The sequence below is a fragment of the Rhodococcus opacus B4 genome, assembly GCF_000010805.1.
Classification (GTDB): Bacteria; Actinomycetota; Actinomycetes; order Mycobacteriales; family Mycobacteriaceae; genus Rhodococcus_F; species Rhodococcus_F opacus_C.
In genome coordinates this window covers 458,798-514,468 of the sequence record NC_012520.1, presented here as the reverse complement: position 1 = coordinate 514,468, position 55,671 = coordinate 458,798, and the positions used below count along the sequence as shown (strand labels likewise).

At 64.9% G+C, this 55,671-nt stretch carries 60 protein-coding genes and 4 pseudogenes (1 of these 64 running past the window's edge); 27 read left to right on the top strand and 37 right to left on the bottom strand.

Translation table 11 applies throughout. From position 1 onward, the window contains the following. Window positions 1-330, top strand: partial view of a hypothetical protein gene (locus ROP_RS43030; RefSeq protein ID WP_148222665.1) — the 3' portion only. 69 nt of this gene lie to the left of the window's left edge; only the last 330 of its 399 coding nucleotides appear in the window; the start codon falls outside the window, past its left edge; it ends in the stop codon at window positions 328-330. A gap of 93 nt (window positions 331-423) precedes the next feature. Here the strand turns inward: ROP_RS43030 and ROP_RS44685 are convergent, their stop codons facing one another. The 3 genes from ROP_RS44685 to ROP_RS38470 all read right to left on the bottom strand — a co-directional run bounded on the left by ROP_RS44685 (window position 424) and on the right by ROP_RS38470 (window position 3,147). Then, entirely contained in the window at window positions 424-735 is a 312-nt protein-coding gene (locus tag ROP_RS44685; protein WP_231869122.1) for a hypothetical protein, read from the bottom strand. Window positions 736-1,264: 529 nt separating this feature from the next. Then, window positions 1,265-1,864 carry a recombinase family protein gene (locus ROP_RS38475; protein WP_012687005.1) on the bottom strand — a complete coding sequence of 200 codons (600 nt, stop codon included), beginning with the start codon at window positions 1,862-1,864 and terminating at the stop codon, window positions 1,265-1,267. A gap of 206 nt (window positions 1,865-2,070) precedes the next feature. Continuing rightward, window positions 2,071-3,147 (bottom strand): hypothetical protein, encoded by a 1,077-nt coding sequence (locus ROP_RS38470; protein WP_148222664.1) that lies wholly within the window; start codon window positions 3,145-3,147, stop codon window positions 2,071-2,073. A 176-nt stretch (window positions 3,148-3,323) separates the two neighbouring features. Between ROP_RS38470 and ROP_RS38465 the strand changes: the two genes are divergently transcribed. Beyond that, a complete protein-coding gene (locus ROP_RS38465) occupies window positions 3,324-3,521 on the top strand; it encodes a hypothetical protein (RefSeq protein WP_043827325.1) in 198 nt (65 codons plus the stop codon). Between the two features lie 75 nt (window positions 3,522-3,596). Here the strand turns inward: ROP_RS38465 and ROP_RS38460 are convergent, their stop codons facing one another. Continuing rightward, window positions 3,597-4,157 carry a hypothetical protein gene (locus tag ROP_RS38460; RefSeq protein ID WP_148222663.1) on the bottom strand — a complete coding sequence of 187 codons (561 nt, stop codon included), beginning with the start codon at window positions 4,155-4,157 and terminating at the stop codon, window positions 3,597-3,599. A gap of 289 nt (window positions 4,158-4,446) precedes the next feature. Between ROP_RS38460 and ROP_RS38455 the strand changes: the two genes are divergently transcribed. The 5 genes from ROP_RS38455 (at window position 4,447) to ROP_RS38430 (ending at window position 9,305) form a co-directional block, all read left to right on the top strand. Beyond that, complete coding sequence (locus ROP_RS38455) at window positions 4,447-5,142, top strand: hypothetical protein (protein WP_050785273.1); 696 nt, start codon at window positions 4,447-4,449, stop codon at window positions 5,140-5,142. A 363-nt stretch (window positions 5,143-5,505) separates the two neighbouring features. Continuing rightward, the gene (locus ROP_RS43025) at window positions 5,506-5,805 is read left to right on the top strand and encodes a hypothetical protein (RefSeq protein WP_148222662.1); all 300 of its coding nucleotides are present in this window, start codon (window positions 5,506-5,508) and stop codon (window positions 5,803-5,805) included. 602 nt (window positions 5,806-6,407) lie between these two features. Further along, window positions 6,408-7,628, top strand: a complete 1,221-nt coding sequence (locus ROP_RS40635; protein ID WP_331458005.1) for a protein-L-isoaspartate O-methyltransferase family protein — start codon at window positions 6,408-6,410, stop codon at window positions 7,626-7,628. A gap of 120 nt (window positions 7,629-7,748) precedes the next feature. Next, a complete protein-coding gene (locus ROP_RS38435; protein ID WP_012687000.1) occupies window positions 7,749-8,333 on the top strand; it encodes a hypothetical protein in 585 nt (194 codons plus the stop codon). Window positions 8,334-8,414: 81 nt separating this feature from the next. Continuing rightward, window positions 8,415-9,305 carry a TolB family protein gene (locus tag ROP_RS38430; protein WP_043827320.1) on the top strand — a complete coding sequence of 297 codons (891 nt, stop codon included), beginning with the start codon at window positions 8,415-8,417 and terminating at the stop codon, window positions 9,303-9,305. A gap of 236 nt (window positions 9,306-9,541) precedes the next feature. Here the strand turns inward: ROP_RS38430 and ROP_RS38425 are convergent, their stop codons facing one another. From ROP_RS38425 to ROP_RS38390, 8 genes are all read right to left on the bottom strand, one after another. Next, window positions 9,542-9,799 carry a hypothetical protein gene (locus ROP_RS38425; protein ID WP_012686998.1) on the bottom strand — a complete coding sequence of 86 codons (258 nt, stop codon included), beginning with the start codon at window positions 9,797-9,799 and terminating at the stop codon, window positions 9,542-9,544. Between the two features lie 236 nt (window positions 9,800-10,035). Further along, the gene (locus ROP_RS38420; protein WP_012686997.1) at window positions 10,036-10,728 is read right to left on the bottom strand and encodes a hypothetical protein; all 693 of its coding nucleotides are present in this window, start codon (window positions 10,726-10,728) and stop codon (window positions 10,036-10,038) included. A gap of 564 nt (window positions 10,729-11,292) precedes the next feature. Beyond that, window positions 11,293-11,742, bottom strand: coding sequence for a hypothetical protein (locus tag ROP_RS38415; protein WP_012686996.1), 450 nt, complete (start codon window positions 11,740-11,742; stop codon window positions 11,293-11,295). A gap of 313 nt (window positions 11,743-12,055) precedes the next feature. Then, the gene (locus tag ROP_RS38410; protein ID WP_012686995.1) at window positions 12,056-13,051 is read right to left on the bottom strand and encodes an ATP-dependent DNA ligase; all 996 of its coding nucleotides are present in this window, start codon (window positions 13,049-13,051) and stop codon (window positions 12,056-12,058) included. 33 nt (window positions 13,052-13,084) lie between these two features. After that, window positions 13,085-13,498, bottom strand: coding sequence for a hypothetical protein (locus ROP_RS38405; protein ID WP_148222659.1), 414 nt, complete (start codon window positions 13,496-13,498; stop codon window positions 13,085-13,087). A 254-nt stretch (window positions 13,499-13,752) separates the two neighbouring features. Next, window positions 13,753-14,130 (bottom strand): hypothetical protein, encoded by a 378-nt coding sequence (locus tag ROP_RS38400; protein ID WP_007297360.1) that lies wholly within the window; start codon window positions 14,128-14,130, stop codon window positions 13,753-13,755. A 101-nt stretch (window positions 14,131-14,231) separates the two neighbouring features. Then, window positions 14,232-14,501: a hypothetical protein gene (locus ROP_RS38395; RefSeq protein WP_007297359.1), complete on the bottom strand. Its 270-nt coding sequence runs from the start codon at window positions 14,499-14,501 to the stop codon at window positions 14,232-14,234. Window positions 14,502-14,541: 40 nt separating this feature from the next. Then, window positions 14,542-15,069 carry a hypothetical protein gene (locus ROP_RS38390; RefSeq protein WP_012686993.1) on the bottom strand — a complete coding sequence of 176 codons (528 nt, stop codon included), beginning with the start codon at window positions 15,067-15,069 and terminating at the stop codon, window positions 14,542-14,544. Between the two features lie 19 nt (window positions 15,070-15,088). On the opposite strand from ROP_RS38390, the gene ROP_RS43310 reads away from it, so the two are divergent. Then, a complete protein-coding gene (locus tag ROP_RS43310; protein WP_158306530.1) occupies window positions 15,089-15,313 on the top strand; it encodes a hypothetical protein in 225 nt (74 codons plus the stop codon). 149 nt (window positions 15,314-15,462) lie between these two features. On the opposite strand, the gene ROP_RS38380 is transcribed toward ROP_RS43310, so the two are convergent. From ROP_RS38380 to ROP_RS38360, 5 genes are all read right to left on the bottom strand, one after another. Then, complete coding sequence (locus ROP_RS38380; protein WP_012686992.1) at window positions 15,463-15,657, bottom strand: hypothetical protein; 195 nt, start codon at window positions 15,655-15,657, stop codon at window positions 15,463-15,465. 39 nt (window positions 15,658-15,696) lie between these two features. Further along, window positions 15,697-15,921 (bottom strand): hypothetical protein, encoded by a 225-nt coding sequence (locus ROP_RS38375; protein ID WP_012686991.1) that lies wholly within the window; start codon window positions 15,919-15,921, stop codon window positions 15,697-15,699. Between the two features lie 397 nt (window positions 15,922-16,318). Next, entirely contained in the window at window positions 16,319-17,041 is a 723-nt protein-coding gene (locus ROP_RS38370; protein WP_012686990.1) for a 3'-5' exonuclease, read from the bottom strand. Next, window positions 17,038-17,289, bottom strand: a complete 252-nt coding sequence (locus ROP_RS38365) for a hypothetical protein (protein WP_012686989.1) — start codon at window positions 17,287-17,289, stop codon at window positions 17,038-17,040. Before ROP_RS38365 ends, ROP_RS38370 begins: the two co-directional genes overlap by 4 nt. Window positions 17,290-17,327: 38 nt before the next feature. Next, window positions 17,328-17,699 (bottom strand): hypothetical protein, encoded by a 372-nt coding sequence (locus tag ROP_RS38360; RefSeq protein ID WP_043827316.1) that lies wholly within the window; start codon window positions 17,697-17,699, stop codon window positions 17,328-17,330. Between the two features lie 265 nt (window positions 17,700-17,964). Between ROP_RS38360 and ROP_RS38355 the strand changes: the two genes are divergently transcribed. Further along, window positions 17,965-18,210, top strand: a complete 246-nt coding sequence (locus ROP_RS38355; RefSeq protein WP_005257276.1) for a helix-turn-helix transcriptional regulator — start codon at window positions 17,965-17,967, stop codon at window positions 18,208-18,210. A gap of 298 nt (window positions 18,211-18,508) precedes the next feature. Here ROP_RS38355 and ROP_RS38350 read toward each other — a convergent pair whose 3' ends face one another. Then, on the bottom strand, window positions 18,509-19,732 hold the full coding sequence (locus ROP_RS38350; RefSeq protein ID WP_012686987.1) for a cytochrome P450: 1,224 nt from the start codon (window positions 19,730-19,732) through the stop codon (window positions 18,509-18,511). A 265-nt stretch (window positions 19,733-19,997) separates the two neighbouring features. On the opposite strand from ROP_RS38350, the gene ROP_RS38345 reads away from it, so the two are divergent. Continuing rightward, window positions 19,998-20,777, top strand: a complete 780-nt coding sequence (locus ROP_RS38345; protein ID WP_012686986.1) for a hypothetical protein — start codon at window positions 19,998-20,000, stop codon at window positions 20,775-20,777. A gap of 149 nt (window positions 20,778-20,926) precedes the next feature. Here ROP_RS38345 and ROP_RS38340 read toward each other — a convergent pair whose 3' ends face one another. From ROP_RS38340 to ROP_RS38315, 6 genes are all read right to left on the bottom strand, one after another. Next, window positions 20,927-21,802 (bottom strand): hypothetical protein, encoded by an 876-nt coding sequence (locus tag ROP_RS38340; protein WP_012686985.1) that lies wholly within the window; start codon window positions 21,800-21,802, stop codon window positions 20,927-20,929. Further along, window positions 21,799-22,425 (bottom strand): hypothetical protein, encoded by a 627-nt coding sequence (locus ROP_RS38335; RefSeq protein WP_012686984.1) that lies wholly within the window; start codon window positions 22,423-22,425, stop codon window positions 21,799-21,801. Before ROP_RS38335 ends, ROP_RS38340 begins: the two co-directional genes overlap by 4 nt. 76 nt (window positions 22,426-22,501) lie before the next feature. Then, a complete protein-coding gene (locus ROP_RS38330) occupies window positions 22,502-23,350 on the bottom strand; it encodes a DUF6884 domain-containing protein (protein WP_231869120.1) in 849 nt (282 codons plus the stop codon). An 89-nt stretch (window positions 23,351-23,439) separates the two neighbouring features. Further along, on the bottom strand, window positions 23,440-23,844 hold the full coding sequence (locus ROP_RS44680) for a hypothetical protein (RefSeq protein ID WP_012686982.1): 405 nt from the start codon (window positions 23,842-23,844) through the stop codon (window positions 23,440-23,442). Between the two features lie 92 nt (window positions 23,845-23,936). Next, the gene (locus ROP_RS44675; RefSeq protein WP_012686981.1) at window positions 23,937-24,479 is read right to left on the bottom strand and encodes a hypothetical protein; all 543 of its coding nucleotides are present in this window, start codon (window positions 24,477-24,479) and stop codon (window positions 23,937-23,939) included. Between the two features lie 402 nt (window positions 24,480-24,881). Next, the gene (locus ROP_RS38315) at window positions 24,882-25,841 is read right to left on the bottom strand and encodes an ADP-ribosylglycohydrolase family protein (protein ID WP_419789319.1); all 960 of its coding nucleotides are present in this window, start codon (window positions 25,839-25,841) and stop codon (window positions 24,882-24,884) included. A 213-nt stretch (window positions 25,842-26,054) separates the two neighbouring features. Here ROP_RS38315 and ROP_RS38310 point away from each other — a divergent pair, with 213 nt between their 5' ends. Both ROP_RS38310 and ROP_RS43770 read left to right on the top strand, forming a co-directional pair. Further along, window positions 26,055-27,284 carry a tyrosine-type recombinase/integrase gene (locus ROP_RS38310; RefSeq protein WP_012686954.1) on the top strand — a complete coding sequence of 410 codons (1,230 nt, stop codon included), beginning with the start codon at window positions 26,055-26,057 and terminating at the stop codon, window positions 27,282-27,284. Between the two features lie 140 nt (window positions 27,285-27,424). Continuing rightward, window positions 27,425-29,392, top strand: coding sequence for a tyrosine-type recombinase/integrase (locus ROP_RS43770; RefSeq protein WP_231869119.1), 1,968 nt, complete (start codon window positions 27,425-27,427; stop codon window positions 29,390-29,392). Here the strand turns inward: ROP_RS43770 and ROP_RS38300 are convergent. Continuing rightward, window positions 29,309-30,661 (bottom strand): IS30 family transposase, encoded by a 1,353-nt coding sequence (locus tag ROP_RS38300; RefSeq protein ID WP_050785269.1) that lies wholly within the window; start codon window positions 30,659-30,661, stop codon window positions 29,309-29,311. The genes ROP_RS43770 and ROP_RS38300 overlap by 84 nt on opposite strands. An 87-nt stretch (window positions 30,662-30,748) precedes the next feature. Here ROP_RS38300 and ROP_RS45345 point away from each other — a divergent pair, with 87 nt between their 5' ends. Then, window positions 30,749-30,991, top strand: coding sequence for a hypothetical protein (locus ROP_RS45345; RefSeq protein ID WP_012686977.1), 243 nt, complete (start codon window positions 30,749-30,751; stop codon window positions 30,989-30,991). Between the two features lie 148 nt (window positions 30,992-31,139). On the opposite strand, the gene ROP_RS38290 is transcribed toward ROP_RS45345, so the two are convergent. The 3 genes from ROP_RS38290 to ROP_RS42995 all read right to left on the bottom strand — a co-directional run bounded on the left by ROP_RS38290 (window position 31,140) and on the right by ROP_RS42995 (window position 33,298). Beyond that, the gene (locus ROP_RS38290; RefSeq protein ID WP_007299862.1) at window positions 31,140-31,562 is read right to left on the bottom strand and encodes a hypothetical protein; all 423 of its coding nucleotides are present in this window, start codon (window positions 31,560-31,562) and stop codon (window positions 31,140-31,142) included. A 139-nt stretch (window positions 31,563-31,701) separates the two neighbouring features. Next, window positions 31,702-32,157, bottom strand: a complete 456-nt coding sequence (locus tag ROP_RS43000; protein ID WP_148222657.1) for a hypothetical protein — start codon at window positions 32,155-32,157, stop codon at window positions 31,702-31,704. Further along, on the bottom strand, window positions 32,150-33,298 hold the full coding sequence (locus ROP_RS42995) for a hypothetical protein (protein WP_039952581.1): 1,149 nt from the start codon (window positions 33,296-33,298) through the stop codon (window positions 32,150-32,152). The genes ROP_RS43000 and ROP_RS42995 overlap by 8 nt, the downstream gene beginning before the upstream one ends. A 288-nt stretch (window positions 33,299-33,586) precedes the next feature. Here ROP_RS42995 and ROP_RS38280 point away from each other — a divergent pair, with 288 nt between their 5' ends. Further along, window positions 33,587-34,696, top strand: a complete 1,110-nt coding sequence (locus ROP_RS38280) for a beta-propeller fold lactonase family protein (protein ID WP_007299865.1) — start codon at window positions 33,587-33,589, stop codon at window positions 34,694-34,696. 1,391 nt (window positions 34,697-36,087) lie between these two features. Here ROP_RS38280 and ROP_RS38275 read toward each other — a convergent pair. Then, window positions 36,088-36,906 carry an Lsr2 family DNA-binding protein gene (locus ROP_RS38275; protein WP_050998686.1) on the bottom strand — a complete coding sequence of 273 codons (819 nt, stop codon included), beginning with the start codon at window positions 36,904-36,906 and terminating at the stop codon, window positions 36,088-36,090. Here ROP_RS38275 and ROP_RS44670 point away from each other — a divergent pair. Continuing rightward, the gene (locus ROP_RS44670) at window positions 36,893-37,141 is read left to right on the top strand and encodes a hypothetical protein (RefSeq protein WP_012686971.1); all 249 of its coding nucleotides are present in this window, start codon (window positions 36,893-36,895) and stop codon (window positions 37,139-37,141) included. The two genes, ROP_RS38275 and ROP_RS44670, sit on opposite strands and share 14 nt — an antisense overlap. 26 nt (window positions 37,142-37,167) lie before the next feature. Here ROP_RS44670 and ROP_RS44665 read toward each other — a convergent pair. Next, window positions 37,168-37,296 (bottom strand): annotated as a pseudogene (locus ROP_RS44665) (Lsr2 family DNA-binding protein); the annotation flags it as partial. Between the two features lie 1,080 nt (window positions 37,297-38,376). Between ROP_RS44665 and ROP_RS42105 the strand changes: the two are divergent. Then, window positions 38,377-39,152: pseudogene (locus tag ROP_RS42105) on the top strand (IS3 family transposase); the annotation flags it as partial. Between the two features lie 29 nt (window positions 39,153-39,181). Here the strand turns inward: ROP_RS42105 and ROP_RS38255 are convergent. Together ROP_RS38255 and ROP_RS38250 are read right to left on the bottom strand one after the other, a co-directional pair. Beyond that, window positions 39,182-41,518, bottom strand: a complete 2,337-nt coding sequence (locus ROP_RS38255; RefSeq protein WP_012686759.1) for a tyrosine-type recombinase/integrase — start codon at window positions 41,516-41,518, stop codon at window positions 39,182-39,184. Further along, window positions 41,515-42,564 carry a tyrosine-type recombinase/integrase gene (locus ROP_RS38250; protein WP_043826076.1) on the bottom strand — a complete coding sequence of 350 codons (1,050 nt, stop codon included), beginning with the start codon at window positions 42,562-42,564 and terminating at the stop codon, window positions 41,515-41,517. Before ROP_RS38250 ends, ROP_RS38255 begins: the two co-directional genes overlap by 4 nt. Before the next feature lie 83 nt (window positions 42,565-42,647). Here ROP_RS38250 and ROP_RS42990 point away from each other — a divergent pair. Then, a pseudogene (locus ROP_RS42990) lies at window positions 42,648-42,800 on the top strand (DDE-type integrase/transposase/recombinase); the annotation flags it as partial. Window positions 42,801-42,807: 7 nt separating this feature from the next. On the opposite strand, the gene ROP_RS38245 reads toward ROP_RS42990, so the two are convergent. Next, window positions 42,808-44,202, bottom strand: a complete 1,395-nt coding sequence (locus ROP_RS38245; RefSeq protein ID WP_043827253.1) for an IS30 family transposase — start codon at window positions 44,200-44,202, stop codon at window positions 42,808-42,810. 48 nt (window positions 44,203-44,250) lie between these two features. Here ROP_RS38245 and ROP_RS42095 point away from each other — a divergent pair. The 3 genes and pseudogenes from ROP_RS42095 to ROP_RS44985 all read left to right on the top strand — a co-directional run. After that, a pseudogene (locus ROP_RS42095) lies at window positions 44,251-44,544 on the top strand (integrase core domain-containing protein); the annotation flags it as partial. Window positions 44,545-44,935: 391 nt separating this feature from the next. Further along, a complete protein-coding gene (locus tag ROP_RS38240; protein ID WP_012686968.1) occupies window positions 44,936-45,487 on the top strand; it encodes a TIGR03086 family metal-binding protein in 552 nt (183 codons plus the stop codon). 51 nt (window positions 45,488-45,538) lie between these two features. Beyond that, window positions 45,539-45,661 (top strand): hypothetical protein, encoded by a 123-nt coding sequence (locus ROP_RS44985; RefSeq protein ID WP_258085260.1) that lies wholly within the window; start codon window positions 45,539-45,541, stop codon window positions 45,659-45,661. A 449-nt stretch (window positions 45,662-46,110) separates the two neighbouring features. Here ROP_RS44985 and ROP_RS38235 read toward each other — a convergent pair whose 3' ends face one another. From ROP_RS38235 to ROP_RS38225, 3 genes are all read right to left on the bottom strand, one after another. Further along, on the bottom strand, window positions 46,111-46,464 hold the full coding sequence (locus tag ROP_RS38235) for a hypothetical protein (protein ID WP_007297076.1): 354 nt from the start codon (window positions 46,462-46,464) through the stop codon (window positions 46,111-46,113). Next, window positions 46,461-46,928, bottom strand: a complete 468-nt coding sequence (locus ROP_RS38230; protein WP_012686967.1) for a hypothetical protein — start codon at window positions 46,926-46,928, stop codon at window positions 46,461-46,463. The genes ROP_RS38235 and ROP_RS38230 overlap by 4 nt, the downstream gene beginning before the upstream one ends. 166 nt (window positions 46,929-47,094) lie before the next feature. Continuing rightward, a complete protein-coding gene (locus tag ROP_RS38225; protein ID WP_007297078.1) occupies window positions 47,095-48,015 on the bottom strand; it encodes a LysR family transcriptional regulator in 921 nt (306 codons plus the stop codon). Between the two features lie 115 nt (window positions 48,016-48,130). On the opposite strand from ROP_RS38225, the gene ROP_RS42985 reads away from it, so the two are divergent. From ROP_RS42985 to ROP_RS38210, 4 genes are all read left to right on the top strand, one after another. Beyond that, on the top strand, window positions 48,131-48,349 hold the full coding sequence (locus ROP_RS42985) for a hypothetical protein (RefSeq protein ID WP_231869118.1): 219 nt from the start codon (window positions 48,131-48,133) through the stop codon (window positions 48,347-48,349). An 88-nt stretch (window positions 48,350-48,437) separates the two neighbouring features. After that, window positions 48,438-49,832 (top strand): SLC13 family permease, encoded by a 1,395-nt coding sequence (locus ROP_RS38220; RefSeq protein WP_012686966.1) that lies wholly within the window; start codon window positions 48,438-48,440, stop codon window positions 49,830-49,832. 208 nt (window positions 49,833-50,040) lie between these two features. Then, a complete protein-coding gene (locus ROP_RS38215; RefSeq protein ID WP_080512621.1) occupies window positions 50,041-51,159 on the top strand; it encodes a PrpF domain-containing protein in 1,119 nt (372 codons plus the stop codon). Beyond that, window positions 51,156-52,013 carry an HpcH/HpaI aldolase/citrate lyase family protein gene (locus ROP_RS38210; RefSeq protein WP_012686964.1) on the top strand — a complete coding sequence of 286 codons (858 nt, stop codon included), beginning with the start codon at window positions 51,156-51,158 and terminating at the stop codon, window positions 52,011-52,013. The genes ROP_RS38215 and ROP_RS38210 overlap by 4 nt, the downstream gene beginning before the upstream one ends. A gap of 6 nt (window positions 52,014-52,019) precedes the next feature. Here ROP_RS38210 and ROP_RS38205 read toward each other — a convergent pair whose 3' ends face one another. Continuing rightward, window positions 52,020-52,940: a LysR family transcriptional regulator gene (locus ROP_RS38205; RefSeq protein ID WP_012686963.1), complete on the bottom strand. Its 921-nt coding sequence runs from the start codon at window positions 52,938-52,940 to the stop codon at window positions 52,020-52,022. A 205-nt stretch (window positions 52,941-53,145) separates the two neighbouring features. Between ROP_RS38205 and ROP_RS38200 the strand changes: the two genes are divergently transcribed. From ROP_RS38200 to ROP_RS38190, 3 genes are all read left to right on the top strand, one after another. Further along, entirely contained in the window at window positions 53,146-54,417 is a 1,272-nt protein-coding gene (locus tag ROP_RS38200) for a CaiB/BaiF CoA transferase family protein (protein ID WP_007297083.1), read from the top strand. After that, entirely contained in the window at window positions 54,417-55,208 is a 792-nt protein-coding gene (locus ROP_RS38195; protein WP_007297084.1) for an HpcH/HpaI aldolase/citrate lyase family protein, read from the top strand. The genes ROP_RS38200 and ROP_RS38195 overlap by 1 nt, the downstream gene beginning before the upstream one ends. Before the next feature lie 113 nt (window positions 55,209-55,321). Next, complete coding sequence (locus tag ROP_RS38190; RefSeq protein WP_012686962.1) at window positions 55,322-55,555, top strand: AMP-binding enzyme; 234 nt, start codon at window positions 55,322-55,324, stop codon at window positions 55,553-55,555. Window positions 55,556-55,671 lie beyond the last annotated feature (116 nt).

Sequence of the window (55,671 nt, the reverse complement as noted above, 5' to 3'; positions counted from 1 at the left end):
CTCGCCGACGGTAGTAACGGAATTCTCAGCTGGCTCGGACCGATCACGTCCGGGCCCGACGGCCTGTTCTTTACCCTCATCGCGCGCAGAACCGACGAATCCGCACCACCGTTACTCGAGTACGAGGCACAAGCGACTCTGAGCTACGGCGACGTCGAGAAACGAATCGGGTGGGGAATGAGCGGCAGGAAATCGCGTGCGGAACTCACCTTCTCCGTACGACGGCCCGAAGATCTCCCGGGTCCACCCTTCCGAGTCCGACTCACCGTGAAGGACATCACTGGCCAAGCCGAATGGTCAACAGACCTCGCCCTCCCCATCGCAGAGTAGGTAGTCGGCGTAGAGCATCGTGTATCGCAGCCGGTACAGAATCAACGGCCGCTCACCGATGCCACCGGTCATCGATCGATGAGCGATCGTCGACTAGGTGCCAGGGGTTGGGTCAACCAGGATTAACGTTCCCGGACTCGACATCAGGCCCAAGTCATGGAGTTCGGCGATGACCGCGTAGCGGCCGGGAGGAAAGTCCTCGATATCGCGCGTAGCGATATCGACCCGCAGAGATATCCGATCGCCGGGTTCAATGTCGGGCAGCGTCGGTGCCTGTGAGAACAACGACAGCCCCGGCTTCATCGGCTCGCCCTCCTCATCGAGCACCCAACCGTGGACGGTCATGTGGTCCCCTGCATAGTTCACCCACATCCTGTCTCCGGCATTCACCAGGTCGATCGACACTCCAGGGAGCGCACCCGCCTTGCAGGTGAACTCGCCGGGCCAGCGCAACTCCAGACCAACGCGGCGGGCCGCCCGGCAACGATGCACTCGGATCGGACCCGGGTCCGTGCTAACCCTCCAGGCACCAGCTGAATCGCTGAGGAACACCAGTGTCCACGCTTCCGAGACCTGCCCGTGCGGTGCGGCGAAGACCTCCCTGGATCCTGCGCCATCGTCCCGGCTTGGGACGAGCCGACGCCACCCGTGGCGTGGAAGATCGAGTACCTCGTCCGGAGAGCGCATCTCGACGCGACGGTCACCGATGAGATCCCACAGTGACGACCCCGAACCCCCCAAGACAGCCGGGTCTACTTCAATCGGCCCGACTTGGACCAGATCGAGGTCAGGACCGGAGCCGGAATCCGCACTCATTAGAGAATCCTGTCGCACGCAGACTTCTCATGGAGCCGATTTTCGGGTTCGCATCTCCGTATGCGGAACGCCCGCCACAGTGTCCGGGCCGGCGGACGTTCCCAATGTGCGGGAATCGCTAGGCACTGGCTTCCGAGTAGCCGTCGCGATGAGGTCGGCGGGCGCGTTTGATCGCCCGGTACACCGTCGACCGGCCCACCGAGAACAGATCGGCCAGTTCCGCGGTCGAGTATTCGCCTGTCCCGTGCAGCTCGACGAGGTGCCCTTCCTGACGCGGATTGAGCTTCGGCTTCTTGCCCTTGAGGTGTCCTTTCGCCTTCGCGATCCGCATCCCCTCCCTCGTTCGTGCCCGAATCAGATCGCCCTCGAACTCGGCGACCATTGCCAGGACGTTGAACAGCAGGCGCCCGACCGGGTCGGTGGGATCGTGCAACGAGGCCCCGATCTGCAGGCACGCGTGCCGAGCTGTCAGCTCGTCGACGATGTCTCGGGCATCCGGTAACGAACGGGCCAACCGGTCCAACTTGGTCACTACGAGGGTGTCCGTGTTTCGGCAGGCTGCAAGCGCGTTTTGCAGTCCGGGCCGCAGGCGATTGGTTCCGGTCAAGCCGTGATCGACGTAGATCCGGTCCGGTGACACCCCGAGCGCAAGCAGAGCGTGCTGCTGCGCGGTTAGGTCTTGCTGATCGGTGGATACACGTGCATATCCGATGTACATCGCTGAAATCCCATCTCTCGGACGCACAACGCTGGCGGCGTGGTGCTTGGGAATCAACGGTCAAACATCGTCGACGAGTGCGACTAGAACCGCTCCCGATGGCTACTGCTGTGGTGCATGCCGCTGGCGCATCCCGTTCCGGGACGAGCGTCGCCGGCAGTCGGGCATGCGCTCGGCGCCGATCTCGTCCCGCTGGTGGTTCCTCATTAGGACCCTTCGATGGTCCACGTGGCGATTCGCGGGAAGGCAGCTTCGAGTTCGTTGACCAGATCCTTCCACTGCGGCCCGTACGCAAGCAGCGTGCCGTGGAGGGCGAGGAATGTGGCGACTGCTGGGTCGGGGTCAAAGCCATAGATGAGCGCGTTCATTGCGCCGAATACGGGGTCGACAGGCTTCTGTCCATCGAAAACGGACACGATCTGAGTGACCGGAATTTCGGGATCTCCGCCGGTCATCGCCCGCACTGCCGCGGCGTAGATGTCCTTCGGTCGTTCCCACAGCCCGGCCTCAAGGACGGTGACAGCGTTCGACACCCACTCGATGTCGAGAAGTCCGGCCTTTGCCAGGGCGCGCCGCGGAAGCCACTGGGCAACCGACCGGAGTTCGTCATCACGCAAGGCCAGAAGTTTCTCGGCAAGCAGACGGTCGAGATGTGCCACGTCGCTGACCGCGGTGAAGTTCCGAAGCTGGAATCGTGACACACTGTTGCGGTTCACCAGGCGTTTGAGCTTCGGTCGTCCCAGCGCCTGCGGATTCGGCGCCTGCACCGACTCGCGAGCCGCGGCCTGCGTGGCAATCGGGATCTTCGGGTCGACCTCGCTCCACGCGGTGTCGGTCTTCTTGAGTCTCAAGAAACCCTGTGTGCGAGGGACTGGCCACAGTTGCACCAAATAGTCTTCGGTCGGTTCGGTTACGTCCATGTCCCAGTTCGCATCGCGGCCTCGGGCGTGCACCCGTACCCGGTACCGACCCGGTTCGATGACTGTCAGATCGGTGAAGTCCTGCACTGGGTCGCCCTGCAGGGTCATCACACACAATGTGGAGGCGTTGATGGTGCACTCAGCAACGTTCTCCCAGTCCTCGAACAACGTGCTGTCAGGTTGGTCGCGAAGTATTTCCACGCCGATCGAGACCGGGCCGTACGCGACACCAGTACGGACCGTCAGGAAGTCGCTTCCTGCGTCGAAGAGACTGCTTTCGACAGCGACAGCCAGGGTGTCTGCCTGCCTCTCGCCGATCGTGAATTGATGATGATCCGCCTCGACAGTGCTCCACTGCGCCATCGTGCTGATGCTAGTCATCGACCTGTGCGACATCTTGGTGATCGACTCGAGCAGTGCTCCGCACGAGGATCGATGACCGGCCACCGATCGATGACCGCCGGTCACCGTTCGTCTCACGGGTCTCAGAACGATGACAGATCGCCAAGACCTGGCGGCCTTCCACTTACCGTAGGTTGATGAGCAGCAACCCCGCCGCCGATCAGATCACCCGACTATTGGTTGAGCGAGACCAGCTACTGCTTGATGTAAGAGAACTCGAGGGTCGGTTGGAGAAGGAAAAGCGGCGGCTCGACGACGTGACTGCCAAAATCACCTCACTCCGCCGAGTGGAAGATGAATTGCTGCGGCGGCACCCGGAGCTTGAGCAGGACTGATCGATACGCGGTGGCCTTCAACTTCCCGGTACACGATCGGGGACCGGTCATCGCTCTGACTGACCGAGTCTCTTGCTACTGAGATGTCGTTACTGCCAGATCCACGAGGATGCCGATCTCTCGGACCCTAGGGGTAGGGCAGTCCTGCGATGGAATCCGGAAGCCGGTCTGCCCTTCTGGCACAGGCCCTAGCGTGTCGGCCCATCCTTCGGTGCTTCTGCCTTCTGCGTCCGTCGAGTTGGTACGCGTGATCAGTTGGCATCTGGCTACTGTCCCGGCTACCTGGGCCTCGGAGGGAAGTACCCCGGGCCAGTCGGCCTCGAATGACCCGACAAGTTGCGCTGTGCCCTCGTAGAGCCGGGTCGATAGGAAGTACGCACGCCACCCGTCACCATGCACCATCATCGAGTACGTCCCCGGGTGGACATGTCCGTTGGGGTCGGTCCATTCCGCTGAGAGCCTGCCCTCGTTCAGCGGTTCGACGAGTGCTACGACATCATTGGAGGCCTCCGGGTTGATCCACGGTTGAGCTTCGTAGAACTGAAGCGTGTAGTCGACGCTGTCACCTACCTGCGGGATGCCGACTATCCCGTCCATGATCAGCTCCTCGGGAATGATGATCCGTAACGTCGTCACCACCTCATCTTGCGGGGCCGCGCCACAGGTAGGGAACAAAATGTCACCGGAAGCCGAACCCGCACTGGGACACCACTTCGTTCCGGTGCAGGTTCCGCCAACGGCGATCGCTTTTAAGCGCCCATCTCATCGCGAACATGGTCCGGAAGGGCGCACGGGTCTCCCGCTCATCAGGCTCGGAGAAGGGTGCGGAGCGGTGAGTGAACATGGTGGATCCGTTCTCGGAGCAGTGATGGCGTCGATACGCTGCTGTGAAGACCACCGCATTCATACGCTGGGAGGCCCCTGGATGCCGGAACAGACCCCCATCTCGGCGGTGCCCCTCTCAGGGGCACCCGGCAGTTGGTTTGAGCAGGGAGAGTGGGGTGCCCGAGCACTGGATATTCTGGGTGAACCCGTTTCCGATCGTGCGCTGGCCGAGCAGTTCGCCAGCGAGAAGCAACTGCCGCTGGAAGACCGACGTGCGTTGCTGATTCGCAGTCGCGACTTGCCCGACTGGCGACGTCCACCGAAGCCGGATGAGACCTCCATCGCCACCGACGATCATCAGGTGACGATCTACCAGCGGGAGGGCCTCGACCTCGGTGTCGGAAACTTCCGCGTCTACGACCGAGGAATCCTGTTCCGCATCGAAGCGCTTGAGCCGGACCCGATCGGGGAAGTCCCAACCGGCGCCGATGTGATGAACTTCAGCTACCGGATCATCCCCCCGAGCCAGCCCCACCGTCTCCGTCTGCTCGTATACACCGAGCCCGGCGGCACGCTGCTGACCAACACCGCACATTTTGGTGCATTCCCGGACGATCCGAACACATTGTGGCTCGCCGGCGGGATAAGTGGTGGCGGCCGCCGGAACCCTGGGATGGCGACCTGGGGCGAGTATTTCCTCTCCCCTCGACCGACCAGCGCGTCGCTGACGGTGATCCTGTCCTATCCGGAGTTCGACATCCCACCCAGCGGGGCCGTTCTCACCCACCCCTGGTGAACAGCGAACGTGGCACATCTCGTCCGGGGCTGCTTGCTGGTACCGCTTTCGTCCAGTGAACTATCAGTGACCGGTTGCCGATCCCCAATCGGCCTCTCGGAGAGACTCGATGTCTGCCGGATCATCAGCAGAGTCAGTGGCGGGGACTCTACGCTGAGGTAATGGACGGTCTGGATCATCCGGCCGCGAGGAGTGCCCTTGCGTCCTTCCATGCTGGTGGGCGGAGTGGCAGCGCGGTGGAGCCGTACCTGGTTGTTGTACGTGAGGATGTCGCTGCAGTTGCGCTCCGAAACGCCGAGTCGCGGTACGTCGTCATGGTGAACGAAGTGGACGGGCAGTGGGAAACCCCGCAAATGATGACTGTTGGCGAGTTGCCGCGAGCAGCCCCTGATCGAGATTTCCGGCCATCTTTCATCCAACGCCTGGAAATTTCTCGAACCGGGCCGTCCTCCCGACAGTTCATGGATCACCATCAGCGGCTTCGTGGCCAGCGGGGCGCGGAGTATCGCGATTACCAGTTCCCTCGATGAATATGTTGCGGATGTCGCCGATGACGGATTCATCCTTGCCGTGCTGCGGTCACCATGGCGCGAGAAGCCTTCCGTTGTCGTCGTCATGGGGGACGACCGCAGGATCCCGTGTGCCCACCCGAGCCTCGCTTGAACGATCCTCACCTGCAGAACTGTTGAGGGATCGTCTTACGGGCCACCGACAGTGGGAGCGGTCCGGCTTTCGGTCCCCCGTAAACATCGCGATCACTGATGTCATTCAGTCCAGAGACCCGGGTGGGGCAGCTCCCCGAACCGACTGGTTGGCCAGGGAACACGTTCGCCGTGAACCCGGAACTCAACAGTTCGACGCGGCGGTTCCCTACGCGGGCGGACATCGACGGCCCGGAATGAGTAACCGTCCTGTTGCACCGCCTCCCAGTCGAAGTCGACGGTTTCACCGATCTGGAGGTTCACGCCTTGTCCACGGACTTGGATCGATTCCCCGCGGGCGAGAGGCGGATGATTCAGTGTCCAGATATTGCTGAAATGCACCCAGCATCCGGTGGGAGTGTCCGACAATTCGATGACGCCCCAACCTTCTGCACCGTGCCAGACGGCCACGACGCCCACACTCGTCATTCTGGAACTTTAGCGCGTCCGCGACATGCACTGTCGAGCTCTACGGATCGGGCACTCGAGCGATCTTCCGATGAAGCATGCCCGGTGTCCTGATTGACGATCCACCATCGGAACCCGTACAGAACAGCGCCTGCGGTGCGACTGCGCGGCATCATTGGCGGGGACGGTCGAAGGAGGATTGACTTGACGGAGAACGGCACAGCGGAAGTTCGCGCCTCGTTTGTGCGCGATGTCCTCGGTTCCCTCCCGGGACTCGATGCACGAATTGTCGAAGCGTTCAGGTCCGTGGACCGAGCGGCGTATCTCGATCGCTTTCGAATGCCGGGAAAGCCGGACTGGATCGATGCCTCCCAACCCCTTTCAGCCGGGGCGGCCGCCGCCATCTACAGAGACCAGGCACTAGCCACCCTGACCGCCGAGAACGGGATGCCGTCGAGCTCGTCGACGACGCCCTCCCTGATGCTGCTGATGCTCCACGCCCTGTCCGTTGCACCCGGCGATCGTGTCCTCGAGATCGGCACGGCGACGGGATACAACGCCGCCCTGCTCGCGCACCTGGTCACCGACGCCGGAAGCGTCGTGACTATCGACTCGAAACCCGAGATAGCCGCGCGGGCCGCAGCCGCGCTCGAGACCGGCGGCATCACCAACGTGCAGGTCCGTGCGGGCGACGGCGGTGCCGCCGAGGAAATACTGCGCGGGGTCTTCGACCGGTTGATCGCGACCGTGGGGTGTGCGACCGTGCCGTCGCAGTGGTGGGACTGCCTCACGGAGGACGGTGTCGCTGTTGTGCCGCTGCGTCACGGCGAAGCGCATCCCCTGTGTCGACTCCGGAAAGGAACCGAGCCGGGCCACTGGTATGGGGCTTTCACCGCCGCGGCGAACTTCATGCTCGCCGACGGGGACACTCTTCATCGGCCACGTGGCGCCGAGCACCGCGTGCAGTTGACCGAGGAGCAACACCTGCTCGACACCGGTCTCGGGTGTCACCCCAGCCAGGGGTGGGCCGTCGACTTCTTCCTCGCACTCCAAGCGCCGCACCTCAAGCGCATTACGGTCAAAACCGCCGGGCCCACCCCGCAGATCCATGCCGGTTGTGGCATCGCGGACCAGCACGGCAACATCGTCCTCGTCTCCTGGGGACGCCTCATGGCCACCACCGGACCCGATAGTCCCGCGGTGCGTGAACTCGCCGGCCACCTCACCGCATGGAAGAACCTGGGATGCCCTTCAATCGGTCACTACGACATCGAGATCCTGCCCCACAATGCCACCGACATTCCGACGCCACTGGCCGGGCGTCGATGGACACAACCCGATCGTCACGCCACGCGGATCGTCACACTCCGCACGTAACCAAAGGGAACCGATAACGGATCGGTGACCGGTCAGCGACGAACGCCGGCGTCCGCACGGTGCCGTCCACGTCAGCGAAATTATCTCGCCCATGCTGTCACTTGGTGACACACTCATCTCATGGGCGCGGTCGGCGATGCCGCAGTATCGGTGCTCCGAGAGGCAGGCGTGACATTGGCTGCTGGACTCACCGATTCCGAGATTGATTCTGTCCATGCTCGTTTCGGGGTTGATTTCGCCTGTGATCATCTAGATCTGTTGAAGACTGCGTTGCCCCTCGGGGAAAGGTGGCCGGACTGGCGTGACGGCGACGACGCTGAGCTGCAGCGCATGCTGGGCTGGCCGGTCGAAAGCTTCGTGTGGGACGTGCTCCACCAGCCCGTCCCCTTCTGGCCTGCGTCGTGGGGCCCACGTCCGACCGAAGCAGTCGAGATCGAGCGGACGGCTCGCAAGAATCTCGCAAAGTGGCCCGTGCTGGTGCCGATCTACGGACATCGATATCTACCGGCAGCACCGGCACCGCCGGGGTGCCCGGTCTTCTCGGTGTATCAGACTGATGTCATCTACTACGGCCCGGATCTTGTCGAGTACCTGCGAAACGAGCTGAAGGTCGGGGCGTTGCCGCGTGAGAAGTGGACGTTCCGCCAGCGGGTTCCGTACTGGTCGCAGTTCGTCGAGGTGGCGAACCGCGCCGAGTGCATCTGATCCGACGACATCTGGCCCGCCGCCCTGTTCTGTGTCGCGTGCGTGCCCGTCAGGGGGTTGGTCCCGTGCGATGATCATCTGATGCGGCTCTCGCGGTTGTTGCCCGTTCTCGTCGCCGCATCCGTCGTCCTCACGGGGTGCGCGGACGACTCGCCACCGGCGCCGACCCCGGTGATCGTGTCCTTCGACGACGGATGGGGTCAGGTCTTCGTGGCCAACGTAGACGGCAGCGGCCTACGGCAGGTCACCCCGACCGTGGCTGACGACATGTCCGATGGCCGGTGGGGAAACAACGCCGCGCTGTCACCGGACGGCGCGCAGTTGGCCTACACCCGCGGAGGCAGGTTCATCGAGGTCGTGGATCTCGAATCGGGTGACGTCAGGACTGTTCACGAGGACGGCTATCAGCCTGTCTTCTCGCCGGACGGGTCCTCTATCGCATTCTCGAAAAGCGACGGCAGTATCAGCATCATGAATACCGACGGTTCCGACCTGCGCGTCATCGCTCCGGCTGAGTCCGGATCCGTGGCGACGTTCTCGCCGGACGGGTCACGGGTGGTCTTCACCGCCGACGGATACATTGTCGAGGTGCCAACGACGGGCGGAGAATCGAAGGTGCTTCTGCGGGACCAGTTCTGGAACTCGGACCCCGCGTACTCACCCGACGGTTCCACGCTGGTTTTCTCGAGCAACCGCGGCGGCAACCACGGCTCCGAGATCTACTCGATGCCCGCCGGCGGTGGAGAGATCACCCGGCTGACCGACACGTACGCGGTGCATCCGCAGTTCACCCCCGACGGCTCACGCATCCTCTACACCAGAGCAACGACGCAGTCGGGTGAGCTGGTTGTCGATATATCCACCTCGAACAGTGCAGAGCTCGCCTCGATGAATCCCGACGGCTCCGACCAGAAACGGTTGACGCCTCGTTCGATCACCGCCCAATATCCAAGTATCGGCGGGGGACAGTGATATCGCTGATCGGATCCCGCCCACCCCCGGAAGGCGAGGAAGTGCAGACCGCCGACCACGAGCGGCTGCCGGTAGGCCGCCCGCGCCATAGTTACTCCGAGGGTGGTGACGCGGCCGACGTCGCGATCAACCGATGACCGCGAACCCGCCCAGCGGACCACATCGATGACCGGTCAACGATCCGCTTGCGGACAGATCCGGCGGTCCCTGATCCTGCTGATTTCCCAAGCCGCCGATCAGTGATTCTGGGCCGGTGGTAGGTCGCGTTGCACCAACCGCAATTCGGCGGCGGCGATTACGCCGGGGAAGAAGTAGTAACCCTCGGGAGACTCGACCAGGTCGCCATCATCGATGCCGTGGACCTCCCATACGTCCACTGCTCCGCCCGTGTTGTTCATCCGCACGAACCAGTCGCGTTCCCACTCGCCGGCAGCGAGGAAGCAGCCCTTCTGCTCGGGGCCATAGCTTCCTGCAATGCCGCGAGCAGCACCCATCCGACTGTAATCCAACCCGTATCGGAGAATGGATGCACGGTTCAACACCGAGGTGACGTGGTAGCGGGGTGGCATTCCCAAAAGGTAACGAGGAACTTGCGCGTTGCGCCACATATTTGATCTCGAACCGGTGGCCGAGAACGACTGAACCGCGCAAGCCGAACGCCGACCGAGACGAATGTTCGAACCGCGAGCCTCCGAGCGTGTCCCGGAAGCGGATGGGCTTACGGCACTGGTCATAGACCCGATGGACTCGAGGGCAACGGGTTGATCGTGTCGCTGTCCCAGGTGATTCTCTGATCGGGGGTCGCGGGGAGTGCCTCAAGTGCGTCGTCGGTGAGAACGGTGTCGACGCACTCCGGCGACGCTCCCAGGTAGGTCGTCATGAGGTCGATGTCCGTCGCCACGCACCAGGCGTGGTCGCCGGGCCACCACAGGTGCGCGCTCATCCCTCCCGGGAACTGCTTGTCGGCCCCGAACTGGGTATCTGCCAGGTCGATACTTCCCGAGAAGAGGGCCATGGCTCGGCTGGGCATGGGCAGCCGAGGGTAGTTCGATGGCGCCGTGATGTAGCCGGATCCTTCCCAGTGGGCGAACCAACAGTGGTCGGGTGTGGCTGTGAATCGTCGGAGGATGTCGGCCAGTGCACGTGTTGTGCGCGCGGGCAGCGATCCTCTCACCGGCGAGTCGTGCCACAGACCTTCCTGTTCGCTGGTGTGCCAATCTCCGACGATGGATCCCCATTCCATGACGGGGTGCGCGGTGGTGCCGTTGGCTGCCCAGCGCACGATCTCGTCGTCAATGGTGTTCGCGGGGTGGAAGATCCGGGCGTACGCGGGGAACACCGGTGGCACCAACGCGACGACCGTGTGGTCGAAGTTGTGTACGTGTTCGATGATCCAGGTGCCAGCGGTGGTATCGGCGGCCATTCGGAGGCCGCGCTCGGCCCAGTCCTGGCTATCAGTCGTTTCGGGATCCCAGGCCATGGTCCTACTGCACCACATCGCGGAGACCCTTGTACCGACATCACCCACACAGGGCTGACCACCGAAAGGCGATCGTTGAGCGGTCACCGATCGACGACAGCAGCCACTCGATGCCGGTTCGGCTGGAGCCTCACCCGACCGTGTCGGCTGAGGCATTCGCATCGGAGCTCTCGGCGTTGTTGCAGGTCACGCTATCGAGTATGCAGATTGCTGGCTACGCTAAGGGGTATGGAGCACTACGTTCGCAAGGAACCTATCCCGTACGGGTCTGGAGCTGCCCCGGTTCGTTCGGGGAATTGGTTCTGGAGGACCCTCCAAGGATTGGGGTCACGCTTCGGGGGTTGATGCACGACCGGAAGCCGAGTCCCTACTCGTCACTTTCGCCTCGACGCATGGACGGCTCGCATACCGACATCTTTCCCTTCAACAGCAGTGGCGGAGGAGCAGGCGGCGGCGGGGCCGGTTGATACTCCGAAACTATCGGTTGATATGCCACTGGTGCCCGCTTCAGGGGGTGCCGTCACTGTCCTGCACTTCAGATCCGATGCCGCCGCCGGCGGGCGGCGGTGCGTTCTGCAGTAGGCGGTACGTAGCACCACTTTTGAGTTCGGCGGAGGTGAAGGACTGGAGCCCGAAGTTGGTCACGTTAATAGGGCTGGTCACGGTGATGTTGTAGCTTCGCTGGTTCGCGGGGATATCGTCGAAGTGCGCGGTGTAGGTGCATACGCCCATGCCGTCGGGCTTCTGATCGATGGATCCGACTTCCAGTGGCGACCTCGCGGATGCGGAACCAGTGTCTCCGAGGATGACCACTGTGTCGCCCGGGGAGACACGATTGGCTCCGATGGTGCACTCGCCGGTTTCGGCCGATGCCAGGTTGGCTTCGCCGGTGACGGTTACCGTGGCGGCGAAGGTTTCCGGCACGTCGGTTGTGGTCGAGCAGCTCGTCAGGATCAACGCTCCTGCAGCTGCCCCTGCCGCGATCGGACCCAATCTCTGCCTCATATGCAGTCACGATAGACAGTCTGGGTTGGGGCCGTGGTTGGACTCCGATCAGAGTTGCAGGGGAGTCCGTTTGGCCCCCACCTGGAGTTCCGATTGGGGATCCCCTCGCGGAACTGCTGCCGAGGGAGGGCGGTTGTATCAGATGCATCATTGTTGTGCCTGATGTAACACGCGGGGCCACCTCGAATGCAGCGATCCGGTCCCGACTTGGTGGAAGCCACGACCAGCTGAATCGTCAGCTCTGAGCGGATGCGCGATGTTGCAACTACTGCAATGAATCCCATTTGACCCCTTCCGGATCGAGATCGGGTCGTTGGCCCTTGTACGAGGGGTGCCGGAGCCCTCCGGGCCCGTATTCGCGGATATCTATGTCGACCACCACAATCGGGTGGACCCACCGCACTACACCGTGCTGTTCCGCGGCCGCGGACTCAGCGACGATCGGGCTGGTGGGACGTTCGAGGGCAGCCAGTTGCTCACCGAGCTGCCGGCGCCCAGCCTGAGTGAAACCGGTCCCGACGTGCCCTACATACCGGAGTGCACCCTGGTCGTCGTAGGCGCCGAGCACAAGGGCGCCAACCATGTTGTGCTGCATCCCGCCAGCAGGAATCCACCCGAGAACCACGCAGCTCACCCGGGTACGGATCAACACCTTCCGCCACGCCCGGGTACGCTGACCGGGAAGGTACAGCGACGAAACACGTTTGAACACAGCACCTTCCATACCCGAGCTGCGAACCGCTTCGAGCATGACCATACCCTCGATGCCTTCCCAATGTGGTGGGATTTGGATCGGGAGGACAGCGCCCTGGAGTTGGTGGCCGAGGTCGGTGAGGGCGGCGCGGCGATCGAGGTACGGGGCACCCATCAGGTCGTCCCCGTCGAGCCGGAGCACATCGAACGGCAGGAAAATGACCGGTACCTGCCGGCGCAGGGCGGTGGTCGGGCGCAGGGTGTTCGCCCGCTTCTGCAGGCGTGCGAACGAAGGCCGACCTTGCGTGAGGGCGACGATTTCACCGTCGAAGACGATGCGCCCGTGACCACCGAATGCCTCGGTCAGCGCCTCGGTCACCTCCGGGTAGGAGGAAGTGACAACGTTGAGGTTGCGGGTCCACAGCACCGGATGCGCGCCGCCACCGACCCCAGCTAATAGGCGGAAGCCGTCGTACTTCATTTCGGCCGCCCAGCCGTCCATTTCCACCGGTGGTTCACCCGGTGTGGACAGCATCGGCGCGATCAGCCGATTCCCAGCTCCGCTCATCGGACGCTCCCGGTCTGGAGGGACCGCGGTGGATCAGGGCAGGCGTTCGTCCAGACGGGCCATCGCGGTGTCGGCGAGGTGCGCTGTCCACGACCCCAGCTCACGTGTGCCCACTCGCATCACGGTACCGGCGATCACGGCTCCCACCAGGGCCCCGAGGAGAAAACTGGCCGGGCCGAGCGCGGCCGCGGTGTAGTCCATCAGGATGCCGGCGCAGCTCACCCCGAGGATCGTCGCGACCACACCGGTCAGGAACACTGCGGTGGACGTCACCCGGCCCTGCGCACGCTGGAGCAGGCGCCGGATCTCGAACCGATCGCGGTCGGCAAGCATGAGTCCGTCGCGTTCGAGCAGATCCAGGTACCGGCGGAACATCCCCACGACCGGACTGGTGTCACCGTCATGCCCCGCGAGTTCCGTGCGCAGGGAATCGATTTCGCGTGTCACCGTGGGCAGCATCTCGCCTGGAAACGAGGTGCCCCACGTCGGAGGACGACCGATCACTGGCGGTCTCCGGTCGTCCGCGGCGATCCCGCCGTTACGGGCGACAGTTCGATCTCGGCCACAGTCATGGCCTTCAGGATCCCTCGTGCCAGCCAGCTTTCGATGCTCATGGAGTCCCCTTCTCGACGTGACACGAAATGGGGGACGTGTCATTTCCCCAGGTCAATTGCATGAGTTGACCGATGCTCCGCTCTCCCCTACTCGGGTTCGGCGCGGGGCTGGCCGAGACGGACGACCTCGGTACCGCCGGCGGGCGTCGCGGTGGCCGGGTCGAGCCGGACCGTTCGGCGGCGGGCGAGAGCGTCTTGGCTGAGCCCGGGCGCGAAGATCAGTTTCTTGCGTCGCGCGGTGCCGCTCTCGGTGGCTGGCGTGGTGGCGGCCAGTGGCAGCAGGTCCTCGCCGCGATGCAGTCGCGACGCCAGCGGCGGAGGGTTGTCCGCGGGGTTCATCCCCGTTCGTGAGAGGCGTGTGAGTTCGTTGACGCGGGCAAAGAGCACATCGGTGACCGCGGTGCGCCACGGTTCGTCGATGACACGGTTGGCGGGAACCGGGGCGTTGCGCTCGTTGAGGGTCATCTCTGCTCCTTGGGTAGTTGCACGGGTGGTCGTGGTCGACGAGCTATGCAGATGCGGCGAGTTCGGCCACCCGTTGCAGTCTCATCTCCGAATCACAGCGGCTACCAGACTTCGCCAATCAGTAAGACCGTGACCAGGGCGTGGTCTTCGCGGTTCACGATTGCCGTCGAGCTCCCGAGAAGGCTCTTGAGCAGTCCTGGGTCCTGGTGGACCTGATCGGTGAGGATGGTTGTGGTGTGCGAGGTGTTGACCGGGTGCGCATCGGCACCGAGTTCCTGGTGCATCGTCGACACCGCGGCGTCGAGCGCGTTCGTCAAGGCTTCCGGGATTGTTGTGGCCGTGGCCCACCCCCAGAAGGCGGCGCGTTTCATCGGTCGGTATCCATCGACTCGCCGCTGCAGAACAGACCGTTCACTGTTTTCCTCTCGTGAGACTGCGGGTGGTCAGGGCGGCAGCCCGCGGCTGTCGGGGTGCAGGGGCCCCCACTGGAAAGTCATGCACCCGCACACCCGCGGGGGCAGCGTACCCAGCGCCACCGACCACCTCGAGAACGTCGACGTGCAGTGCACCGATGCTCAGCCCCGCGGCGAGCGCCTGCGAACCGAGGGCGTACGTACGCGACCGCGGGTCGTAGACCGCCGGTGTGAGGTACCAACTGGTGCCGTTGGGCGTCCTGAACAGGCCCTCGAAGTACTTGCTGTGGCTGACACCGGTGTCCAGGTCGACGGTGGTGTCGTCGGTAGCGCAGCGGACCGAGACCAGCGCGAACAGGTGTGCACCGGTACCCGGTTCGGCCAGATCCTCGAACGGAGTGATCGCGGCTCCGCGGTCGGGGTGGTGCGGGGAGGTATGCACGTGGCCGACGACCTGAACTTCCCGGCCGTCGATCAGGGCGTGGTAGTCGCGGCGAGGGGTGCGTGTGTCGTTGCGGTCAGGCATCGGTGGCCTCCTCGAGAAGTTGATCGATCCGGACTGTCCTGCGGCCGCGGCGGTGTGCGCGGGCGAAGTTGTTGTACACGCGGGCGCCGAGTCGTACCTGGCCGAGCATCCGGAAGATTCGCCAGTCGGCCAGATAGCCGGCGTCGCGTGCGTCTTGTTTCGCCGTGGTGATCTGGTGGCCGAGCAGTTCGATGATGCCGACCAGGTCCTCTTTTGTCCCTGGCCAGCCACATCTGCCGGGTGATGTGGCCGTTCCAGGGTTCGACGCGGGGGCGGTTGTCCCAGTCGGGCGGGAAATACTCGTTCACCGTTCCGCCTCCCCCGCTTCGGTGTTCGCTTCGACGTCCATTGCGGGGTCCTTTCAACTGGGCAGGTAAGGCTTTCGGATGTGTGTCAGGCCGCTGCGGCGACCTCTCGGATCGGGTGCGAGATGAAGATGTCGAGGAGGTCGATCTCGGTCTTGGAGTCGTCGGCGAGGCGGACGGTCGCGAACCGCGAACCCGCCTCGTCGCGGTGGTATCCGTGCACGCCGACGATGCGGTCGCGGGGGTGGTCCGGGGTAATGGCTTCGGCGAGGGCGTGGGACATGAGAACTCCTTGTCGGTGGGATTACTGGGGGTCTGCGGGTCAGTCGCGCGAATTCGCGTTCAGCTCTGCCGCAATGGCGGCGTCGCTCGCGGACTCCGCCAGTTCGCACAGGTCGAAGTGGTCCGCCAGAATTTCGTCTCCTTCTACCTCGTCGTCGAGGGCGACCGCGGCGATCTGTCCGTCTCGGATCACGATCGATCCCCAGTCGAGCTGGCGGGCTGCGGTGACGATGTCTGCGGTGATGACGGCGGTGCTGTCGTTCATGACGGTGACCTTCCGTGTCGGACTTACGAGAATGACATTACAGCGTGCCAATGTGATGTTGCAACACTTGAGTTAAGTCCCACAAAGAAACCCGGTTTAGTCCTCTACCCTTTTCGGGGTTCGTTCAGGACCGACACATACATGTCGACGTGGCCGCACGGGTTGTCCCATCGGTCACAGGTAAACCATTCGCCGTCCTCATGGAAGCGGTGTTTCTGCGGGATTCCCCGTGGGCCTTGGCAAGTGGTGCAGGTCCAGATCAGCGTGAGAGCACGGATCGCAGGGTAGGCGCCGCTGGTTCCCCACCCGCTGCGGTCGATCACATGAACGGTGCGGCGCGGAGTGTCGTGGTCGGAAGGTTTGGGCAGGTCATTTTCTTTCTAACGAAGGGGACGTGTCATCTATGCAGGTAAGAGCCCGGCACCGACGGGGCTGCGTCAGCCGGGCAGGACGCGTCTGCGAGCAGTTCGCCGGAAGGGGTCGTAGCGACCGCGTCACGGCGGTGAGCGGCGTCTCGGCCGCAAGAGGGTGCAGGAGTGCCGGTAGGGCCGTCTGCGATGCCCTGGAGGACTGCGCGGGCTGCTTCTGCGTCACCGCAGGCGCGATGCGCACCGTCGAGTCGAATGTTCTTCTCGACGCCTTCAGCCTGGGAGCGCTTCACCATGACGCATCCCCACCGCTCGGTGTCAGCCAGATGCAGGGGGTCAAGGCCGTGACGGTGGCAGTCGTACACGATGCGACTCTGATCAAATGATGCGTTGTAGGCGAGTACGACCCGGTCCGCGGTGACCGCTGCGAGGGCGGAGAACACGGTGGGCCAGTCTGGAGCGCCGATGAGCTGGGCGGCACTGATGCCGTGTACGGCTGCCGCCGCGGGGTGAATCTGCACGTCGCCGGGATCGACGAGGGTGTCGAGGAGGACGGCGCCGGTGGCCGCGTCGATGACGGCCACCTCGAGGATCGATCCGTCGAGGTCGCTGGTCTCGGTATCGAGGATGACCGCATGGCCCGGGGCGAGCATGCGCGTCGCCCATTCCCGGGGGCCGTTCTCTGCTGCGGTCATCGTCTCCTCCTCGGTGGCCATCGTGACGGCACCCTCCGACATGCAGTTCGGGGTCATCGGGATGCCTTCACCTCCTCGACGACGGTCACCCACTGGTCGGGGCTGTAGGGCACGGCGGCGGGGAATCCGTCGGTGACGATGGCGACGTGCACAGTGGTGGTGTTGACGCGGATGATTTCGGCGACGGTGTAGTCGTAGAACTCGCCCGCGGTGAAGGGCTCTGGCCAGTCGGCATTGCGTTCGCGCACGACGTCGCCGGGGCGCAGGTCCAACACATTGCGGCCCTGGACGAGTTGATTGGTCATGATTCCCCCTTGATTGCTGGCATTACTGGCATTGCTGTTCAGCGCTCGGCGAGGCTGGCGGCCGTCCATCCGTCGACGAAGTCGGACATGATCTTGCGACCGAGCCCGTCGCCGACGGTCAGGCCTTCGAGAGCGCGGCGCACTACCGCACTCAGGGCAGGAGAAAGGGTCTCCCCCTCCGCGTGTGCGGCGCGTCCGACCTCGACGAAGTCGACGGGGCGCAATTTGGACGGATGGGTGATCCATCCGCCGTCAGGCGTGGCGTACGGCTCGGGCACCACTGGCAGCAGTACTACCGATGCCCGCGACCGCGTGACCACGGTGTAGACACCTGGGCGCACGGTCCACGCGACCAGGTCTCCCTTCGCGAACTCGATCGGACGGGTATTCAAATATGCCGCCTGCGTCATTTCGCACCGTCTTCCCTTGGCGAGGTCTACCTTCCAGCAATACCTTACAGCGTAATAATGTATTGTTGCAAGCATGAAGAGATACCACATGTCCCAGACAGGCACGCTGGCGTTACATCCTCGAGCTGTAGGGTCTAGCGCATGGAACCCCCGCGTCACCGGACGCCCGACTGCAGGCCGCCCTGCACCGGTAAGTCGTCATCGTTCACTCGGCCGTACGTCTGCGATTCCGCGATCCAGGCCATTACCTACCCGGAGATCTGAGATGGCCAACCCGAACAGGCTCACCTCGCAGGAGTGCATCGACCTGATCAAGGCCGAGTCCGGCACCGAGATCTCCGCCTCGACGTGGCGCTCGTATGTCGCCCGGGGGCAGGCGCCGGCCCCGGTCGAGAAGATCGGGCGAACGCCGCTGTGGAAGCGCGGCGAAGTCATCGAGTGGGCCAACAACAGACCCGGACAGGGCGCGCGCACCGATGTGCAGAAGCCTCGGCGCCGACGCTCAGAGTGATTGACATTCGCCCCATTCGATGTCACTGAAGTCAGGATTTTGCCCTGAGCTGCACAGATGACATGTCCCTGCCCCGCCGGCTATCTCCCGACCCCAGAACGCCCCCATCCTCACTGAGAGGACGGGGGCGTTTCGGCGTTCGGCGACTCTGCCGCTAGACGATTCTCCGAAGTCGGATACCGGAGTGACCCCGGTGACTCTTCGATGTCCCGTTGGGAGTCAGAGCGGAGGGGACATGCCATCTTCGCAGTTCAGGCTTCTTTTGCCCTGTGATCGAGGTGGCGCGCCTCGGGCACCGTCAGTCACGTGTCCGGACTGGAAGTGAATCGATGCCACTGATGAACGCGGAGAGCAGCAGTTCCGGTTCGCCCACCGCGTGGAGTGCGGGATGGGCGGTGAACAGTTCTTCGAGCATGACGCGCAGCTCCAGCCGTGCGAGGTTCATACCCAGGCAGTGGTGGATGTCTTTCGCACCGAAACCGAGATGCTTGCCGGCGTTCGCCCGGGTGATGTCGAACCGGCCCGGACCGTCGAAGATGCGTTCGTCGTGGTTCGCGGACAGATACCACACGACGACCTTGTCCCCCGCCGCGATATGGGCGCCGCCGAGCTCGGTGTCGACGGACGCGGTGCGCCGCATGTAGGGCACCGGGGAGGCGAAGCGGATCACCTCGTCGATCGTGTTGTCGATGTGGCCGGCGAAATCGGCGAGCAACAGTTCTTTCTGGTCGGGGTGCTCGCTGAGCAGATGCAGCGCCCAGGCCAACGCTTGCCGGGTGGTGTCGAAACCCGCCGTGATCAGAAGGATGACGAAGGAACCGAACTCGGTCGGTGTGAGGGTCTCGCCGTCGACCATCGTCGACACCAGCCGGGACGTCAGATCCTCGCCGGGATCCGCCTTGCGTTTCTCGCCCAGTTCGAGGGCGTATCCGTAGATCTGGCCGAGGCCGGCCGCGCCGCCGGGTGCGGTGACGAACTCCTGATCACCGCCTCCGGCGATGACGTCGGCCGCCGCGGCCAGGATCATCGGCCGGTCGCTCTCCGGGATCCCGAGCAACTCGCAGATCACCTGCACCGGTAACCGGGTCGCGACGTCGGGGACGAAGTCGAACTCGGCATCTCGGGGTAGGTCCGCGGCGATCTGCGCAGCGTAGCCGCGCACCCGCTCGGCGATGCCCCGCACCGAGGCCGCGGTGAACGCCGATTGCACGATGCCGCGCAGACGTCGGTGACGGGGGTCGTCCATGGCGATCATCGACATGGCGAACTCGAGGATCTCGGCCGGGACGTCGTCGATGGTGAAGCCCTTGGCCGAGGAGAAGACCTCCGGGTTCCGGCTGACCGCCACCACGTCGTCGTATCCGACGACCGACCAGAAGCCCGGACCGGCTGTTTCCGTGTGGAACTCGATCGGCGACCGCTGACGAAGCTCCTCGAACATCGCGCGGCGGCCCGCGAAACTGCGGTCCCAGAACGCGCGTGATGCGGGCGAGATGGTCTTTTCGGATGCAGAACCCGTCACCGGTCCCCCTCGGTCGGTCGTACATTTGTCTGCGACCCTACTGGGGAAACAGTGGTTTCGGCGGTGTCGTCGACACGAACGGAGCGCCTCAGAAGTGGTTGAGCTGGGACACGATCATCGCCGTGGCCGAGCTCGAGAGGCTGAGTTCGGCCCACATCTTTTCACACCGGTTAGGCCACACTCATCGGGCATCGTCGCAGGTCAATAGCTATCATCCAACGGTGCTCCGGCGGTGTGCCGGCGATGAATTGGGGAGGATCGACCTGTGACGTCGAGGGTTCGGCTCGGTGACCTGGGAGAGGTGCGCGATCATCCGTTGGGGGTGACCCAGGCGGGGTTTCGGGCCGGATTGACCCAGTCCGAAGCGTTCGCCAGAGGTCGCGGCCCGTTTCCCGGTGATGCCGAGAACGTCCGGTCCGAGCGTGAACTGTTCGTCACCGCGCCGGACGACGAGGTGCTCGCGGTGGCGACGATCACCGGGGTCCGCGAGCACGACGGCGAACTCGTCGTCGACGGAGACCTGGTTGTCGATCACGAGCGTGTGGGGACGAGGCTGCTGATACGCACTCCGGCCGAGAACGTGTTCTCCTGCGCGGACGAGGTATCGGCGTGGGCGGGCTCGGTCGAGCGGGCTCGGTGGGTCTACGTGCGGGCGCTGGTCGAGGTCGCAACGGTCAAGACGGCGTCCTACGACCGACGGCTCGCGAGTGCAGATCCCGCCGCCGACCCTGAGGTGACCTTGGCGACTGCCGACGAGACGATGCAGGTGGTTCCCCGGTACGTGATGATCCACCGCAGCGGAAAGCTGCGTCTCGGTGGGCCGTACGCCGACACCGCGGACTGGGACGGCCACGTTGATCCCTGGACGGATTACGGGTACGTCGATTGCCTGCGCCTCGACGACGTCCTGGGCACCAGCGGCGATCTCGATATCGACGTAATGCGGTCACTCACGTCGCGGGCCGCTGCCGCGGAACTCCTCGAGTCCTTGGGCTGGGACAAGGTCATCCGCCGGTTCGTCGACGCCCGCACCCCTGCGAAGTAGTTCACCGGGAAGCCCAGTTTGCGCGTTGACCTGCCGTGATGACACGTCCCCCCGCACATCTGGGGTCCAGACGACTCGGCTGACGCGATCCTCGCCCACCACATGACGAAGCCCCAGCCTTGGGAGGGCTGGGGCTTCGTTATTCCAGGTCAGGCCTGACGCAGTTCCCTGTATGCAACCGTCCGGGTGGTAATCGTCTCGCTGAGGTCGGTGACCGTCGTGGCCGGGGTCGTCGGGGTGGCGGCCTGTGCGGTGACTAGACGCTCGATTCGCCCTGCGGACTGTTCTGCTCGTTCGGCACGCTCGGCGTCGAGCTGTGCAACGGCATCCGCGGCGGCGAGTTCGGCCGACAGCTGCGTTACTGCGGCGGCCGCGTCCCGCAACGCCTGAACTGCATCGGCGATTCGGGCGCACGACAGCACGTAGGTCTGGTCGTCCTCGGGCGCAAGGGCGCCGTTACCGGATTCGCCCGCCGCGGTGATGGCGTCATGCAGCTCTGTGGCCGCGAGAACCCGGGAGCCGATGTCCCAGATAGCCGCCCGCAGGTCCACGTCGGTGAACAGACCTTCTCGCCACGCGCGGGAATCCTTGATCGTTTCGACGGTCAGGACAGCGTCACTCATGAGGGCGCGCACCTCGTGAGGTGCAGCGGCCAATTGGTTGCCGGTGATCTCGTTGGGCTTTCGCTTGTTCCTCACTGCACCGAGTGCTGTCACGGCGCCCACTGCAGCGACCCCAACGAGGAATGTCGCCGTGGTTGCGCCGGCCAGTGTCCAGAGAGCGTCGGAATGCTCGCTAAGGAAGCTCACCTCGACGTCCGCGAAGGCTGCCAGCGCAACCGTTGCCCCGGCAAACAGCAGCGGGATCGCCGTCAGAATGGTTCCGCCGATCGAGAGCAGGACGACGCCGAGCAAGACGCTCAGTAACCCGTCTTCCGCTGGGCGGGCCGGCGGCGGTTCGGATTCCTTCAGGACGACCGTGGACCAGTCCAGGGAGGTCGCCGCGATGCTGTTGTCTTCATTCATCCTCTTCCGCCTCCGTGTCCTCGCTGCGCCAGCATGCGGTCAGATACCTGCAGTCGGCTCTCTTCTCGGTGTAGCCGCCATTTCTGGGCGCCCGCAGCACCAGCAGCTATCACCATGACAGCAGCCATGAACACAATCGCAACGGTCGCGCCGAGGTCGTCCGTCGTGGTCTCAGGCGACCGTTCCCCGGCGCTCATGCTGGCCACCAGCATCAGCACGCCGAATTGGGCAATGGATCCGCCCATGAGCCACACGAGTCCAACCAACAGCGGCGGCATCCAGTGACGGCGGTCGGGGCGGCCGGACGCGGCCCGCAGCTCGTTGTCCAACGACCATGCGCGGCGTTTCGAGTACAAGCTCGCGAGCGCGAAGACCGTACCGACCAACACAGTTACCGCAAAGAAGGCGAGGATGGTTGTGGCGGACAGTCGTGCGCCGAAAAGCCCTGCCACCCCGGAGTAGAGGAACAGCAGGCCGTAGAGGGCCACGAGCGACATGGCTGCGACCGTCGCCTGGTTCTTGGATCGATCCCCGTCACTCCAGCTCCGCACGACCCCCAGCAGCGGATACAGCGCCCCGCCCAGAAACGCCGCCCCCAGAGCGAGCATTGCAACGATCAGCATTCTTGTCTCCTCCCTAGCAAGACCGGGCATGAGTTGCCCGGTGGGCAATGTAGCGCGGCATACCCACATTTCTCGGTCATGCCGACTTCTGATGCAGGCCAATGTGGTCGAGACCTCCAACGGCAGCGATTGCTGCGAGACGCTGCAGCTGCTCGCCCATGCTGCGGCTGCCGGCCAGCGGAGTGCGGGCGTGCGGCCATACGGCGGTGACGATCCGGCTGTAGTCCCGCCCCGCCAGCACGACGACGTCCGGGGCGCCGAGGAGTCCTCGGTCAGCGGCCTGGGCGTGGACGGTGTCGGCGGTGACGGAACCCGGGCGGCCGAGGCGCATCTCGTACGGGGCGACGACTGTGTCGAGGTCGAGCAGGCCGTGCAGTCCGGAAAGTATGTGGATGCGCTCGAGAGGTGCCAGTCGGCGGGCAGCCTCTTGGCAAAGTCGGTGGTAGGAGCCGGTATAGAGGGCTCCAGCGGGGGCTGGCTCGCCGCGTTTGCGTCCACCGCACGGCACGATCACCAGAGGCGAGGCCGCCGTCTCCTCGGTGACGGGGACGACGCCATGCGCGGGGACCACTGCGACGGCCGTGTCGTAGGCGATGTGGTCGGCGAGGGTCCATGTCAGCCATTCCCACCCAGGTCGTCGGTGCAGGCCTGTGACGCCGCGGTAGTGGGCTTGTGTGAGGAACGGCGTGTGCCATAGCAGCAAATCGGTATTCGGCAGACGCATCTCAATATCGTCGTGACGACGGAACAGGGTCGTGGTTGGGCCGACGGACAGCGGGATGCCGCCGTACTGGCCACCACCTTTGGGGCCGATGCCGGGGCGGGAGAAGATCAGGCCTACTTCGAGAACCAGGTCCTTGCCCGGTTCCGGCGGGGTGAGAGTGGGGTCGTTGTAACTGAAGTGCGGGCGAATCATTGGGGGCATGGCGGAGTCCTTCCGGGGGCGGCGACGGCGGGAGGCCCGGGATGTTCCGGTTTTCCGCGACGTGCTTGGGGTCTGCTCTGGAGTGCGCACTACACGGCGGGTTCGAGGTCCTCGAGCTTGGCGCGGGTGACCACTGTCTGGTCCTGGCCGCGGAAGGTTTCGTGGTCCTTGACGGTGGCGCGCAGGATCCGCACCCGCTGGCCGGGCTCGAAGTCGCGCAAGCCTGTGGCGAACCACTTGACCAGCCGGTTTCCCTCGGTCCGGAGAACCAGCAGGGTCTTCGCGCCGTAGTGGCCGGGAATGATGCGGGAGACGGTGACGGTGGCGTCGAGGTCGGTGACCTTGGCACCCTTCGGGGCGACGAAACCCGGGGCGATGGTGGCGCGTGCAGCCTCGTGCTGCTGCTGCCGGGCGTAGACCGCCACCAGTGAGGCGGCGATACAGACCGACTTCGCCGAAACGTAGTCTCCGGCGAGGAGGACCCGCAGGTTCATCCCGTAATCGCTGGCCTGGTCGACGGTCTCGACGGAGGCCAGGACGGCGTCGATCAGCTCGGGCTGCTAGGTCCGGATCCGGCGGGCCTCGGTCACCCCTTCTGTGAGTTCGCGGCGCAGCTCCTGGTTGCGGATGAACTGCAGTCCCCACACCGCGGTCGCGATGGTGTCTGCGGTCGCGCGGATCTCGAGGTCGCGGGCCCGGGCGCGGGAGATGTAGCCGCGCCCGCCCTCGGAGAGGCCAGCGCGACGGCGATGGTGTCGAGCTTGTGCAGCGACCGATCTCCACGGGTTACCGGTTCGCCCCACTCCTCGCCGCCCAGGGTGGGAAGGTGCTCGTCCAGGTCGAATTCGAGGGTCCACAGCCCGGCGACCTTCACGCCGAGGAACAGGGTGATGCAGCTGGCGCCGACCTGCTTGATCTCGCCGGTGTCGGTGTGGCGCAGCACGTACAGCATGGCGCGGCGGCGGAACTTGCCGCAGTAGTCGCAGTGCGGGGTGTCCGGGCGACTCCAGCCGTCCAGGTTCTGGCCCGGTGCGCAGAAGCTCACGTAGCCGGCTTCCTCCTCGACCAGGCGGGCGACGAACACCCAGCCGTCGAATCCGATCCGCGGGGCGGACAGGTCCAGACGCACGCGTTCCTGTGCGGTGGTGATGTGAGGGCGTTGGTCTCCTCGCGGGTGTAGGGGTCGAGGACGTAGGTGAACCGCTCGGCGATGTTGTTGCGCGCCAGGCGTGCATTCGCTTTGTCGATCTGCGCCAAGGCCTCGTGCAGGTTGGTCATCGGCAGGTCATACATGGCGGCTCCCCCCCGTTGTCTTCGTGGTTCATCAAGAACCACCTTACAGCGTCACGATGTTATGTCAAACCTTGGGAAGTGTCTCCGCGCGGAGCGAGAAGTTCAACAGGTCAAACCGGCAGGGCGGCCGGGGTGGCGCCTAGATAGCGAAATACCCGCCGGCACAGGTCGTGCCGACGGGCAAAGCGCTGGAGCGAATCCCGATCAACGAGCTGGTGGCGGCTCGTCGATATCGCGTTCACCTGGGCAGACGACACGTCCCCTGACATGCCGCAGCGGCGAGCTCCTCGGCGTAGCGGGGCTCGAAAGTCGGATTGAGTCCGTTCGCTGCCCAGTAGTCGGGCTCAGGGTGCGCAGAGCCGATGATTCCGCCGGCGATGCAGGCGATGGAGTCCGAGTCGCCGTTGCTCGTCGAGGCCCAGGCGAGGGCCTGGGGGCCAGTCAGCGCGGGAGCGTCGCCGCCCGAGGCGGTTGCCATGTCGGCGACCAGGAGAGCCAGGGCTGCGGCGCTGGCCGATTCCCAGCCTTCACCAATGCCGGCGCACGGGTCGCCGTAGCTTGCCGGCTCGACATCCTGCAGTCGGTCCCGGCTGTCCGCGGCGCGCATCAGCGCGTCGGCCACGTCGTCATTCAAGCCATCTACCAGGAACGATGACACGTCCCCCGTGATCGGGGCGAGGACATCCTGCAGGTAGGGGTCCTCGGTCCAGGTGCTGGTGCCGTTGTAGATCTGTGCGGCAGTCGTGAGGGCATGTTCGAGGTACCGGCCGCGCTGGGCCGGGGCGTGGCGGGTGGCATCGGCGAGCAGCAGCGCCGGGACGACGGCCCGGGGGTGCTTGTGGGTGATCACGGCCTGCAGAGCGGTCAAGCCAAGCCAGTAGGGATCGGGGGCGAATGCGGTGGGGACCAGGCGCATCACGGCCCCGCAGCCGGCGGACTCGACGGCCCCGTCCCTGTCGTACCAACGGGCGCCGGCCCGTAGATTCCTCAGGGACTTCATGCAGGTGCGGCCGGGCGCGCGAGTGTTGTCGGGGTCGACCTGCCACAGGAAGAACTGCCGGGTGATGGCGTCGGTAACTGCTTCGATGTCGTCGAAATCGGTCACATCGGCCAGAGCGTGGTGTACGGCGAGGGTCATCTGAGTGTCGTCGGATTTACCGACCGCAGACCTCCGAATACACCTTTGGCCTGCGCTTATTCGTAACGTACATGTGCGCAAGGAGGTCGCGGGGCGATTTCGGCGTGTTGTTGGTGATCTTGTTCGCCTGCCGCTTTCGCTGCGTCGACGACGGCTCTGGCCGTCGGATTGGTGTAGAGGAACGTCCGGGAGACGCCCTATTGACTGAACTAATACGAAAGTCTTCCCAGTTCAACGGGCATGTAACGGCTTCTTGCATTACTGTCTCCGCTCATGATCGGAGACGGTGAGCCCGAGCGGGATTTGGCCCAATTGCTGGTTCCTCGGTCGGGTCGGCTGGAGGCGACGGGCAATCGGTACGAGCCCTATCAGCTGCTTGATCCTGATGGGGTGCCCGTGGTGGCGGTCACCGCCTACTTCCGGGATCTGCTGGCCTCGGGGCGAGCGGAGTCCACGCTCCGTTCGTATGGGATGGATCTGCTGCGATGGTTCCGGTTCCTGTGGTCCGACACCGGCGTCGCGTGGGACCGGGCGACTCGGGTCGAAGCCCGTGATTTCTGCAGATGGATGCAGGTCGCAGGGAAGCAGCCTCGCCCGCATTGGCGCGCGTCTGGAGCGGCCCTGTCATCGAAACCGGCTCGTGGTCAAGCCTTCGCGCCGTCGGTGCGTGCGCATTCCGAAACGGTGCTGCGCTCGTTCTATGACTTTCACCGAGATGCGGGCACCGGGCCGATCATCAACCCGTTCCCGCTGGACCGGTCCCGCCGCGCCGGTCGGGCGCACGCGCACCACAATCCCATGGAGCAGCACGGCAACGAGCGCAGCGGGCGGTATCGGCCCAAAGTGCCCCGCCGGGTCCCGCGCAGCGTCCCGGACAGCGAGTTCAACGAGATCTTCGCCCGGCTGCCGTCGCATCGTGACCGGGCACTGATCGCCTTCTACGTGTCAACGGGGGCGCGGGCGTCGGAGTTGCTGTCGACCACGCTGGCGGGAGTGGATCCAGGGCGGCAGTTGATCACGGTGGTGCGCAAGGGAACCCGCGAGTTGCAGGAACTGCCGGCGTCCACGGACGCGTTCGTGTGGTTGCGGCTCTACCAGGTGGAGATGGCCGATCTGATCCCCAAGGGACGCAGGCAGCCGCTGTGGTGGACGCTGCGACGTCCTGCCCGGCCGCTGACCTATCACGCCGTGCACCGCATGTTCGAGCGAGTCAACCAGCAGGCAGGCACCTCGGTGACGTTGCATGCCTTGCGGCACACGGCGACCTATCGGATGGCCGAGGACCCGGCCTTGCCGCTGACCGATGTCCAATTCGTCCTTGGTCATGCTCAGTTGACCACGACTCAGATTTACCTGACGCCCCGCAAGGAGGATGTGATCCGGCGGGTGCTGGCCCACCACGCCGAGCAGACTCGGCGGGCGGTTGAGCGGGCCCGCCCGGCCCCGGCGCCCGGCTACCGGCCGGAGACGCTGGACGCCCTGTTCGGCAATGGCGTGTCGTGACCGCCACAGTTGATGAAGCGCGCCTACTGGCCGGGAGACCGCCGACAGGGCGGGACGCGGCCCGCATTCGTTTCCCGGCCCGGCCTTCTCCGGGGACCTGGCCGGCCACCGGTCAAAGCCGCGACGCGGTGTGGGATCGATTGACCCGCGCACCTTTTGTGGTGGACAACGCCCACACCCAGAAGATCCGCCTCCGAGGGTTGACGTTTCTGCTGGACTGGTTGGAGGCCCAGCCGGGCGGGACCTGGCAGGAGCGCTGGCTTGCCAGCGGAGCCGACTCCGCAGGCGCGGGATGGCGCAAGATCCCGGCCCGATGGCTGCAGGAGCACGGCCTGGTCGCCGAATGGCGGTTGGAAGCGCTGACCTCGGCGTTGTTGGTGGCGATCAGCGCAGATCTCGTGCGCCCCGCGCTGGGTTGGCTGGTGGCCAAAGCGACAGGCCCGGGAAGCCTGGTGCGTCACCTGGCACAGACGCGTGACCCCGACGGGTTCGCCAGGCTGCGGATCCTGTGCGACGCGGATCCCCACGTCTCCTCGATCGCCAACAGCCACACCTTGTATCGCGCCGCCGAGATCATCGCGGCCAAGGGTGGCCTGCTGGCCGACGTCACCGTCGGGGACGTCCTGGAGTTGCTGGACGTCGAACTCGACACGCTGGCATCGGTGTCCGGGGACGCCGCCGTGTTCTACCGGCTGCTGCGCACGGCAGGTGTCGTCGGCCCAGACTCGCCGTCGACGCTGCGGGAGGTACGGGGCACCGCTGGACCGCGCACACCCGAGGAACTGATCGACCGATACGGCCTCGTCTGCCGTCCGATCCGTGATGTGCTGGTGGACTATCTGCGGGAGCGTCAGCCGTCGCTGGACTACTCCAGCATGGAAGGCCTCGCGTGCGCGTTGGGGGCGCGATTCTGGAAGGACTTGGAGATCCACCATCCCGGCATCGACAGCCTCCGCCTGCCCGACGAGGTCGCCGCCGCCTGGAAACAACGACTGCGCACCAAACAGAAGACGATTACGGCGAAGACCGGGGAGAAGGTCACCGTCGACGTCCCACGGCTGAACTATCGGGAGTGCCTGATCCCGATCCGGGCGTTCTACCTGGACTTGGCCCAGTGGGCCGTCGACGACCCGGGCCGCTGGGCCCAGTGGGCGGTTCCCTGCCCCATCAAGGAAGAAGAGGCGAACAGGCGAAAGCTCCAGCGGCACCGCAAATCCCGTATGGATGCCCGCACCCGGGAACGGCTACCCGTTCTGCCGACCCTGGTGCGCACCGTCAATGAGCACCGCAAAGCAACCGAGATGCTCCTGCAGGCAGCCCGCCATACCCAGCCTGGGGAGCCGTTCACCGCAGCCGGGCAGACACTGATCCGCTCCGTCACCGGCCACAAAGCCATCCGCGGCAAGGTCTGGGCGGAGGACCCCGTCACCGGCAAGCGACGCGACCTCGAACTCGAAGAAGATCACGCCTTCTGGGCCTGGGCGATCGTTGAAGTTCTGCGGGCCACCGGCATCCGGGTCGAGGAGCTGCTGGAACTCTCGCACCACAGCTTTGTGCAATACCGCCTTCCCACCACCGACGAAATGGTGCCGCTGCTACAGATCGTCCCATCCAAGACCGACGAGGAGAGACTCCTGTTGGTCTCGCCGGAATTGGCGGACGTGCTCAGCGCAGTCATCCACCGGGTCCGCGACCACACCGGCAAGATCCCACTGATCGCCTCCTACGACTGGCAGGAATGCGTATGGCTGCCACCGTCGCCGTTGTTGTTCCAGCGCCGATTCGGCGCCGAGCGCCGCAGGATCAGCCCCGACGTCGTTCGCGACATTCTCGCCGCCGCATTGGTCCGCACCAGACTTACCGACCCGTCAACTGATGAGCCATTGCGATTCACGCCCCATGATTTCCGAAGGCTGTTCATCACTGACGCGATCATGAGCGGGCTGCCACCGCATATCGCCCAGGTGATCGCCGGCCACCGCGACATCAACATCACCATGGGCTACAAAGCTGGGCGGATTCCACTAGTCGTGGCGAATCATCGGGTAATCGTGCAGGGGCCACCATCGTCGCACAGCCTGGTTCGGAGTGAGGTCATTCAGGCATAGCCTCGGACGGTCGTTGAGTTCGGTGGCGACCTCGTCGAGCTGGTCTTGGGTCCAGCAGCTTAGGTCAGTTCCCTTCGGGAAATATTGCCGCAGAAGCCCATTCGTGTTTTCGTTTGATCCCCGCTGCCACGGCGAGTGGGGATCGGCGAAGTAGATCTTCAGGCCGGTGGCGGCCGCGATACGCTCATGGTGAAACATCTCGTTGCCCTGGTCCCAGGTAAGCGACCGACGCAGCGAGACGGGCATCTGCGTGAAGCGCTCGATGAGAGCATCCCCGACGACTTGCGCGGAGTGGCCACCACGGATCGCGACCAGGATGGTCAATCGCGTCTTGCGCTCGACGAGTGTCGCGATCGCCGATCTCTGGCCGGCGCCGATGATGAGGTCACCCTCGATATGCCCTACCTGACGACGTGATTCCACGTGGGCTGGCCGTTGCGCGATGGGCGTCATATTCGTTGATTGCTTGAGCGAACCGTCCCGGGATCGTCCGCGGCCACGGCGCCGGCGATAAGTCCGGCCGGTGCGCAAAGACCCGCCAGTCGCAGCCAGGACCAGTCCGCGGTACACCGCTTCGTAGATCGTCTCAACGCACACGTGCCACGCCGTGCGGCGTGGGTAACGTCGCCGCAGCCACCGGCTGATCTGCGCCGGTGACCAGCGCTTGCCGAGCTTAGCGGCGACGAGCTGACGCAGCGTGTCATCGTGGGTGAACACACGCACTTTCGGGCGTCGTCGACGCTGGTGTGCCTGGTTGTGGGCGTACCACGGTTGGTAGCGACCATCGGATTTTCGATTGCGTGCGATCTCCTTGTACACCGACTGGAAGCTTTTGCCGATGCGTTCCGCGATCGTCTTGACCGACTCCTGACGGGCCAGCCCGTCGGCGATCTCGATTCGGTCGTCTTGGCTCAAGTAACGGCTACTGATCGGACTCTCGACATAGGACATACTGCCAGCGTCGATGAACCACAACGACCCACAGCTGAGCGACACGCCGACCGTTGCTGCCGCCTTCGCTCCTGAGTGGCCTTGTCTGATCAGCTCGAAGTAGCGGCGCTTGTCCTCCTGTGGTGACGTGTTCCACGCATACCTGGGCATCGTAATCCTCTCGGGAAAGGATTCGCTTCGATCAGTGGAATCCGCCCTGTCTATCCGGACGAAGCCATCCAGTCTCATCTGGCGTTCCTTGCCCGACGGCGGGCCATGCGGCCCACCGAAGAATACCGCGTCCCCACCGATGCCGAATGGCAGGAATTCCTTGGCCACTTCGAGCGCCGCAAGGTCTCCACAGGAATCTGTGGGCGCGCGGTCGGAACACCATGTGTCCACGAGCACAGTTGCCTACGTTGCAGCATGCACTGGCCGGAACCCGGCCAACGGCAACGCATTGTCGAGATCCGAGACAATCTGATCGCCCGCATCGCCGAAGCCGAACACGAAGGCTGGCTCGGCGAAGTCGCAGGACTCCGGATCAGCCTCGCCGGAGCCAACGACAAGCTCGCCCAAATCGACCGGCGCTCGGACAACGACTCCGTCAACCTCGGCGTGCCGAACACGCAACGTCCGAAAACCTCACAAACGCACCATAATCCTTAGTTCAGAGAAGCCCGCGCGGCGGGCGACTGCGGCGGTGGTCACCGGGGTTCGTTCTCGGTGTAGCCGGGTGATGGCAAGGTGGACGCGGTCGACGGCGGCTTGGGCGTCGCGGCGGCGGTGCGAATCTGGGATGGGGCTTGGCTACTGCTCATGCGCAGGCTTCTCCCTCGGTTTCGTCGTTGTCGGCGATCGCGGTGTTGGTGAGGTCGGTGGCGCGGAAGGCGGTGGACCAGACGCGGTGGAAGTAGTCCTGGGGTTTGCGCAGGTCCAGCGCGAGAGCCTGGTCGAGCAGGCCGAGCCCTGCCAGGGCGTTCTCGAGTCCGTCGATGGCGCGGGCAGTAGGCGCGAAGTGCTGGTACGGGTAATTAGCGGTCGCATCGTCGGGGGCGCCCTCGGCGAGTTGTCCCCATTGCTCGCGTTTACGCCTCCAATACAGCGGGTCCGCCCCGGACAGGACGAATTTGTCGCAGCCCTGGCAGTTCAGCGCCCAGGGGCAGGCGCCGCCGTCGACGACGGGTTGGAAGGTGCAGAAGCCCGGCGCGCAGCTGCGGCTCGCCGGTGTGCACAGCAAACACCTTCGCCGCGGGGATCAGCTGATCTCCACCCGAGGGGTGTCCGATCCCGCAAGTCTTCCGGCATACCGAGGAAATCTACGAACGAGCGCAAACAAGGAAATCCGCTAGGAGCGCCAGTGCGGATCAAGCAGAAACCTAGGGATGACGCTGCTCACGGTCGAGAGCGCACATCAGCAAGTGCGCTCGAACCTGCTTCTTCTCACTCTTTTCGAGATGTCGATAGTCGATGTATGCGTGACCAGGTGCCCGCTTCTTTCCCGCTTCGAGAGGGGCATCCCTGTCGTCGATGGCTCGCGTGCCCGCCTTAGCCACTTCAGCAACCGAACACGCCCATACAGACAATGAAGTGCTTGGTGCGTTCCCGTTGTGCCATTCGAAACTCTGAGCGGCAGTCACGATGGAGCTGCGGGAAAAGGACGGTGCGCCTCGGTCTGCGTCCAGCGGGCCGAACGCTCCAACTCCCGGCAGCGCCTTTTTCGCATCCCAGAGATGTGCGGGGATCTGGCGATAGAGGAGTTCATCATCCGCAACGGTGTCGCCTGGATCGATTATGAACTCACCCTCGATTAGGGGAGAAAAATCCTCAGCCACGAACCGCCTCCACATCCGTATCATCAATGAACTTCTTGACCCCGTCAAGATTCTCTGTTGGCTCAACGGCAGAGGATTCGCCGTCGCGAGAGTATCTGTTCATCTCATAGACGCCGTCCGGCGACACTTCGATCGTAATCACCCTTTGGGGCGATGCCCATTCCAAACTCACTCCGCCATCCTCTGATGGATAGATCCCAGGAATCTCGCGGCCTATCTTCGCGACGTGACGCAATATTTCGCGTGCACCATCGATCGCAGAAAAAGCAACAGCTTCGCTGCTTCGCGCCTCGTCGTTCCAGCCCTCGGATAGTTGCGCAAGCTCGATGAACCGGCCAGACCACGGCTCGCCATCCACCTCAAGCACCTGAACTTTGGTTGCTTCGAGAATCCTGGAGATATCCTCACCAACAAAGCTCAGTCGCCCGAAAATCCTCACCACGGGCGACTTTTCGCTCGTTCCAAGGACCGCCTTCATATCGTCGAATATTTCGGGTTCTTTGAACTTTCCATTCACCTCCCTGCCGTCAAGCAGAAGAGTGAATTTGGATTCAAGTCCATTCAACGCAACCAGTCGGGCTACCACCCATCCCGACTCTTTTCTGCGTTCGATCGCCAGAGTCGGCGGTAGACTCACGCTCGTCGCAGCCTTATGTGCGGTGCGTATTTTATTCTGATACGAGGACGGGGTTACTCTGAGCGAGGAATTAGAATCATTGGCGACCGGGACTGACATAAATTCCCCATCGTCAAGCGACGAGCCGAATTCGCCAAATTCTTCTGTTGCCACCAGTGGATGCCATAGGTCAGGCGATTGATCGTTCAGGACCTCATTCAAGGCAGCCTCAAAATCGAGCCGTCCCTCCTCGTAGTACGAGTCGTAAACGGAAGTCTGAGGTCTTTCAAGCACCGAGGTAGCACTGCCGGGTCTGACCTCAGCAATCGTCAGCTCGAATGAGTCGTGAAAGTCCTCGGGAAGTTCCTTCCCGGGGTTTGCATCCAGCCACTTCAGCTCAGCTGCACGCAGGACGATGGCGACGTACCGTTGCAGCTCCGCTAAAGCACGCACCGGAAGGCGACCATCTTCGAACTGCTCACCATCCATCGTCAGCGTCGCGAATGGATCTGGGGCCGTTGTCATGCGGCGAGTGTACGGCGCCACCGCTGCGTCGTCACAACGTATCCGCAATAGCGGACGCGCAACCACTCGAACGGTAGATCACTGCGCCTTCCATTCACCGATGAACGTCGGTCTACGCGAGGTACCGAGTTGTATATCGCGTGAATGACACAGGTGCACCGTCCTTCTCGCCGCCCGTGTCCGGTCGGCGTGTCAGCGCACCCAGCAGCGAACACGTGGCGCGAAGGAAGTAGCGTCACGCTCGATCCGGGTCAGCGATCGGGCGGGCGAGGAACTCGAGGGGGACCCATGACGGCGTATCGATCCCGGCTCCGGCACAAGGCCACGCGGACGCTTGTGCGCGTGGCCTTGTGCGCGACCGTCGGCACCACTGCGACCGTGCTCTGCGCGCCCACAGTCTGGTCGGCTCCGACCGACTCCTATGCGGTCACGGCGACGATCCCGGTCAACGGGCTGGCAGAAGGCATCGCCATCTCCCCGGACGGCTCACGGGCCTACGTCACCCACGGCGACGACGGCGCGGCCGGGCAGTTGTCAGTCATCGACACCGCCACCAAAACCGTCCTCAACACCCTCGCGGTCGGGAACTTCCCCGTCGGCGTCACCGTCTCCCCCAACGGCCAGACCGTGTACGCCGGCAGCAACGGGGACGACACCGTCTCCGTCATCGACACAACCACTTTCGCCGTCACCGCAACGATCCCCGTCGGCGACGGCCCACTCGGCGTCACCATCACCCCTGACGGGACCAAGGTTCTCGTCGCCAGCCAGTTCGACGGCCACCTCACAATCATCGACACGGCAACCAACACCGTGAGCAGCACACTCGCACTGGGAGGAACGACAATGTTCCTCGCCGTCTCCCCCGACAGTCGAACCGCCTACGTCACCGACAGTTCCGGCAACGCGATCGATGTCGTCGACATCCCCACCGCCGCGGTGACTGCCCGAATCCCTGCCTCCGGATCACCACTTGATATCGACATCACCGACAACGGTTCCACGCTGTGTGTCACCGGGGTGGACGGGTTCAGCACTGGATCGGCGTCCATCATCGACACCGCAACCCGGAGTGTCACCGCAACCATTCCCGTTGCGGCAGCCGCCGGCGGCATCGACGTCGCACCCGACGGACACACCGCCTACATCGCCCACAGCACCCCCACCAACGCAGTCACCGTCATAGACACCGCCACTCGAACCGTCACCGCCACCGTTCCCATCACCGAGAACGGCCAACTCATCGCCGTCACACCCAACAGCGCCGACGCCTACGTCACCAGCCAATCCGACACCGTCTCCGTCGTCTCCAACACATCGGCGCCCACCGACCCGCCGACCACCACACCACCCACCCTGCCCGGCACCGGGTCACTCGGAACCATCTTCGGGAGCTGACCCGCGCCGAGACCACGAAAGAGACCCTCCACGTCCGCGAACCCTCCCCACTGGGTCCGGCAACGACTGCATTGCCAACCTGAGGTACTCCGGCGCCGCGGGGGAAGCATCGGTTCGCGGCGTGGGTCTCGATGCCGTCGTGCGGCCGCCCGCGGAGACTCGAAATCGACCGAGATCCGCGAAGACAGTCCCGCCGCGGTCCACCCGGTGATCCGGCTCATCACAGGTCGCCGCACGCCTCGACGAGAAGTGCCGCGCCCAACCAGGGGCGAACAGACCGGCCCCTCCCAGCGTGCCCCGTCGAGGCGACCCTGCGAGCGGCAACCCAGTCAGCACACTCGGCGTCATTGGCGCGCCGCACCGTCGCACAGTCTCGGGGTGCGAACTCGTGTCGGCCATGTCCTCGAAACCGCTGCGAGCCAATACAAATAATCCCTTAGGGTTATAGCCACGGGATAGGGCACCGTCACCGGCGAGAGCCGACCGGGTCCAGCACGGTTGCACCGATACAAGACCCGCCGGGCCGCGTCTGTTCCTGCATCAATACCTGCGGAGGTCACGGCGCCTACTGGTCACTTCCACCATTCCCGCCTGCGATGCGGGACAACAATGTCGTCGAAGGGTGTGGTGTCACCGGCATCCCACCGGCGACGCCCCTCCGCGAGGCGACGGACAGTACGGCGACGCTCGCGACGGAGATCACGAGCATGACCCTCACCGTCGTGGCACAGCGAGCACGAGCAAATCCCGGTGCCCGTGTACGCGAGTGCCCAGACGCAGTTCGTTGCGGACAACCAGGCCCGACCTCCCTGATACCGGTCAGGGAGGTCGCAGACGTCATGGCAGTCGGCGTGCCACGGTTCAACGGAAAGTTCGCCACGGTGAAGACGAACCCAGACAGGAGAATGTGCTTCGGTACGGGACAAGGCGGTGCCTTTCAGCGCTCATGCGCCCCGGCCCGCTACCCTCGAATGAGGACGGACCGGGGCGGCGATTGCTGCACCGCATCCCTCGCCCGCCGAAGCGGGCGTCGCCATCCACAAGAACTCATGCCGCCCATTCTGGCATCCACCTACGACAGACCCGACCAGACAGCACCCGCCCGCCAAACGGGGCGACAGTTCTCGGCACCGACGCTCACCCAGCAGGTGCCAGCGGAACTCCCATCGGCCCCTCGGTGCACACTGTCGACCAGCGCTCGTGAGCAACCTCCCGTACCAGCCGCACCGATCGTCCGCCCGCGTTCATGGCTGTGACACCGGCGCGCTCATCTTCGGTGAGCCTGGCTTCGAAGAGACAGGCAAGGGTTCGGCTACTGAACGTCCGTCGGATTGAGAGAACCCGGCAACCCGGAGTCGGTGGGTCACGCTCAAGAGTGGACACCACTCGGTTCAGCCGCCCACAGCCGGCAACTTTGCCGCAGCCTCATGGAAGGCACGCACGATTGCGGCCGAAATCCGACCACGGAAGGACACTTCACGGCCCTCCCCGATCGCCCACTCGCGAATCTCCTTGGCCGTCTTCTTAGCCGGAGCCGTGCCCGCCGCCGCTCCATCCACCGGAGCCTCCTTCTCGACGACCTTCTCCACGGCTGCCTTCTTCGCCGGAGCCTTCTTCGTGGCCGTCTTCTTCGCCGGCAGCGTTTTTGCCTGAGCCTTCGTTGCCTGAGCGTCATGGAAAGCTTGCTCGATCTCGGCCGAAATCCGGCCGCGGGGAGACACTTCGCGACCCTCTCCGATCGCCCACTCGCGAGTATCCTTGATCGTCGACACCGCCGGAGCCTTGCCCACCGCCGGAACCTTCGTGGCAGCAATCTTCTCCGCGGCCGTCGACTTCGCCCCAGCCGTCTTCGCCGGCGACTTCCCCGCAGACGCCTTCTTCGCCGGAGCCTTCTCCGCGGCCGTCTTCGCCGGAGCCGTACCCGCCGCCGCTCCCTTCACCGGAGCCTCCTTCTCGACGACCTTCTCCACGGCCGTCTTCTTGGCAGCCGTCTTCTTCGCAGCCGTCTTCTGCCCTGTCGTCTTCTGCCCTGTCGTCTTCTGCCCTGTCGTCTTCTGCCCTGTCGTCTTCGCCGGCACCGTTTTTGCCTGAGCCTTCGTTGCCTGAGCGTCATGGAAAGCTTGCTCGATCTCGGCCGAAATCCGGCCGCGGGGAGACACTTCGCGACCCTCTCCGATCGCCCACTCGCGAATATCCTTGGTCGTCGTCACCGCCGGAGCCTTGTCCACCGCCGGTACCTTCGTGGCGACAATCTTCTCCGCGGCCGTCGACTTCGCCCCTGCCGTCTTCGCCGGCGACTTCCTCACAGTCGCCTTCTTCACAGCCGTCTTCTTCGGCCCGGTCGTCTTCGCCGGAGACTTCTTGGCGGCCGTTTTCTTCGCGGGAGCCTTCCCCTCGACTATCTTCTTCGCGGCCGCCTTCTTCGCCGGCGCCGCTTTTGCCTGAGCCTTCGTCGCCTGAGCGTCACGGAAAGCTTGCACGATCTCGGCCGAGATCCGGCCGCGGGGTGACACTTCGCGACCCTCGCCGATCGCCCACTCGCGGATCTCCTTGGTTGTCCCCTTCGCCGAACCTTGGGAAATTCTCGGTGATACCGCCATCGTGCTCTCCTTCTACGTCAGGGCAATCGTCGAACGCACACAGTAACGGCAGGCTCGTCCCGCAAAGGAGGAAGCTCACCGAACTAACAATTCAACGTCTCAAGACATTGTCCATGTGGGCAGACCACACACGATCCTCGTCGAGCTCAAATCACATCGCACCGAGCTTCATGCAGGACGAGCACGACTCAACCCGACAGGGACCATTCTCCACCGAAATCCCGAAATCGCGTCGGCAACTGCGGCATTGAAGTTGTCGATATTGTCGAATTCGGTGTTCACGATGCCGAGCAGGGTGTGGTGTGCGCCTGACGGCCCACCGCCTTCTCACCGAAGACTGTGCCGCAATTCCGGCGGTGCAGCGCCTCCCGGACTCGGGCCACAGCGGCACCGAACCTTACCTCGCGAAGTCCGCCCGCCGGCCACATCCCCAGCAGCCCGGAGAACACCGTCGTGGCCGTGCCACCGCATTCGGAGTGTGGTCACCCCCAGCCGGCATCATTCTCTTCCGCACCGCACTCACACACGGTTCACCCGAAACCGACTGCGGCACCGTACACACGAGTGGAGAAAACTCGACACAACACCGCGATGAGCAACAGGCACCGGGACGGCCACCCCTCGCGACAACAGTGGGGCGCGCGCCGGCCGAGAAACCGCGGGAGCTCACTCCGATCAGCTGGCGTCAGCCCGTACGTCGCCGCGCTATCCCAATGTCAGATCGACAATCGTGACCGAACGAGGCGAGCACCCTCTCTCGGGCCCACCCGTCGGCATCGCGGCGCCGACCGCACCACCATCAGCGTCGGTCGCTTTCCGTCCGTCGACCAGCATCAGCGCGAGTTCAGTGCATCCGTGCCGGCACTCGTCATGCAGCCCCCGCGCGACGATCGTGCGGGCCAAGATGTCGGTCCCGGGTTCGGCGGGTCAGCGCGTAGTCCCACCCACGTGCACGCCGTCAGCTAGGCCTCCTGGACGAGTGATGTTCCGCCAGCCACCCCAGGACCGCCACCTTGAGGCTGCACCCTTTGAGTGGACACCCCGGACAATGGTTCTAGGAGAGCCAGGAGGGATGTCGAGGTGGGACGCCAGTCTCTGTACACGGAGGAATTCCGGAAAGACGCGGTCGCGTTGTATCGCGCGGCCGACGGCAAACGCACGTACGCGGCGGTGGCCGCGGATGTGGGCGTCAGTGGCGAAACGCTACGGACGTGGGTCCGCAAGGACACCGCCCGTAACGCGCGCTCGCAGGACCGCAGTACCGGCGCCGACGGGACCGAGGCGGACGAGCTCGCGCGGCTGCGCGCGGAGAATGCGCGGCTGCGCGGTGCGGAAAAGGAATGGCAGCTCGAACGCGAGATTCTGCGCCGGGCGGCCGCGTATTTCGCAAAGGAGGTGAAGTGAAGACCCGCCGCTGGGACTTCATCTCCGACCATCGCGCCGAGTTCGGCGTGCAGCGGCTGTGCCGGGTGCTCGGGACCTCCCGTTCCGGCTACTACAAGCACCTGATCACGGAGCCGGCCCGAGTCGAGCGCCAGGCCGAGGAAGCCGCGACGGTCGCCGAGATCCGCGCCATTCATGCCGAGCACCGGAGCGCCTACGGTGCCCCGCGGGTTCACGCCGAACTCCGCTCCCGCGGACGCAAGATCAACCGCAAACGGGTGACCCGGCTGATGCGAATCCACCACGTGGTGGGCAGGCACCTGCGCCGCAGCAAGCGCACGACCGTCGCGGACAAGTCGGCTCCGTCGGTGCCGGATCTGGTGATGCGAGACTTCACCGCTACGGCTGTCGATACCAAGTGGTGTGGGGACATAACCTACATCCCGGTGGGATCCTCGTGGTTGTTCTTGGCCATTATGTGGAATCAGGATTGTCAAGTTCATCAGGGTTCTCCGTGTCGGACTTGCACGATCGGCAGCAGGGTCACGGTCGGGGACGTACCGATCTCTCGTGGGGTGGGCCCGGCGGGTGTAGGGAGGTCGGTGAGGCGCTCGAGCAGCGCCGCGACGGCGGTGTGTCCGTCATCGACGGCGGCGCGTTCGTCGTCGGTGAGCGGGATGCTGGTGAGCATGCGTTGTAGGTTGCCGCTGGCCTCGAGTAGCTGGGCTTTGCTGGAGTCTTTCGGCGTGTAGAAGTCGCAGCGTGCGCAGGCCATCCGGTGCTGGCACTGCTCGAAAAAGGTGTAGCTGCACCAGCCGTGGCCGAGGTCGTAGTGCTGCCAGGGTTGGCCGGTGGCGGCGCCGCCGGAGGTGACGGCGTCGCGGTCGACGAGCACTTCGATGGTGCGTACGTTGCGGGCGAAGTAGCCGGCTTCGTTGTAGGCCTTGGACAGCGTGTTCGGGGTGATTTTCGCGTAGTGCTGGGTGGTGTTCGGGGTGCGGTGGCCGAGCCAGGCCTGCAGCTCGAACAGTGTCATCGGTTCCTTGGCGTTGTAGAGCTGGGTCGCGATCGTGGAGCGGGCCCGGTGACTGGTGATGTTGCCGCGGACGTCGCTGCTCGGAACACCGGCCTTGGCGCAGAGCGCGGGAATGATCGTGCGGTTGATGTAGTTCTTTGCGACCGGGTGCGCGCGGAAGGCGAAGAGCATGTCCACCTGTTCGCTGGTCTTGCGGTCGAGTGTCTTCGGCTGAGGCGGGCGCAGGGCTTGCCAGGCCTCGAGCGCCTGTCCCAGAAGGGGATCGACGGGTTTCGTGAACGCGGTGCCGGTCTTGTGGACGGGGACCTCCAGCAGGCAGACGGCGTCCTCAGCGAGCACGTCGGGTGAGTCGGCAGCAATGGGCTGACCGTCGTGTTGCCAACGCACGCAGCCAACTCGCAGCCGCGATAGCTCGTCGCTGCGCAGTCCGCCGAAGAGCCAGGTCAGTGTGATCGCCCGGATCAGCTCCATTGGGTAGTAGGTGTGGGCGGAATTGCCGGGCAGGTCACTCGAGTCGAGATTGAGCCCGGCCCAGAGCAGCTTCGCCCACACATCGTCGGCAATGACACGCGGGTTGGTGCCGATCAGTGCGGACACGCTGCGGGGCAGTGCGAGTGCCCGGGCCGGGTCGAAGCGACGATCGATCCATTCCCACTCCTGGCAGTCGCGGAAGAAGGTGCGGGTGGCCATGAGAATGTGGGCTTTGGTGCGTGGGGAGATCGGGTCTCCGGTGCGGGCGCGGAGGTGGTCGCGGCGTTGGACGTAGTCGCCGACGGTCATGCGGTCCACGGCCGCGACCCAGGCGGCGCTGGTCTGGCGGGTCCATTGCCCGGGTTCGGTGATCTCGGGATGTTCGGCGGCGAGCCACCGCCCGGCCTTGGCCAGGATGGTGCGGATGGTCCTGCGGACCCGCGGGGTGAGCGTGGAGGTGTCGTGCCAACGGGCGACCCAGTTGGCCCAGCTGTCGGTGGTGCCTTCGATGACGGCGTAGGGGTTGTCTCCGGTGCGCACCGGCGGGTCGCAGTGTCCGAGTGCGGCGACGGCACGTTGGAGCGCGTAGAGCATCTCGCCTTGGTGATCGTTGGTGGCTGGGTGCACGCGCAGCCGGTCGAATGCCGCGGTATCCAGATCCTCGAGCCTGGAACTGCGGTTGATCAGCAGGGCCTGGCTGAGCCCCCCGCGCAGTCGGTGTTTGCCGATAAAGACGCCGCGGTACCCCCACTGGTCCAGGACCGCGCTGGCCTGGCGCATCGACTCCTCGATCGCCTCGGCGCCGAAGACGAGGCGGGCCAGGTGCAGCCGGTTGAATGTGCCCAATAGTTGGAAGGCGTCGAAGCTGCCGAGCAGATAGGCCAGAGCGACGAGGAAGGGACGCACGGTGGTCTCGGTAGGCAGTTCCCTGGCCGCGACGAAGGCCTCGGCGCTCGAACCACACAGCTGCGCCCAGTCCTCGCTCGTCCACGCCCAGTAGGACCGGCCGGTGTCCGCGCAGTTCTGCAAGATGATAGCGGCCGCGTGCGCCCCGGCCCGCCGAAACCGGGCGTCATCGCCATGATGCAACCCGGCCCGCGCGGTGTCGAGCGGCTCGACGAGCCGCACCAGCGCCGTCCAGTGGGTCGCGGTCCGGCGTGGGATTCCCCGCGCTCTATTGCGGCGCAACGCCTTCGGGCTCAAATCGCGCAGTGCTCGGCGCTCCGCATCGGTCAGCTCCTCCCGGCGATCGTAGCGTTCGAGGGACACCGGAAACGTCGACGCCGGCCACGTGGCATCCGCCTCGCCGACGGCACGAACCGCGGCGGTCACGCCGGACCCGTCCCGTCGGGTGCGGTGAGCATGCTGATGCGCTGCGCATGCAGGTGCGTCATTGCACGATTCAGCTTCTCCGCAAGATCCCGACCCGACAGGTGAATATAGGTCAGCGTCGACTCGGTGGAACGGTGCCCGGCGAAGGTTGCGATCGCATGCAGCTCCCAGCCCATTCGCGCCAGGTCGGTCAGACACAGGTGTCGGGTGGTATGCGTAGAGAACTGCGGAACATCAGCAGCCAACGCGACTCGCCGCACCACCTTCGACCAGCTCCACAAGCTCAGCGGCTCACCGAAATTGCGCCGTGACTCGGACAAGAACAGCGGCCCCCGGGCGCGGCTGATCCCGGCCCGGTGGGCGAGGTAGCCCGACAGCAGCACCCCGGTCGCCGCAGAGTACGGCACCACCCGCCCTCGACGGGTCTTGGTCGTCTCCGGCCGCACCCGCAGCATGCGGTGCGCGGGATCGAGATCGTCGGTACGGAGCGAGCACAGCTCTTCACGGCGCAGCGCCGAGTCGTAGGCCAGCGCCAGCATCAGCCGGTTACGGATCGGCTCGAGCCGGAAAACGTCGAGCAGCTGCAACCACTCGGCCTCGCCGGGGATCCACGGCAACTTGACCATCCGCGGGACGAGCGGCCGGGGCTGCCCACCGAAGTGCCGGCCCGGCGTGTAACGCCCGCGACCGACCGGGTTGGACTCGCGGACCCCCTCCTCGACCAGGAAGTCGTAGAACAACCGCACCGGAACCAGTCGCTGCTGCAGCGTCGCGTTCGCCAGACCCGAACCCGAGTCCAACGCGACAACATTGGTACCGCGCCGACTCGGTCGAGTCCGCAAGTCCCTTACAAACAAGGCGATTTGGGCCCGGGTCGCGACAACCGGATCGACGCCTTCACGCTCGCAGACGAGCAGGTACTCGGCCAGGCCGCGAGCGTACGCATCGATCGTGCGAGGCGCCCGCCCCAGATCGGTCCAGATCTGCAACCACTCGGCCGCCCGCTCGTGCCGGCACAGGACCGGCCACTTCTCTTCCAAGATCATCGACACAGTCAACAGGGCCCCTCAGCTCGTGGTGACACCGCGGGACGAACAACCGACCCCCGGCGTGATTCCACGTAACTAATACGGTGATCGACATCTTCTCACGCCGGGTGGTGGGCTGGTCGATCGCTGACCACATGCGCACCGATCTCGTCACGGACGCGATCGAGATGTCGGTGCGCACCCGCGGTGGTGACGTCGGTGGCGTTATCTTCCACAGCGACCGCGGATCACAGGGCGGATTCAACCGGTCGTCGCAACACCGTGCCGTGAGGACGAGTGTACCTGTTCGGCAAACACTTCCGCTGGAGTTCTCCAACCGTGCACTTTTCGGGGGCGGTTGTTGAGCGCATCGGCGACCGCCTGAAGCTCACGGAACTTGTATCGGGACAGATCAGTTCCCTTCGGAAAATATTGTCGCAGCAGCCCATTGGTGTTCTCATTCGTTCCGCGCTGCCATGGACTGTACGGATCACAGAAGTAGACACGGATACCCGTAGATGCCGTCAGCTCGGCATGACGCGCGAGTTCCTTTCCGCGATCCCACGTCACGGATCTGCGTAGATGCTCGGGCAGCGGTGACAGCGTCGCGGCCAGAGCATCACGAACGGACTCCGAACCATATCCGGACAGCGCCGGCCCGTTCTTCACCATCGCCGCTGTTCCATAGCCCTTCAGTCGCGGCAGGTGTAGTAGAGTCGTGTATCTGCTGGTGCGCTCGACGAGCGTGCCGATCGCGGACCGGGTCAGACCGATGATGAGGTCGCCCTCCCAATGCCCCGGCGTCTTCCGGCTCTCGACCTCCTCCGGACGGGCGCTGATGGTCACCTCCTCGGTGATAAATCCGGTGCGCTGCTTCCGTGCTCGCGCACGAGGCTTTCGCAGCGCCCGGCCGGTGCGCAAGCACGCGACGAGCTCCCGCTCCAGGCCGCCGCGACCCTCGATGTAGAGCGATTGGTAGATCGCCTCAGGTGAAATGCGCATCGTCGGGTCCTCCGGATAGTCGATCGGTAGGCGATTCGAGATCTGCTCCGGACTCCACGCCGTCGCCCACCGACGATCACCGCGCCGAGGCTTGTTTCGGCCAATCCAAGCGGCATCCGGACCGGACACCACGGTTCCATCGTCGGCACGAATCACACCAGACAGTTTGTCCTGCACATATTCTCGTAGCCGATCGTGTTCGGCGAGCTTCGCTGGTTTTGGGCGCCTCGCGGCGAGGTCGGCCTTCCACTGTGCGGTCGACGCTCGGTATGTGAGCTTGCCATTGCGGGTGGCGGCGTTCCGCCGCAACTCCCGCGAGATCGTCGACGGTGACCGTCCGATCCGGTCAGCGATGTCGCGCATACTCATACCCTTGGCTCGCAGCAGCGCGATATCCTCACGCTCGGTGAACGACAGGTACCTCCCCGAGACCGGGGTCAACTCGATCGGTGGCATCCCACCAGCCTGGCGGAACCACCGTGTCCCCACCGGCCCCGACACGCCGCATGTGGTCGCTGCGTCGTCGCTCGTGAGACCCTCGGCGATCCGCGTCCAGAATGCCCGCTCTAGATCTCGGCGTATCGGAGGCCGTCCCGGTGACCGCATCACCGCACGCCCCGTCAACGCTGCTGCCCACCCGGGTGGTCGTCCCATTCCCACACCTCCGTTATCGAGGTGTTGCTTCCACCGGTTGAGCCTGGTCAGTACACCGCAGCAGCTTTCGTCGATGTATGCCGCCGTCATGGGATTCAGCTAAGTCGAGGACGGGTCGGCTCGAGTTACGATAATGCTCTCGCCGAGTCGTTCTTCCAAGGACTCAAGAGGGAGTGGCTGCACGGACGGAGTTGGACGTCGAAGTCGCAGGCACGGCTGGACCTGTTCGAGTGGCTCTCGTACTTCAATCGACGTCGCCGTCACTCCGCCCTCGGATACCTCACCCCAGTGGAGTTCGAACAACGACTCATCGCGTCGTCTACGCTGTCAGTCGCCGCATGAAATCCGGTGTCCACTCCCGAGGGGCAACCTCACCTCGACATCCTCGTCGAGCACCAGTTCCGTCCACGACTTGTCGGCCAACGGCCGCGTGCGCGATGATCAGGTCCGGTGCGATGTCCTGGCCACGCCGTGTTTCCCTCGGCAACCACGGCGCCGACGGACAGACCGATATTCACCGCGGTCAGCTCCCCCATCGCACCTGTTCCCTTCAGCGCTGACAAGGCCTCGGGGCACATCGTCACGGCTCGGCATCCGGCCCCGGAGCCCCCGTGTCGGGGCCGGAAGAACTCCCGGTTCAGGCGCAGCGGCGGCCGGTGCGGGTCGCCGTGTGCGCAATGATGCCCTCTACCAGCACAGATTCGGTGAGGTGCGGTTGACGTACGGTGTGGCGATGGGATCGCCCATCACCAGTCTGTACGCGCGGGTGGCGCAGGACTTCACCGATCGTCTCCTGGGCTGCCCGCAGGACCGCTGGAACTCGGCCTCCCCCTGCCCAGGCTGGACCGCCTGGGACGTCGCCGCCCATGTGGTGGGTAACCACCGACGGGCCTGCGCAGGGCTCAGGGGAAATGACTACCGGGTGCCAACCGCTGGGGAGGACGTGGTGGCCGCCTGGCTGGATGCGACAGCCGGGGTACAGGCTGCCCTTCAGTCGGAGGCGACCGCCCAGCAGGTATTGGGTGCCGAGTTCGGCAACCTGCCCTTCGAGCAATTCGTCCGGCGGATGGCGTGCGCCGACACGCTGATACATACCTGGGATTTCGCGCGCGCCACCGGGCAGGACGAACACCTCGATCCCGAGGCAGTCGAGCTGGCCCGAACCTTTCTGGTCGCAGAAGACGACCGGATCCGACTCCCCCACGCCTTCGGGGCCAAGGTGGCACCCACAGACAACGCCGACATCCAGACCCAGCTGCTGAACTTCCTGGGCCGCACCACCTAACAGAACGAACGGCGTGGCGCACAGAGTCCGCCGCACGGCTCTATCGACGATGTGCCGATCGACTGGGCTGATCGCGCGACGACGCCATTCTTCATCGTCGCGGTCGCGTTCGGCGGTCTGGTCGCGATCGCCGTGTGGCTCGATCTGCTCTTGAGGGTGACGTTGCTGCCCTGAACCGAGGAACCGCATCGAAGACGCTGAGTGCGGAGATCTTCTCCGCCATCCCGCCTTCCCGGATCGACCGCGACCGAAGATACAACGCGCCGCCGGCCCCGTCATGCCTCCCGCACCGGATTCAGATGCGTTCGCTCGGCGCCCAGAACCTCACTGCCCACCGAATGTAGGGGCGGGAGCCGGCTCGGTGGCAGATCCTGACCGAAAGTCGCGCAGCCACTACGAGCAGAGCGGATTCCCGCTCAGCTGTTCTTCTTCGCGACCGTGGCCATGGTGCCCCGTTTCCAGCTCCCGCACTCAAACACTCGCTCGGTGTGCGGCTCGGGCCGGGACCAACGAATAGAGACCGTATGCCCGCACAGCACGGTTCCAGGTCGCGAGCCGACCACCTCGGCTCCCGACTCCGCTGAGTCGATTCGATCAGGCCCCTATTCAGCACAATGGCAACATCATTCGGTCTGTTTGGGGTGCCCTGTTCCGGCGTACTTCAGCCACAAGGTGCGGTGCTCGATATCCATCACGTACCAGATGCGGCCGCCGGCGGTGACCTCGTACTGCCACTGCTCCATCTCAAGACCGTTGTGGACCCCGGTCGCGAGCCTGCCCTTCAACCGGTGATGGCGCGTCGTCGACTCCCCCGCGACCGCGCGGCGTCGCAGCTCCTCGTACGCCACCAGCGTGTTCGCCGGCGCCTGCCGGCACAGCTCGTCCCATCCCTTCGCCGCGTCACTGGTCGCGAACCGCAGCTCCCACAGCTCCCCGGCCGCCGGCGGCGCAACCCGCTCACCCAGCTTCGGGCTCACAGCTCCGGCACCGGCACGGCCCCGAAGTCACCGGCGGACGGCGCCGACAGGATCCGGGCAAGATCCGGATCGGCATACACCTCCGCCGTGTGCCGCCACGTCTCGATCGTGCGGGCCGGCGGAGCCGGATTATCCAGCGACGAACCCGCTCGCAGCGACGCGATCAGCTCGTCGACGAAATCGGCGACCTCCTCACCCGACAGGTAGCTCACCCACGGAAACGCCGCCGCCACGACCTTGCGGACCAGAACACCGTCATCGGAGTGCAACAGGGCGTCGACCATCGCCGTCGCCGCCGCGAGCACCTCCCGCTCCTGATCCGCCCGCACCGCCGTCATCAACACCAAATCCTCATCGTCGCGCCGCGTCACCCGCAGCGGCCGCGCACCCGACCGCTGCCACTCCGACAACGTCGCCTTCCCCTTGTTCTGGATATCCGAGAACGGCACCTCACCCACAGACATACTTTCAATTTACTTTTAAAGTGTGCGGTCGGCAAGGTGAGAGAGGGGCGCCGACACGGACGGCCGCCAACCGAGCTGGCACAGCTGACAAAGGGCGTCGTCCGGCCGCCGCCACGCATAGAAAAACTGCGAGCCAAGACTCCCAGCGAGATATCGATCTTGCAGTTTAGCGTTGCGCGGTGATGGCGTCGGCGGCGTCGTGGAGTGCACGGGAGACGGCGTGCATGCCGGGGGTGTACTGCCGGCGGGCGAGCGAGGCGATGTAGATCGATCGCGTGGGCACACGGTCAGTGGGCCGGAATCGGACCGCGTATACGTCTGGGCGATGGTGCGTGACGGCCAGTCGCGGAACCATGGCGATGCCGACTCCCGCGGCGACCATCGCTTCGATCTCTTGGTAGTCATGGGCCTCGTAGACGACGTTCGGGGTGAATCCGGCCGTCTCGCAGCTGCGGTAAAGCACTTCGGCGGCCGGGTGGTTGGTGTTGCGGATGATCCACTTCGCCGATCGCAGCGATGCCACCGCGACATCGTCGGCGTACGGCCCGTCGAGCGGGACGAGCAGGACCGTTTCATCCTCCATTAGCGGCACGAGCGCCAGGGATTTCTCGGTCTCCTCGGTCCAGTCGTAACTCCAGAGCAACGCCATTTCCACCTCGCTCGAGTGAAGCATCTCCAGCAGCCGCGGGCGGACCGCGGATTGGACGCGCACGTCGATGCCGGGCCAGTGGGCGTGATAGTCCTTTAGCGCGTCCGAGAGCAGGGAGGCGCTGACGGTCGGGAACGAGCCGAGCCGGACGGTGCCGCGCTCGAGCCCCTGCAGAGATTCCAGGTCCCCGCGGGCGGCGCGCATTTCCTGACGGAACAGCCGCGCACGCGTGACGAGAATGTCACCGGCCTCCGTCAACCGGACGCCGCGAGGCAGGCGGGTCAACACCGGCTGCCGGATCTCCTGTTCCAGTTTGGCGATGCGCTGCGACGCGGCGGATGGCGTGACGTTGGCGCGTTCGGCGCCGCCGGTGAGCGATCCGGCCTCGGCGATGTCGAGGAGCAGGAACAGTGTCACCACATCGAACGAGTCGCGCATCGATACCTCCCACAAGCCTTTAATCCTGCTAAACCTCGCCGTAGAAATACGACATTGTCATAAACATAACCCGCTCATAGTGTGATCTGGGTAATGATCAAGCGAAGGATGTGACATGCAGACGATCGCAACTCCCTCACCACCCGGGATCACAGCACCGAATCGCCCTGTCGATCCCGTCGGTCGCCCAGTGCAGCTGACGTCGGTCGGCATCGATGAGGTACTGCAACCCGGTGCGGTGTGGGCGACCACCGTCGACAGTCACCTCGAGCGGCGGCGACATGACCCCGCGCTGCGCCGGCGGGAGCGACAGCTCCCGATCTACACCGCGTGACTCCGCCCCATATTCACGTCTGTCCGTCGCGACCGGCCGCCGACCAGGCGCCGTTCGATCCGCCCCGCAGCGAACCGAAAGAACGCCCATGACTTCCATCGAGATACTGCCACTGATCGCGTTGGTGGCAATGTTCGTGATAGCCACCTTCTTCCCCATCAACATCGGCATATTGGGGTTCATCGGCGCTTTCGTCGTGGGGGCGTTCCTCCTCGGCTACGACGACAAGGAAATCCTCGCCGAGTTCCCCAGTTCGATCGTGCTGACGATCATCGGCGTCACCTACTTCTTCGGTATGGCGAAGAAGAACGGGACCATCGACCTCCTGGTCAACGCCTGCATTCGCGGCGTTCGCGGACGAGTGACGATCGTCCCGTGGGTGTTCTTCTTCTGCGCCTCCGTGCTCACGGCCCTGGGAACGTTCAGCCCGGCGGCCGTCGCATTGATCTCCCCGGCGGCGATGTCGTTCGCCGCCCGGACCCGGATGAGTCCGCTGGTAATGGGCATCATGACCATCAACGGCGCACACGCCGGAGCGTTCTCCCCAATCTCGGTCTCCGGTGTCCTCGTCCGCGACATCGTCGAGTCGAGCGGCCTGACGATCGCCCCCTGGACCCTGTTCTTCGCCAGCTACGGCATCAATTTGCTGCTCTCGGTCCTCACAGTGGTCGGCTACGCCGTCCTTGCCCGGGTACGGAATCTCGAGTTCTCCGCCACCGGCTCGAGCGCCGGCATCGACTCCGACGGTGGTGGGAGCGCGCTGAGCACCCCCACCGCGGGACCCGGGGGAACGCCGGCCGGCGTATCGTCCAGTGGGGGCGGCACTCAGGTCCTCATCCGGACGCCGCGCACCGAGGTCGTCACCGACCACGACGTGCAGCCGGTCACCGGGGTCCAGAAGCTCACCCTCGTCCTGATTGCCGCGGTGTTGGTGCTGGTCCTGGTGCTGCATATGCCGATCAGCTTCGTCGCCATCGCGGCCGGTGCGATCCTCGCCTTCACCGACCTGTCCAAGCAGAGTGAGGCTATCGCCGGTATCAGCTGGTCCACCGTGCTGCTCGTCGCCGGCATGGTCACCTACATCTCGCTCATGGAAGAGATCGGCACGATCGACCACCTCGCCGAGATGGCGATCACCATCGGCGCACCGCTGCTGGTCGCCGTCGTCCTCTGCTACGTCATCGGCGTCACCTCGGCGTTCGCATCGTCGACGGCGCTTCTCACCGCCGTCATCCCGCTCGCGCTTCCTCTGCTGCAGACCGGGGCGCTGCCGGTCGTCGGAGTCGTGGCAGCACTCGCCATCTCCGCCACCGTGGTCGACGTCTCCCCGTTCTCGACCAACGGCGCACTCGTCCTCGCCAACGCCCAGAACATCGAGCGGCCCCGGTTCTACCGGCAACTGCTCCTCAACGCGGGCATCGTGGTCGCGATCGCGCCGGCCCTGTGCTGGCTGGTGCTGGTGGCCGTCCCGACACTGGTCTGACGCGCAGACCGCACCCGCGAGGGTTTAACTGAAGTTAACCCTCATCGACTTATTCGCCATTGTTCTCCACCCTGATGTAGGTCAGGGTGGGCAGTGGGACACCGCTGGGAAGCACGCTCCCCATCCGATCAGAGCCTCCAGCGGTGCCTCACAAACTCTTCGAACCCGAAAGGTGGGCCGGACCGTGTTCACACTTCATGGAACCTGGATGCGGGGAGGAACCAGCAAGTGCTGGCTGTTCAACGCATTCGACGTCGATCCGCTCATTGCTCAGGCCGGCGGCCTCGATGCCATCTTGACGTCGGCATTCGGCTCGGGTGATCCGCGTCAGCTCGACGGTGTCGGCGGCGGCAGCTCGACCACCTCGAAGGCGGCGATCGTGCGCCGCTCCAGCGAGCCCGGAATCGACGTCGACTACCTGTTTGCTCAGGTCGCGATTGGTGACCGCCAGGTCGAATGGGGCAGCAACTGCGGCAACTGCGCCACCGCGATCGGGTTGTACGCGCTGCAGTCCGGGTTCGTTCCGGTCGACTCCGCGACGACGACCGTGCGGATGCGGAACCAGAACACCGGCGCGATCCTGAACGCCGAGATCGCCACCCCGGGCGGGATGATCCCCACCGAAGGCGACGCTGCCGTGCCCGGTACCAGCGCGTTGGGTGTCCCGGTGGGGCTCACCTTCACCGGTCTCGCCGGCGGCGCGGCCACACTGCTGCCCACCGGCGCATCCATCGATCGTGTCACGATCGCGGGCCGCAGCTATCACGCCACGATGGTCGTCGCCGGCGCCCCGGCGGCGCTGTTCGACGCCGCCGACCTCGGCCTGACCGGCGCGGAGGACAACCAGACGATCGCCGAACACCTGCCGCTGCTGCTGTCGCTACGTCGGGAGTCCTCGTTGCGGATGGGGTTGAGCAAGCCGGGAGACCCTATCTCCCATGCGATTCCGAAAGTCGGTGTCGTGGGTCCGCCGGCGGACTACCGCACCAGCGCCGGCGTCGATATCCGCGCCGAGGACTACGACATCTCGGTCCGGATGCTGTCGATGCTCGCCCCGCACCCGGCGATCGGGCTCACATCCGCGGTCGCCGTCGCCGCGGCGTCCACCGTGACCGGAGGTGTCGTCACCGACAACACGCAGGTCCGGTGGCCGGGATCGCTTCGGGTGGGGACACCCGCCGGGGTACTCGATGTCGACCTCTCCGTTTCCCTCGACGGGGTACTCGAATCGGTCACCCTCCACCGGGCGGCCCGCCGCATCGCATCGGCGGAACTGTTCGTCACCGCCCCGGCGCCGGCTCCGGCACTGGTCGGCTCCGCGCGATGAGGATCCGAACACCGGAGAACGTGGCGATCGCACGTCGGGAAATCGATGCTCGGATCGCCCGATCCTGGCTCCTGGTCAACGGCACCCGAACCGACCTGTTCGACCAGGCCGACCGCTCCTGCGCGGACCAAATCGTCCTCGACATCGAGGACGCCGTCGACCCCCAACTCAAGTCCGACGCACGGGAAGAGGTCGCCGCCTGGCTCGAGAACACCTCGGCCTGGGTGCGGATCAACGACCGCTCCTCGGCCTACTGGAGCGATGACGTCGATAGCCTCACCGGGCTTCCCGGACTGGCGGGCGTGATGCTCGCGAAAACCGAAGCCGCCGAACATATCACCGAAACTTTCGACCGACTCGGCAGATCCACCCCGGTACTCGCGTTGGTCGAATCCGCCCTCGGAATCGACCAGGCGCGTGATATCGCCCGCACCCGCGGCGTCTTCCGGCTCGCCTTCGGCAGCGGCGACTACCGACGCGACACCGGCACCAGCGCCGACGACCTCGCCATGGCCTACCCCCGCTCCAGGCTGGTGGTCGCCAGCCGAATCGGCAACCTGCCCGGACCGATCGACGGCCCCACCGTCAGCAACAGTCACACCGTGCTGCGCGAGCAGTCCGCCGTGTCCGTGTCCCTCGGGTTGACCGGGAAGCTGTGCCTGGACACCGAACAACTGCCGGTAATCAACGAAACCGTCAGCCCCACCCCCTCGGACGTGACCTGGGCGCGGGAGTTTCTCGCCGATTTCGAAGCCCGCGGCCGGATTGTCCGCGACGGCAGCGACCCGCCCCGGCTCGGTCGGGCCGAGAAGATCACCCACCTTGCCGACTGTTTCGGAATCGGCCGAAGCTGACCGGTCCTATCCGGTTTCGAATCCCTCCTGCAGCTGGTGGGCGGCGGCAGCGCACACCGCGATTCCTTCCTGCGCGGCCGGGCTCAGCCGCCGCTCGGTCAGATGCGCGACCAGGATCCGCCGCTGCGGCGGACGGGTAGCGAGGGGAATCGACCGGACGTCGGGCCGCAGGTTGAGCACAGCCAGTCGCGGAGCAATAGCCACGCCGAGGTCGACGGCGACCATCGCCTGCACCTCACCGTAGTCGTGCGCGAAGACACTCGTGCGTGGCGTGAAACCACCTTGCTGACAAAGTTTTTCGAGGGTCTGCGCGACCGGATGATCGTCGGCGCGGACCACCCACGACTCGTCGCGCAATTCGGCGATCCGGATCGAGTCGCGGTCGGCCAGTCGGTGCCGTTCCGACACCAGCAGCACGGTCGGATCGTTCATCACGTGGTGGTACGTCAACGTGGGGTCATCCACCCGGTTCCACTCGTAGTCCCACAGCAGCGACAGTTCGGTCTCCCGGCGGCGAAGCGCATCGACCAAATACGCGAATCGGCCACTGAGCACCTTCAGTTCGACCCCCGGGTGCCGGGTCTTGAACTCCTTGACCACGAGTGGCAGCAGTGACGACCCGGCCGTGGGGAACGTGCCGAGCGCCAGCACACCCGCGCGCAGTCCTTTGATCTCGGCGAGTTCGGCATCGGCGGCCTCGAGTTCGATCAGGATGCGTTCGGTGTGCTTGACCACCGATCGCCCCGCCTCGGTCAACACGATGCCGCGCGCGTGCCGCTCGAGGAGTGGTTGCCCGGCCTCCTTCTCCAGCTTGGCGATTTGTTGGGAGACAGCCGAAGTGGTGTACCCGAGCGCCGCCGCCGCCGCGGTGATCGAGCCGTGCTCGGCGACCTCGCGCAGCGTGAACATCCTGTTCGTGTCCAGCACCCGACCCACCTCCTGACTTTAGAAGAAGTTAATGCCTGTCGACATACCCGCGATTGTAGTTGAACCGTGTGGGTGCCAGTCTGAAGTGGCGGCAGCGGCGCCCTGACAATTTTTCGGCCGCGCCGGGACACCTGGCACCCGCCTGTCGGGCGGCCACTCGTCCGCCGCCCCCGTATCGACTCTCCCCACCACGCGAGGACAGCCTATGACTGCACACCCGAGTGACATCCGCTCGCCTGACGACCAGGCCGACGAGAGCACGGACGGCACCTCCACTCCGACGCGTGGTCCGCTGCACGGCATCCGTGTCCTCGACATCAGTACCGTCTACGCCGCACCGATCACTGCCATGCTGCTCGGCGACTACGGCGCCGAGGTCATCAAGATCGAGCACCCCACAGGCGATCCCGCCCGCACCCACGGAGCACGCAAGGACGGGCACGGACTGTGGTGGAAGGTCATCTCGCGCAACAAGACATGCATCACCCTCAATCTCAGCACCACCGACGGTCAGCAGATGCTCCGCGACCTCGTCGTCGACGCCGACGTGCTGGTGGAGAACTTCCGCCCCGGCGTACTCGAGAAGTGGGGGCTGGGCCCGGACCGGCTCCAAGACCTCAACCCAGGACTGATCATGTTGCGGGTCACCGGCTTCGGCCAATCCGGACCCTACGCCGAGCGCCGAGCGTTCGGGACCCTCGCCGAGGCGATGAGTGGATTCGCCCACCAAACAGGAGGCGAGGACGGTCCGCCGACGCTGCCGCCCTTCGGCCTCGCCGACGGTGTCGCCGGACTCGCCGGCGCCTTCGGTGTGGTGACCGCGCTGCTGCACCGAAACGGTCCGGACAGCGACGGAAAGGGGCAGGTCATCGACCTGTCTCTGCTCGAGCCGCTGCTGGGGATCCTGGGCCCCGGCCCCACCGCGTACGACCAACTCGGCACCATCGCCGGCCGCAACGGCAACCGCTCCCCCAACAACGCCCCACGCAACACCTACCTCACCAAGGACGGGCGGTGGGTCGCCATCTCCGCGAGCGCCACCTCCGTCGCCGCACGCGTCATGCGCCTGGTCGGCCGACCCGACATCGTCGAACAACCCTGGTTCGACTCCGCCGGCGAACGCAGTCGCAACGGTGACCTGCTCGACGAGGCCGTCGCGAAATGGATCGCCGACAGACCGCTGCACGAAGTCACGGCCGAATTCGAACGCGTCGGCGCCGCACTGGCACCGATCTACGACGTCGCGCAACTGATGAACGATCCGCACGTCCTCGCCCGCGACTGCATCACCACCGTCGACGACGAAGACCTCGGCCCCATCAAGATGCAGAACCTCATGCTCCGCATGCTCGGCACACCGGGTGCGATCAACTTCGCCGGCCGCCGACTCGGCCAGGACAACCAACAGTTCTACAAGGACACCCTCGACATCGACCCGGACCGACTGACCGCACTCGCCGAGAAGGGGGTCCTCTGATGGACCGCAGCTACCTGTTCGCACCAGGCCACAACCGAAAACTCCTCGGCAAGGTATTCGACGCCGGCGCAGACGCTGTCATCCTCGACCTCGAAGACGCGGTACCGCCTACCGAGAAGTCGACAGCGCGGGACAACGTCGCATCCGTCATCACCACCCGAACCGCATGGGTGCGGATCAACGCGCCGGGGACCGAATTGGCGGACGCTGATCTAGGGGCCGTCGCCACGTCCGCGCACGGCATCCGCATCCCCAAGGTCGAAACACTCGACGACATCCGCTGGGTCGTCGACCGGGCCCCCGGAAAGCCACTGATCTGCGCCATCGAAACCGCGAAAGGAGTCGCCAACGCCTTCGCGATCGCCGACCACCCCACGGTCACACACCTCGCCCTCGGCGGCATCGACCTACAGAAGGACCTCGGCACCGGGACAGGGGACGCACCCATGCAATACGTGCGCTCCCACCTCGTCGTCGCCGCCCGCGCCGCCGGCATCGCCCCACCGATCGACAGCGTCTACCCGCACATCGACGACACCGACGGACTCGTCCGCCAGGCCGCCCACAGCCGTGACCTCGGCCTGTTCGGCAAATCCGCCATCCACCCCGCCCAGCTACCGGCCATCCACACCACCTTCAGTCCCCGGCAGAACGACATCGACTGGGCACGACAGGTTGTCGACGCATTCGAGAACGCCGACGGAGCCGCGGTGCGACTGCCCGGCGGCGAGTTCGTCGACCTCCCCGTCGCGCAACGGGCAAAGAACATACTGGATTCCGCACACGCATGAGGAATCGACCGACACACCCGTTTCCATGCCTGTAGAACTCAAGGATCGGACTTGATAGATGCGAACACCACCCCCGCGCACTCGGCCGTCACGCGCACGTTCGCGAATGCGCGGTGGTGGGTCTCCCTGATCCCGACCGAGGCATGGTCGTACACGCTGCGGTGGTACTGGTACCCGACGTCGCCGGCGACGAGGCAGAGGTGAGCGCATTGCAAGACTTCGTCAAGAGCGTGCTCGCACCGTACAAGTATCCGCGCAGCATCGAATTCATATCTGAGTTGCCGCGGATACCCAATGGGAAGATCCAACGCTACAAATTGCGCGAGTCGCGTCCCGCCCTGTCCTAACCGCACAAAGCGATTGCCGTCGAGTGTCAGCGCCTCATCATCCGGGGCATGAACAGCGCTTTCCTAACTCGCGTGACGACGAGCACCATCGCCCGGCTGCGGCGCGCGAGCCGCCA

Bases quoted from the DNA above. Each gene is read 5' to 3' on its own strand.
- ROP_RS38475 (WP_012687005.1), bottom strand. From the start codon at position 1,864: ATGTACATCGGATATGCACGTGTATCCACCGATCAGCAAGACCTAACC.
- ROP_RS38470 (WP_148222664.1), bottom strand. From the start codon at position 3,147: ATGGCGCAGTGGAGCACTGTCGAGGCGGATCATCATCAATTCACGATC.
- ROP_RS38465 (WP_043827325.1), top strand. From the start codon at position 3,324: ATGAGCAGCAACCCCGCCGCCGATCAGATCACCCGACTATTGGTTGAG.
- ROP_RS38455 (WP_050785273.1), top strand. From the start codon at position 4,447: ATGCCGGAACAGACCCCCATCTCGGCGGTGCCCCTCTCAGGGGCACCC.
- ROP_RS38435 (WP_012687000.1), top strand. From the start codon at position 7,749: ATGGGCGCGGTCGGCGATGCCGCAGTATCGGTGCTCCGAGAGGCAGGC.
- ROP_RS38430 (WP_043827320.1), top strand. From the start codon at position 8,415: ATGCGGCTCTCGCGGTTGTTGCCCGTTCTCGTCGCCGCATCCGTCGTC.
- ROP_RS38425 (WP_012686998.1), bottom strand. From the start codon at position 9,799: ATGGGTGCTGCTCGCGGCATTGCAGGAAGCTATGGCCCCGAGCAGAAG.
- ROP_RS38420 (WP_012686997.1), bottom strand. From the start codon at position 10,728: ATGGCCGCCGATACCACCGCTGGCACCTGGATCATCGAACACGTACAC.
- ROP_RS38410 (WP_012686995.1), bottom strand. From the start codon at position 13,051: ATGAGCGGAGCTGGGAATCGGCTGATCGCGCCGATGCTGTCCACACCG.
- ROP_RS38400 (WP_007297360.1), bottom strand. From the start codon at position 14,130: ATGACCCTCAACGAGCGCAACGCCCCGGTTCCCGCCAACCGTGTCATC.
- ROP_RS38395 (WP_007297359.1), bottom strand. From the start codon at position 14,501: ATGAAACGCGCCGCCTTCTGGGGGTGGGCCACGGCCACAACAATCCCG.
- ROP_RS38390 (WP_012686993.1), bottom strand. From the start codon at position 15,069: ATGCCTGACCGCAACGACACACGCACCCCTCGCCGCGACTACCACGCC.
- ROP_RS38380 (WP_012686992.1), bottom strand. From the start codon at position 15,657: ATGTCCCACGCCCTCGCCGAAGCCATTACCCCGGACCACCCCCGCGAC.
- ROP_RS38375 (WP_012686991.1), bottom strand. From the start codon at position 15,921: ATGAACGACAGCACCGCCGTCATCACCGCAGACATCGTCACCGCAGCC.
- ROP_RS38370 (WP_012686990.1), bottom strand. From the start codon at position 17,041: ATGACCCCGAACTGCATGTCGGAGGGTGCCGTCACGATGGCCACCGAG.
- ROP_RS38365 (WP_012686989.1), bottom strand. From the start codon at position 17,289: ATGACCAATCAACTCGTCCAGGGCCGCAATGTGTTGGACCTGCGCCCC.
- ROP_RS38360 (WP_043827316.1), bottom strand. From the start codon at position 17,699: ATGACGCAGGCGGCATATTTGAATACCCGTCCGATCGAGTTCGCGAAG.
- ROP_RS38355 (WP_005257276.1), top strand. From the start codon at position 17,965: ATGGCCAACCCGAACAGGCTCACCTCGCAGGAGTGCATCGACCTGATC.
- ROP_RS38340 (WP_012686985.1), bottom strand. From the start codon at position 21,802: ATGAATGAAGACAACAGCATCGCGGCGACCTCCCTGGACTGGTCCACG.
- ROP_RS38335 (WP_012686984.1), bottom strand. From the start codon at position 22,425: ATGCTGATCGTTGCAATGCTCGCTCTGGGGGCGGCGTTTCTGGGCGGG.
- ROP_RS38330 (WP_231869120.1), bottom strand. From the start codon at position 23,350: ATGCCCCCAATGATTCGCCCGCACTTCAGTTACAACGACCCCACTCTC.
- ROP_RS44680 (WP_012686982.1), bottom strand. From the start codon at position 23,844: ATGAACCTGCGGGTCCTCCTCGCCGGAGACTACGTTTCGGCGAAGTCG.
- ROP_RS38310 (WP_012686954.1), top strand. From the start codon at position 26,055: ATGATCGGAGACGGTGAGCCCGAGCGGGATTTGGCCCAATTGCTGGTT.
- ROP_RS45345 (WP_012686977.1), top strand. From the start codon at position 30,749: ATGCACTGGCCGGAACCCGGCCAACGGCAACGCATTGTCGAGATCCGA.
- ROP_RS42995 (WP_039952581.1), bottom strand. From the start codon at position 33,298: ATGACAACGGCCCCAGATCCATTCGCGACGCTGACGATGGATGGTGAG.
- ROP_RS38280 (WP_007299865.1), top strand. From the start codon at position 33,587: ATGACGGCGTATCGATCCCGGCTCCGGCACAAGGCCACGCGGACGCTT.
- ROP_RS38250 (WP_043826076.1), bottom strand. From the start codon at position 42,564: ATGATCTTGGAAGAGAAGTGGCCGGTCCTGTGCCGGCACGAGCGGGCG.
- ROP_RS38245 (WP_043827253.1), bottom strand. From the start codon at position 44,202: ATGGGACGACCACCCGGGTGGGCAGCAGCGTTGACGGGGCGTGCGGTG.
- ROP_RS38240 (WP_012686968.1), top strand. From the start codon at position 44,936: ATGGGATCGCCCATCACCAGTCTGTACGCGCGGGTGGCGCAGGACTTC.
- ROP_RS38230 (WP_012686967.1), bottom strand. From the start codon at position 46,928: ATGTCTGTGGGTGAGGTGCCGTTCTCGGATATCCAGAACAAGGGGAAG.
- ROP_RS38225 (WP_007297078.1), bottom strand. From the start codon at position 48,015: ATGCGCGACTCGTTCGATGTGGTGACACTGTTCCTGCTCCTCGACATC.
- ROP_RS42985 (WP_231869118.1), top strand. From the start codon at position 48,131: ATGCAGACGATCGCAACTCCCTCACCACCCGGGATCACAGCACCGAAT.
- ROP_RS38220 (WP_012686966.1), top strand. From the start codon at position 48,438: ATGACTTCCATCGAGATACTGCCACTGATCGCGTTGGTGGCAATGTTC.
- ROP_RS38215 (WP_080512621.1), top strand. From the start codon at position 50,041: ATGCGGGGAGGAACCAGCAAGTGCTGGCTGTTCAACGCATTCGACGTC.
- ROP_RS38210 (WP_012686964.1), top strand. From the start codon at position 51,156: ATGAGGATCCGAACACCGGAGAACGTGGCGATCGCACGTCGGGAAATC.
- ROP_RS38200 (WP_007297083.1), top strand. From the start codon at position 53,146: ATGACTGCACACCCGAGTGACATCCGCTCGCCTGACGACCAGGCCGAC.
- ROP_RS38195 (WP_007297084.1), top strand. From the start codon at position 54,417: ATGGACCGCAGCTACCTGTTCGCACCAGGCCACAACCGAAAACTCCTC.